The organism is Sanguibacter inulinus, from assembly GCF_013415325.1.
GTDB classification, from domain to species: Bacteria; Actinomycetota; Actinomycetes; order Actinomycetales; family Cellulomonadaceae; genus Sanguibacter; species Sanguibacter inulinus.
Genome location: NZ_JACBYE010000037.1, coordinates 1 through 43,942, shown reverse-complemented (window position 1 = coordinate 43,942; position 43,942 = coordinate 1). Strand labels below are relative to the sequence as shown.

Annotated in this window: 39 protein-coding genes and 2 riboswitches; of the genes, 14 read left to right on the top strand and 25 right to left on the bottom strand. The window is 72.0% G+C overall.

The genetic code is table 11. The features are described 5' to 3' along the window. The 3 genes from HZZ10_RS13745 to HZZ10_RS13735 all read left to right on the top strand — a co-directional run. On the top strand, nt 1-748 hold a 748-nt coding region (locus HZZ10_RS13745; RefSeq protein ID WP_218928780.1), incomplete at its 5' end, for an Ig-like domain-containing protein. 67 nt (nt 749-815) lie between these two features. Then, a riboswitch (SAM riboswitch) is annotated at nt 816-927 on the top strand. Nucleotides 928-947: 20 nt separating this feature from the next. Continuing rightward, nucleotides 948-1,472 (top strand): flavin reductase family protein, encoded by a 525-nt coding sequence (locus tag HZZ10_RS13740; RefSeq protein ID WP_056127559.1) that lies wholly within the window; start codon nt 948-950, stop codon nt 1,470-1,472. A 286-nt stretch (nt 1,473-1,758) separates the two neighbouring features. Then, the gene (locus HZZ10_RS13735; protein WP_179913936.1) at nt 1,759-2,355 is read left to right on the top strand and encodes a TIGR03086 family metal-binding protein; all 597 of its coding nucleotides are present in this window, start codon (nt 1,759-1,761) and stop codon (nt 2,353-2,355) included. Nucleotides 2,356-2,541: 186 nt separating this feature from the next. Here the strand turns inward: HZZ10_RS13735 and HZZ10_RS13730 are convergent, their stop codons facing one another. The 5 genes from HZZ10_RS13730 to HZZ10_RS13710 form a co-directional block, all read right to left on the bottom strand. Beyond that, nucleotides 2,542-2,949, bottom strand: a complete 408-nt coding sequence (locus HZZ10_RS13730; RefSeq protein WP_179913935.1) for a rhodanese-like domain-containing protein — start codon at nt 2,947-2,949, stop codon at nt 2,542-2,544. A gap of 132 nt (nt 2,950-3,081) precedes the next feature. Then, entirely contained in the window at nt 3,082-4,980 is a 1,899-nt protein-coding gene (locus HZZ10_RS13725; protein ID WP_179913934.1) for a dipeptide ABC transporter ATP-binding protein, read from the bottom strand. Beyond that, a complete protein-coding gene (locus HZZ10_RS13720) occupies nt 4,977-5,963 on the bottom strand; it encodes an ABC transporter permease (protein ID WP_179913933.1) in 987 nt (328 codons plus the stop codon). The genes HZZ10_RS13725 and HZZ10_RS13720 overlap by 4 nt, the downstream gene beginning before the upstream one ends. A gap of 11 nt (nt 5,964-5,974) precedes the next feature. Next, complete coding sequence (locus HZZ10_RS13715; RefSeq protein ID WP_179913932.1) at nt 5,975-6,925, bottom strand: ABC transporter permease; 951 nt, start codon at nt 6,923-6,925, stop codon at nt 5,975-5,977. A gap of 147 nt (nt 6,926-7,072) precedes the next feature. Further along, a riboswitch (SAM riboswitch) is annotated at nt 7,073-7,185 on the bottom strand. A gap of 252 nt (nt 7,186-7,437) precedes the next feature. After that, a complete protein-coding gene (locus HZZ10_RS13710; RefSeq protein WP_056127550.1) occupies nt 7,438-8,364 on the bottom strand; it encodes a LysR family transcriptional regulator in 927 nt (308 codons plus the stop codon). 725 nt (nt 8,365-9,089) lie between these two features. On the opposite strand from HZZ10_RS13710, the gene HZZ10_RS13705 reads away from it, so the two are divergent. Next, nucleotides 9,090-10,763: an ABC transporter substrate-binding protein gene (locus tag HZZ10_RS13705; RefSeq protein ID WP_179913931.1), complete on the top strand. Its 1,674-nt coding sequence runs from the start codon at nt 9,090-9,092 to the stop codon at nt 10,761-10,763. 52 nt (nt 10,764-10,815) lie between these two features. Here HZZ10_RS13705 and HZZ10_RS13700 read toward each other — a convergent pair whose 3' ends face one another. Next, a complete protein-coding gene (locus HZZ10_RS13700) occupies nt 10,816-11,418 on the bottom strand; it encodes a TetR/AcrR family transcriptional regulator (RefSeq protein ID WP_179913930.1) in 603 nt (200 codons plus the stop codon). A 333-nt stretch (nt 11,419-11,751) separates the two neighbouring features. On the opposite strand from HZZ10_RS13700, the gene HZZ10_RS13695 reads away from it, so the two are divergent. Then, nucleotides 11,752-12,318 carry an NADPH-dependent FMN reductase gene (locus HZZ10_RS13695; RefSeq protein ID WP_056127529.1) on the top strand — a complete coding sequence of 189 codons (567 nt, stop codon included), beginning with the start codon at nt 11,752-11,754 and terminating at the stop codon, nt 12,316-12,318. Between the two features lie 242 nt (nt 12,319-12,560). After that, nucleotides 12,561-13,544 (top strand): ABC transporter substrate-binding protein, encoded by a 984-nt coding sequence (locus HZZ10_RS13690; protein WP_179913929.1) that lies wholly within the window; start codon nt 12,561-12,563, stop codon nt 13,542-13,544. Nucleotides 13,545-13,572: 28 nt separating this feature from the next. On the opposite strand, the gene HZZ10_RS13685 is transcribed toward HZZ10_RS13690, so the two are convergent. Beyond that, the gene (locus HZZ10_RS13685) at nt 13,573-14,703 is read right to left on the bottom strand and encodes an SDR family oxidoreductase (protein WP_179913928.1); all 1,131 of its coding nucleotides are present in this window, start codon (nt 14,701-14,703) and stop codon (nt 13,573-13,575) included. A gap of 226 nt (nt 14,704-14,929) precedes the next feature. Here HZZ10_RS13685 and HZZ10_RS13680 point away from each other — a divergent pair, with 226 nt between their 5' ends. From HZZ10_RS13680 to HZZ10_RS13670, 3 genes are all read left to right on the top strand, one after another. Beyond that, entirely contained in the window at nt 14,930-16,255 is a 1,326-nt protein-coding gene (locus tag HZZ10_RS13680) for an amidohydrolase (protein ID WP_179913927.1), read from the top strand. Next, nucleotides 16,252-17,247 carry an ATP-grasp domain-containing protein gene (locus HZZ10_RS13675; protein WP_179913926.1) on the top strand — a complete coding sequence of 332 codons (996 nt, stop codon included), beginning with the start codon at nt 16,252-16,254 and terminating at the stop codon, nt 17,245-17,247. The genes HZZ10_RS13680 and HZZ10_RS13675 overlap by 4 nt, the downstream gene beginning before the upstream one ends. A gap of 70 nt (nt 17,248-17,317) precedes the next feature. Further along, nucleotides 17,318-18,547, top strand: a complete 1,230-nt coding sequence (locus HZZ10_RS13670; protein WP_179913925.1) for a Fic family protein — start codon at nt 17,318-17,320, stop codon at nt 18,545-18,547. A 142-nt stretch (nt 18,548-18,689) separates the two neighbouring features. Here the strand turns inward: HZZ10_RS13670 and HZZ10_RS13665 are convergent, their stop codons facing one another. Continuing rightward, the gene (locus HZZ10_RS13665) at nt 18,690-19,160 is read right to left on the bottom strand and encodes an NUDIX hydrolase (RefSeq protein WP_179913924.1); all 471 of its coding nucleotides are present in this window, start codon (nt 19,158-19,160) and stop codon (nt 18,690-18,692) included. Nucleotides 19,161-19,289: 129 nt separating this feature from the next. On the opposite strand from HZZ10_RS13665, the gene HZZ10_RS13660 reads away from it, so the two are divergent. Next, on the top strand, nt 19,290-21,455 hold the full coding sequence (locus HZZ10_RS13660; protein ID WP_308507580.1) for a beta-galactosidase: 2,166 nt from the start codon (nt 19,290-19,292) through the stop codon (nt 21,453-21,455). Nucleotides 21,456-21,671: 216 nt separating this feature from the next. On the opposite strand, the gene HZZ10_RS13655 is transcribed toward HZZ10_RS13660, so the two are convergent. Next, the gene (locus tag HZZ10_RS13655; protein WP_179913923.1) at nt 21,672-23,012 is read right to left on the bottom strand and encodes a glycoside hydrolase family 30 protein; all 1,341 of its coding nucleotides are present in this window, start codon (nt 23,010-23,012) and stop codon (nt 21,672-21,674) included. 78 nt (nt 23,013-23,090) lie between these two features. Then, nucleotides 23,091-24,392: an MFS transporter gene (locus tag HZZ10_RS13650; RefSeq protein WP_179913922.1), complete on the bottom strand. Its 1,302-nt coding sequence runs from the start codon at nt 24,390-24,392 to the stop codon at nt 23,091-23,093. Between the two features lie 173 nt (nt 24,393-24,565). Between HZZ10_RS13650 and HZZ10_RS13645 the strand changes: the two genes are divergently transcribed. Together HZZ10_RS13645 and HZZ10_RS13640 are read left to right on the top strand one after the other, a co-directional pair. Continuing rightward, a complete protein-coding gene (locus HZZ10_RS13645) occupies nt 24,566-25,213 on the top strand; it encodes a TetR/AcrR family transcriptional regulator (protein WP_179913921.1) in 648 nt (215 codons plus the stop codon). Nucleotides 25,214-25,409: 196 nt separating this feature from the next. Next, complete coding sequence (locus HZZ10_RS13640) at nt 25,410-25,955, top strand: hypothetical protein (protein WP_179913920.1); 546 nt, start codon at nt 25,410-25,412, stop codon at nt 25,953-25,955. Between the two features lie 29 nt (nt 25,956-25,984). Here the strand turns inward: HZZ10_RS13640 and HZZ10_RS13635 are convergent, their stop codons facing one another. Next, a complete protein-coding gene (locus HZZ10_RS13635) occupies nt 25,985-26,395 on the bottom strand; it encodes a RidA family protein (protein WP_179913919.1) in 411 nt (136 codons plus the stop codon). Nucleotides 26,396-26,511: 116 nt separating this feature from the next. Between HZZ10_RS13635 and HZZ10_RS13630 the strand changes: the two genes are divergently transcribed. Further along, nucleotides 26,512-26,940: a winged helix-turn-helix transcriptional regulator gene (locus tag HZZ10_RS13630; RefSeq protein ID WP_179913918.1), complete on the top strand. Its 429-nt coding sequence runs from the start codon at nt 26,512-26,514 to the stop codon at nt 26,938-26,940. Between the two features lie 258 nt (nt 26,941-27,198). On the opposite strand, the gene HZZ10_RS13625 is transcribed toward HZZ10_RS13630, so the two are convergent. The 14 genes from HZZ10_RS13625 to HZZ10_RS13560 form a co-directional block, all read right to left on the bottom strand. Then, a complete protein-coding gene (locus tag HZZ10_RS13625) occupies nt 27,199-28,389 on the bottom strand; it encodes an FAD-dependent oxidoreductase (protein ID WP_179913917.1) in 1,191 nt (396 codons plus the stop codon). 44 nt (nt 28,390-28,433) lie between these two features. Beyond that, complete coding sequence (locus HZZ10_RS13620) at nt 28,434-29,531, bottom strand: LLM class flavin-dependent oxidoreductase (RefSeq protein WP_179913916.1); 1,098 nt, start codon at nt 29,529-29,531, stop codon at nt 28,434-28,436. Then, nucleotides 29,531-30,730 carry an LLM class flavin-dependent oxidoreductase gene (locus tag HZZ10_RS13615; protein ID WP_179913915.1) on the bottom strand — a complete coding sequence of 400 codons (1,200 nt, stop codon included), beginning with the start codon at nt 30,728-30,730 and terminating at the stop codon, nt 29,531-29,533. The genes HZZ10_RS13620 and HZZ10_RS13615 overlap by 1 nt, the downstream gene beginning before the upstream one ends. Nucleotides 30,731-30,734: 4 nt before the next feature. Then, nucleotides 30,735-31,472: a GNAT family N-acetyltransferase gene (locus HZZ10_RS13610; protein ID WP_308507579.1), complete on the bottom strand. Its 738-nt coding sequence runs from the start codon at nt 31,470-31,472 to the stop codon at nt 30,735-30,737. Then, nucleotides 31,469-32,818 carry an LLM class flavin-dependent oxidoreductase gene (locus HZZ10_RS13605; RefSeq protein ID WP_179913914.1) on the bottom strand — a complete coding sequence of 450 codons (1,350 nt, stop codon included), beginning with the start codon at nt 32,816-32,818 and terminating at the stop codon, nt 31,469-31,471. The genes HZZ10_RS13610 and HZZ10_RS13605 overlap by 4 nt, the downstream gene beginning before the upstream one ends. 215 nt (nt 32,819-33,033) lie before the next feature. Further along, complete coding sequence (locus tag HZZ10_RS13600; RefSeq protein WP_179913913.1) at nt 33,034-34,056, bottom strand: ABC transporter substrate-binding protein; 1,023 nt, start codon at nt 34,054-34,056, stop codon at nt 33,034-33,036. A 213-nt stretch (nt 34,057-34,269) separates the two neighbouring features. Further along, a complete protein-coding gene (locus HZZ10_RS13595; RefSeq protein WP_179913912.1) occupies nt 34,270-35,049 on the bottom strand; it encodes an amino acid ABC transporter ATP-binding protein in 780 nt (259 codons plus the stop codon). Beyond that, nucleotides 35,046-36,287: an amino acid ABC transporter permease gene (locus HZZ10_RS13590; protein ID WP_179913911.1), complete on the bottom strand. Its 1,242-nt coding sequence runs from the start codon at nt 36,285-36,287 to the stop codon at nt 35,046-35,048. Before HZZ10_RS13590 ends, HZZ10_RS13595 begins: the two co-directional genes overlap by 4 nt. 72 nt (nt 36,288-36,359) lie before the next feature. Continuing rightward, nucleotides 36,360-36,962, bottom strand: a complete 603-nt coding sequence (locus HZZ10_RS13585) for a GNAT family N-acetyltransferase (protein ID WP_179913910.1) — start codon at nt 36,960-36,962, stop codon at nt 36,360-36,362. Continuing rightward, on the bottom strand, nt 36,959-37,849 hold the full coding sequence (locus HZZ10_RS13580; RefSeq protein ID WP_179913909.1) for a DUF1684 domain-containing protein: 891 nt from the start codon (nt 37,847-37,849) through the stop codon (nt 36,959-36,961). Before HZZ10_RS13580 ends, HZZ10_RS13585 begins: the two co-directional genes overlap by 4 nt. Further along, entirely contained in the window at nt 37,846-39,255 is a 1,410-nt protein-coding gene (locus tag HZZ10_RS13575; RefSeq protein WP_056127470.1) for an NtaA/DmoA family FMN-dependent monooxygenase, read from the bottom strand. The genes HZZ10_RS13580 and HZZ10_RS13575 overlap by 4 nt, the downstream gene beginning before the upstream one ends. 14 nt (nt 39,256-39,269) lie before the next feature. Beyond that, on the bottom strand, nt 39,270-40,436 hold the full coding sequence (locus tag HZZ10_RS13570) for an LLM class flavin-dependent oxidoreductase (RefSeq protein WP_179913908.1): 1,167 nt from the start codon (nt 40,434-40,436) through the stop codon (nt 39,270-39,272). Nucleotides 40,437-41,181: 745 nt separating this feature from the next. Next, nucleotides 41,182-42,243 carry a hypothetical protein gene (locus HZZ10_RS13565; protein WP_179913907.1) on the bottom strand — a complete coding sequence of 354 codons (1,062 nt, stop codon included), beginning with the start codon at nt 42,241-42,243 and terminating at the stop codon, nt 41,182-41,184. Between the two features lie 129 nt (nt 42,244-42,372). Next, nucleotides 42,373-42,951: a TetR/AcrR family transcriptional regulator gene (locus HZZ10_RS13560; RefSeq protein WP_179913906.1), complete on the bottom strand. Its 579-nt coding sequence runs from the start codon at nt 42,949-42,951 to the stop codon at nt 42,373-42,375. A 94-nt stretch (nt 42,952-43,045) separates the two neighbouring features. Here HZZ10_RS13560 and HZZ10_RS13555 point away from each other — a divergent pair, with 94 nt between their 5' ends. Next, entirely contained in the window at nt 43,046-43,888 is an 843-nt protein-coding gene (locus HZZ10_RS13555) for an alpha/beta fold hydrolase (RefSeq protein ID WP_179913905.1), read from the top strand. Nucleotides 43,889-43,942 lie beyond the last annotated feature (54 nt).

Below are 43,942 nucleotides of genomic sequence, written 5' to 3'. Positions count from 1 at the left end.
GGGTTCACCGCCCTCAGGCCCCTCTGAGCCCGCCGGGCCCAGGGTGCCGACACTCACCGGACCGGCGGCAGGCACTGTGCTGATCACCTTCCCCACCGTCTCAGGGGCGGCCGAGCCGGGTGCCACTGTCGTCGTGACGAGCTCCTCGGGCGACTCGCTGGCGACAGCCGTCGCAGACACCTCGGGCGCCTGGTCTGCGCAGGTGTGCGGGGAGCTGACCGCGGCACCGCCTCCGTGCCTCACCTCGACGGACGCCCTGACCGTCGCCGCGCACGCCCGCGACGAGACGACAGGCTCCGAGTCCGAGGCGTCCACGGTGCTCTCGTGGACCTTCGACCGTCCCGTCCTGGCAGCGCCGACCGACGGCGAGGTGATCGAGGCCCCCGACGGGGGCGACGTCCCCCTGCGGGTCGAGGGGACCGCCGGAGAGCTCGTGCAGCTGAGCGTCGACGGGACGCCGACGGGCGAGCTCCACAGGGTGGCGGGCGGGGAGGACCTCGTCTGGCGCGGCCCGTCTGCGGGGTCGCACACGCTGAGCCTGCGGTACGTCGACGTGGGTGCGGGTGGCACAGCCGTCACAGGCTTCGGCCCGAGCCGCACGTGGACGGTGAGCGTCGCCGAGGTCGGAGGAGCGCCCGAGGGGACTCTCGAGACTGCTCCTGGGGAGGTACCGGGTGGAGCTCCGGCCGAGGCACAGCCCGAGCGACCGGTCAGCACCCCGGCGTCCACCCCGAGCACCGCCCCCTGACCAGATGGTGAGACGTTCTGGGAAAGGCGATGACAGGACGCGAGCCGTTGCTATACCAGTCCCTCAAGGTCACGAGAACCGACGCGAAGCCCCGGCTGGTCGGACAGCAACCCCATCGTCATGGCGGGGTGCTCCGGGAGATGACCTGGCTGGTCCCCCGGGACCGGCAAGCCGACGACAGACCACCGAAGGACTGCACATGACCATCCAGGACGAGCGTCTCGCCGACCTCGACACCCACCTGTCCCCCGACGAGTTCAAGACCGTGTTCCGCCAGCACCCCGCCGGCGTCGCCGTCGTGACCCTGCGCGGACCCCACGGGCACGTGGGCTTCACAGCGACCTCGGTCATCTCGGTGTCCGCGGCACCGCCGCTGCTCGCCTTCTCGATCGCCGGGACGTCGTCGTCGTGGGCCGCGCTCGCCGAGGCCGACACCCTCGCCGTCAGCTTCCTCTCTCAGGACCAGGACGACGTGTCGGCACGCTTCGCGACGAGCGGCATCGACCGCTTCGCCGCGGGCGGCTGGACCGAGCTCCCGAGCGGCGAGGCCGTGATCGACGGGGCCGTCACCTGGCTGCGCGGGCGGATCCTCGAGCGCACTCCCGTCGGCGAGAGCTTCCTCGTCTCCGTCCGGGCCATCGAGTCCCAGACCCGCACCGACGCCACCCCGCTGGTGTTCCACGACAGGACGTACCACCGCATCGGGGACCAGACGGCGATCTGAGCCGAGCTCCGCCCCTGAGGCCGCGCCACCGCCTACCCATCGCGCGGCCACCATGCCCTCGTGCACCGACCGGTGCGCGAGGGCGCAGCCGTCCGTCAGGGCGTCGACGGTTGCGCCACGAGGCCTCTCCCACGCTCGCCGGCAGCGACGCTCAGCGCCCTCGCTCGGCGTCGCCCCGCCGTGCCGACAACCGTGATCTGGACTATTGCACCATAGGGCGATAACTTGGCCAGAACCCCCGGAGTCCAAACAACCGACCACAGATCGACGTCTGAGAGGTTGGACAGTGGACATCTCCGCACTGCGCACGGCCACCGAGCAGCTCGCGTCATACCTGTCGGAGGTCACGCCCGGCGACCTGACGTCCCCGACGCCGTGCGAGGAGTGGGACGTCAGAGACCTCTACCATCATCTGCTCGACGAGAACCTCGCCTTCGCCCGGGCCCTCACGGGAGGACCTGGGGCCCCGGACGGCGCGCCTGACCCCGCGTCGGCCCCTCCCGCAGGCGACATGGCTCACCACGGCTTCGATCACGCGTACAGGCGCACCGCCAGAGACATGGAGGATGCCTTTGCCTCCACCGACGACGAGTCCCAGGTGCGGGAGGTCCCGGGAGTACCGGGGGCTCGCAGCATCGACGACCTCTACGGCATGCAGCTGTGCGACACGGTGATCCACACCTGGGACCTGGCGCGGACTCTCGGGTTCGAGTGGGAGGTCGACCCGACCGTGGCTGCGCTCGTCCTGCGCCGCCTCGAGCTGCTCCCCGGGTCGGCACGCGGCACCGGGAAGGCCTTCGGGCAGGTCCGGCACGCTGTGACACCTGACCGGAGCACCATCGAGCGCATCCTCATCCTCTCGGGCAGGACGCCTGACGAGTGAGGTTCCACCCGGCGCACGGTCCTCGACGACTGGCGCGGACTCAGCAGCGAGGCTGCTCTCGAGGGCGATCAGCGCACCTTCAGGACCCCTGCCGGTGGACCGTCGGCTGCGCACAGACCAGACCACCGGCAAGAGCGACGGCGAGAGCACAGCGAGCCCGTCCTCCGGCTCCTCCGCGCTCCGCCCTCACGACGTGAGCGGCAGCCCCGCCGCAGCCCAGCCTGGTGCTCCACCCTCGACCTGGCGCACGTCGGTGTAGCCACGGGCGATGAGCTCCGCCGCGACAGGACCAGACCCTCGCTCCGAGCCGCAGACCACGACGATCGGGGTGTCGAGGGACACGGGCAGCGTGGCGGCGGGGTCGAGCTCGGGTCCGAGGTCCGCGCGATCGGTGATGCGGGCACCCTCGATCGATCCCGTGGTCGCGCGACCTGCGGCGCTGCGCACGTCGAGCAGCAGGCCACCTGAGGCGAGGTGGCTGGCAGCGTCCTGCGGGCTGACGAGCGGTGCGAGGCTGCGCGCGGCGGCAAGTGCCTCATCGTCTGTGGGTGCGGGTGCGGTCGGCGTGCTCTGGTGGGGCGTCGTGCTGGTCATAGTGGGAATCCTCTCGGTGCTGGTCGGTCAGGTCTTCAGGTCCGGTCATGCCGGTCGTTCAGGCTGCGGTCGTGCGGTCGTGCGGTGGTCTTGCGGTCGTTCGGTGGTCGTGCCGGCGGGCTTGGCCTCTCCTCAGGCCGTCACGTCCGTGCGACCGGGGATCGCCGCGAGCAGCGCCCTCGTGTACTCGTGCTGCGGGTCGGCGAAGATCTGCTCGGTCGTCCCGCTCTCCACCAGCCGGCCGCGGGACATCACGCCGACCCTGTCGGAGATCTGCCGCACGACCGCGAGGTCGTGCGAGATGAACAGATAGCTCAGGCCGAGCTCGGCCTGCAGGTCGACGAGCAGCTGGAGGATCTGCGCCTGGACGGAGACGTCGAGGGCGGAGACGGGCTCGTCGAGCACGACGACCTGCGGGTGCAGGGCGAGCGCCCGGGCGATCGCCACCCGCTGGCGCTGACCACCGGAGAGCTCGGCAGGGTGCCTGTGCAGCGCGGAGGTCGGCAGCGCGACCTGGTCGAGCAGCTCCGCGGCCCGGCGCGACCTCGACACCCTGTCCCCGACGCGGAAGGCCTCGAGCGGCTCGTTGAGCACCTGCCCGATGGTGAAGCGCGGGTCGAGAGAGGCGTAGGGGTTCTGGTAGACGAGCTGGAGGTGCTCGCGCAGGCGACGCAGGCGGCGCCCGCGCAGCCGGGTGATGTCCTGCCCGTCGACGTGCACAGAGCCCGAGGTCGGGTCGGCGAGCCGCAGGACGAGACGCGCAGTGGTCGACTTCCCCGACCCTGACTCCCCCACGATGGCGAAGGTCTCGCCGCGCGGGACCGAGAACGAGACACCGTCGACGGCCCGGAGGGTCTTCTTGCCGCCGCCCTGCTGGGGAACGGTGAACTCCTTGACGAGGTCGCGCACCTCGACGACAGTCGCGGGCGAGGCTGCCTGAGCAGCGGGCTCGCGCGGCCCGACGGAGGTCGTGGAGGCAGCGCGCGACGAGACCCCGGTCTCACCTGCCTCGCTGGCCTCACCCGTCCCGCTCAGGCCGCTCCGCTCGACCTGCTCGACCTGCTCGACCTGCTCGATCGTCTCCCCAGTCTCCGGCCCGCCCGCTCGCTCGGTCGCCAGCACCGGGTCCGCTGCTCGGCCGGCCCGCGCCGTCGGCCGCAACCGGGTCGGCGAGAGCGAGGGCGCCGCCGCGACGAGGGCCTTCGTGTACGGGTCCTGCGGGTCTTCGAGGATCTGCCGGGCGCTGCCCTCCTCGACCACCCGCCCGCGATTCATCACGATGACACGCTGGGCGCGCTCGGCCGCGACGCCGAGGTCGTGGGTGACGAGCAGGACAGCCGTCCCGAGCTCCGCGGTGAGCGACCCGAGGTGGTCGAGGACCGCGCGCTGGACGGTGACGTCGAGAGCCGAGGTGGGCTCGTCGGCGATCACGAGCGCGGGCCTGCACGCGAGGGCGATGCCGATGAGCACCCGCTGACGCATGCCGCCGGAGAGCTGGTGCGGGTACTGGCGGGCGACGGCCTCGGGGTCGCGCAGCCCGGCCTGCTCGAGGATCTCCGCCACGCGCTGCCCGGTCGCCCGCCGGGCGAGGCCGGAGTGGACGACGAGCACGTCGGCCACCTGGTCGCCGATGCGTCGGACGGGGTTGAGCGAGACGGTCGGGTCCTGCGGCACGAGGCCGAGACGCGCACCGCGGACCCGCTCGAGCTCTTTGTCGCTCCAGGCGCTGATGTCGGTGCCGTCGAGCACGATGCGCCCGGCGGTGCGGACACCACCACGCGGCAGCAGCCCGATGATCGCCTGCGCCGTGGTCGTCTTGCCCGAGCCGGACTCGCCGACCACGGCCACGACCTCGCCCGCGTCGACGTGCAGGTCGACGCCGCGCACGGCCGGGACCGTCCCACGGCGGGTCCTGTACGCGACCTCGAGGCCTTCGACGACGAGGAGCGGTCCGGAGCGCGCGGGCTCGTCGCCCGTCGTGGCGGTCTCGGTGCGGGTAGACGTCGTGCTGGTCGTCTTCGTGCTGGTCATCGCAGGTCGCTCCATTCTCCGTCGAGGGCCCGGCTGACGCGGTTGGCCGAGAGCACCACGGCCACGACCACGAGGCCGGGCAGCGTGGTGAGCCACCAGGAGGTGGCGAGGTAGCTGCGCCCCTCGGAGACGAGGGACCCCCACTCAGGCGCGGGTGGCGCGGCACCAAAGCCGAGGAAGCTCAGGGCTGAGACCGCGAGGATCGCGGAGCCGAACTCGAGCGCGGACAGCACGAGCACGGGTCCCGAGGAGTTCGGCAGCACGTGCCGTCGCAGGATCGTCAGACGCCCGACGCCCGAGGCCGCGGCGGCCTCGACGAACACCGACTCGCGGACCCGCAGCACCTCGGCGCGCATGACCCGCGCGAACGAGGCCACCGCGGCGACGCCGACAGCGATCGCGACGTTCGTGGTGCCGAAGCCGAGCACCGTGACCACGGCGAGGGAGAGCAGCAGACCGGGGACGGCCAGCAGGACGTCGACCACGCGCATGAGCACGTCGTCGACGACCCCGCCGACGAACCCGGCCACCAGCCCGATGCCCGAGCCGGCGACGAGGGCGATGGCCACGGCGATCGCGGTCGCCTTGAGCGACAGGGCCGAGCCGTGCACGACGCGGGAGAAGAGGTCACGGCCGAGGTAGTCGGTCCCGAACCAGTACTGGGCGCTCGGGCCCTGCAGCTTGTCGGCCGGGACGCCCACGGTCGGGCTGTAGGGCGCGAAGGCCGCCGGCCAGAACGCCCAGGCGAGCGCGAGCGCGATGGCGAGGACTGCGAGGACGAGGCCTGGTCGGCGCACGAGCCACAGGGCGCGTCGGCGCAGGCGCTCGGCGCGCGAGGGCACAGCCCAGGCGTCGGCGTCGTGGAGCCCGCCGGCGGCCTCGGCGAGCGCGTGGTCGAGCCCGTCGGCGGACGAGAGCCCGCCAGTCGTGCCGGCGGCTGGGCCCGTCGAGGCACCCCGGACGGTGATCGTCAGGTCTGACATGGTGCGTCCTCTCAGACGGCCGCGCGGGTGCGCTGGCTGATGCGGGGGTCGAGGGCTGGGTAGACGAGGTCGACCACGAGGTTGACCACGACGAAGATGACGGCCGAGAGGACCACGAGGCCTTGCACGACGGGGATGTCCTGGAAGGTCACGGCCTGCTGGGTGAGGCGCCCGATGCCGTTGCGCGAGAACACCGTCTCGACGACCACGGACCCGGCGAGCAGGTTGCCGACGGTGATGCCGACGAGCGTGAGCGTGGGGATGGCCGCGTTGCGCAGCACGTCCCGCAGGTGGATGTGCAGCCGGGGGGTGCCCTTGGCGCGGGCCGTCTCGACGAAGGGCTGGTCCCAGGTCGTCGACAGGCTCTTGGCGAGGACCTGCGCGATCACCGCTGAGGTCGGGATCGCGAGGGTGAGGCTCGGCAGGACGAGGGTCTGCCAGCCGATGTTGCCCATGGCCGGGAGCAGGGCCCACTGGAAGGAGACGACCTGGAGCAGCACAAGACCGACCCAGAACGTCGGGACCGAGACGCCGAGCGGCGGCAGCGCGAGGAGCGCCTGGCGGAGCCAGCGCGCCTGCGTCCAGGTGGCGACGAGCGCGAGGGAGGCGCCGATCACGACGGCCAGCACGAGGCCGATCGAGGCGAGCTTGAGGGTCTCGGGCAGGGCGTCGAGGATCGAGCCCGTGACGGGCTGGCCGGTCTGGATCGACGAGCCGAAGTCGCCGCGGACGGCCGCCCACAGCCGCGTGAGGTACTGCTCCCACACGGGTTTGTCGAAGCCGTAGCGGGCCGTGAGCTCGGCGACCTTCTCGGGGTCGACCTGCGTCCCCTCGCCGCCGGCGTCGAGCATGATCGCGACGGGGTTGCTCGGCAGCATGTACAAGATCGCGAAGGTCGCGGTGAACGCGGCCCAGAGCACGAAGACGGCCTGGAGCGCGCGGCGCAGCAGATAGGCACGCACGAGGGGGACTCCTCTCGGACGCACCGCGCTCGGCTCCACGCCCGGGCTCGGCGACTGCACGGTCGGCCGGGAGGCCGGGCGCAGGCGCACGTCCGGGACGGAAGGGTGCGGGTGCGTGCACGACCGGCGCTGCGCGCGGTCGGGTGGTCGGGGCACTTGCCGTCAGGGGTCCTGACGGCCTGGTCGATACCCGGGAGCACCCCGCTGCCATCTGGGGGTTGCTGCCTCGCCTGCCGGGCCATGGGCGAGATCTCGTGACCTGGGCGACACCCTAGGCATGCTCTGACGAGGTGGTCAAGCAGTGTCCAGCCCTGGTGGGGCGACTCTCCCGACGCCGTGCGTGAACCTCTGTTAACCCTTGTGAATCTCTGTACGAGCGTGTCACCGGAGCCCCGCCGCCCGGCGAGCCCACGGCCTGGTCGCCCCGTGAGCTGGCAGCCCGGCAGCCCCGAGCCCGCTGGCTCCGCGGCCCGGGCCCGGTGGTTCCGCGGCCCGGGCCCGGGCCCGGGCCCTCACACCGCGTGCGCCCCGAAGAGCGGGCGGGTCTTGAGCGTGCGGCCGACCTCGGCGGCGACGTCGAGCAGCGCGTGAGTGACCGGGTGCCCCTGTGCGCCGTCGCGGTAGGCGAGGGCGACCTGGCGCTGCGGGACGGCGCACGGGACCGCGACCACGCCCTCGGGCAGCACCTGTGCGGAGAGCTCGGGGACGACCGTCACGCCGAGCCCGGCCCCGACGAGCTGGATGGCCGCGAGGTAGCCGATGCCCTCGTGCTGGACGTCCGGGGTGAAGCCTGCCGTCCGGCATGCGGACACGATCGACCGGGTGCAGGGCAGCGTCGGCGCCCCGACGATCCACCTGTCGCGCCCGAGCACGCCCAGCCCGCCGTGCAGGACGACCCCGCCGAGAGCCTCGGGCACGACCGCGACGAAGCGCTCGTCGAAGAGGCGACGGGTGCGGACCCCGGGGACGACCTCGTCGCCGTCGTCCGGGTAGCGCAGGACGAGGGCCGCGTCGATCTCGCGGCGGATCACCGCAGGCATCGCGCGGGTCGCGTCGGTCTCGGCGAGACGGACGGTGACACCGGGGTGGCGCTCGCGGACCGCGACGGCCAGGCGGCTGCCGACAGGCGCGAGGATGCTGGGGTACGCGGCCACCGTGACCTCGCCGGCGACCTCGTCCTGGAGCGCCGCGACAGCCCCGCGGGCCCGTTCGAGGGCGGCGAGGACCTCGGCGGCATGCTCGACGAGGAGGTCGCCCGCGGCCGTGAGACGGACGCGTCTGCCGTCCCGCACGAGCAGGTCGACACCGGCCTCGTCCTCGAGGGTCTTGAGCTGCTGGGAGACCGCAGAGGCCGTCACGCCGTTGACCTCGGCGACCGCGGCGAGCGTCCCGAGCATCGAGAGGTCCTGGAGCAGCGAGAGGCGCTTCACGTCATACATAAGAAGATCTTAGGCTGACACGAAGTCTGGATAGATGGACTTCTTCTCACCATCCGGGCTACGGTCCCACCAGGTGACCCGGACGTGGTCGCCGACGACCGCCAGACGACACCCGAGGAGGTGCACCGTGCGACGCAGAGCCATCCTGACCGACCTCGGTCCGCACACCCTCCGGCCTGCCCAGCGGAGCGCCCTGCGCCCTGCTGCGCACCGCCCCACCCAGCCTGCGGGCTGTCCGGCCGTGCGCCACTGCAGCTGTCGCTGTCGACCCTGACCGCACGCCGAGAGGCGTCGGCGAGGGCCTGAGCCCAGTGCGAGCACCTCGTGACCGAGACCTGCGCCCGCACGCCGCCCCGCCCGCGCTGACGCCAGTCCTGCGCCTCGCGCCACAGCGCCACCCCAGGAGCACCGGCACCTGACACGGCACGTGATGCCACGCCACGTCGCGTCGCGTCCGCGCCCACAGGGCTGCCGAGGCCCGCCGAGTGATCACGCCCCGACCGAGCACCGACCAGCCCGGTCAGCGTCTCGACGCAGCCCGGCACCGTCGGCATCTCCCGGCACCTCCCGGCACAGCCCTGCCCGCACCGCACCCCTCGTCCTCCCGGCACCCCCCTGCCCGCACCGCACCCCTCGTCCTCCCGGCCACGACCGGCTCCCTCCGCGCGCCCTGACGGTGCCGCGTCGGGGCCGGGGCCGCCGCACACCCTCGAACCGGAGCCACCGTGCCATCGACCCCCACACCCCGCCAGACCACGTCGTCCCACCGGGCCACGTCGTCCCACCTCCCGGCGCTCGCCGCCGCCTCCGTCGCGACAGCCGCCGCGCTGCTGCTCGCCGGCTGCGCCTCCTCCGGGACGGCCGCCCCAGGCACCTCCGCGGGCGGCGGCGAGCCGCAGAGCGGCGGCACCCTGCGCTTCGGCCTCGGCTACGACCCCACCTGCCTCGACCCGCAGCAGGCCGGCGGCAACGACTCGCTCAACATCGGCCGCCAGCTCGTCGACTCGTTGACCGACCAGGACCCCGAGACCGGTGAGATCGTGCCGTGGCTCGCGACGTCGTGGGAGGTCTCCCCCGACGCGAAGACCTTCACCTTCACCCTGCGCGACGACGCGACCTTCGCCGACGGCACGCCCGTCGACGCCGCGGCCGTCCAGGCGAACCTCGACGGCATCGCCGAGCTCGGGGCGCAGGCGACCCTCGGGTCGAGCTACCTCGACGGGTACGCCCAGACCGTGGTCGTCGACCCGCAGACGGCGCGCGTGGAGTTCTCCGAGCCGAGCGCGCAGTTCCTCCAGGCCACGTCGACCATGACCCTCGGTCTGTTCTCCGTGGCGAGCACCACGCTGTCCGTCGAAGACCGGTGCGCCGGGGAGTTCGTCGGCTCCGGGCCCTTCACCCTGACCGACTGGCAGCCAGCGCAGTCGGCCACCCTCGAGCGTCGCGACGGCTACGCGTGGCCGTCGAGCATCGCCGGGCACGAGGGCGAGGCGTACCTCGACAGCATCGAGTACTCCGTCGTCGCAGAGCCGAGCGTGCGCACGGGGTCGTTGCAGTCGGGCCAGCTCGACGCGTTCATGAACGTGCTGCCGACCGACGAAGAACCTTTGAAGGCCACCGGGCAGACCGTGTCGGCCCGCACCAACCCGGGGCTGGCCTTTGCGCTCGTCCCCAGCTCCCAGAGCCCCGTCGGCGAGGACGAGGAGGTCCGCCTCGCGATCAGCGAGGCGATCGACCGTCAAGAGGTCGTCGACACGGTCCTCACCCCGAGCTATCGGCCGGCGACGAGCACGCTGAGCAGCGCGACCCCTGGCTACACGGACCTGGGCGACCTGCTCGCCTTCGACCCCGACGGGGCGAAGGCCCGTCTCGACGCAGCAGGCTGGGAGCCGGGCTCGGACGGCATCCGCTCGAAGGGCGGTGAACGGCTGCAGGTCGACGTCGTCTACGTGACCAACTTCGCGGCGAGCGAGCAGATCCTCCAGCTCGTCCAGCAGCAGCTGGTCGAGGTCGGTGTGGACCTGCAGCTGCGCCAGGTGACGATGGCCGAGCTCCCCGAGGTGCAGCGCGCCGGTGACTACGACTTCTTGTGGAACAACCTCACCCGGGCCGACGGTGACGTGCTGCGCACCGTGTACAGCGCAGGAGCACGGAACCTCGCCAGGGTCCCCTCCGACGACCCCGTCAACATCCCGCTCGACGCCCAGGCCGCCGAGGGCGACGCCGACGCACGCCTGGCACTCCTCGCCGACGCGCAGACCCAGCTGCTCGAGCGCGGGCTGTCCGTCCCGGTCCTGGAGTTCACGACGGTCGTCGCGACCTCGCCGACCGTCCACGACCTGCGGTTCGAGGCGTCCTCACGACTCTCCTTCTACGACACCTGGATCGAGGCGTCGTGAGCAGCGTCGGGCCGCCCGCGGGCCAGCCCGGCAGCGCGGCGCACGCAAGCCGTCAGGCTCGGGCGACCCTGCGGACGAGGTCTTCCCAGCCGTCGGCCAGCCTGTCGAGGTCGATCCGCAGGTCGCGCGTCTCGTAGAGGACGAGGGCCGCGTCGAGAGAGGAGAGCAGGGTGAGTGTGAGCACCTGGAGGTCGCCGTCGACCCCGGCCTGCCCGAGCAGCATCTGCACGTGCATCGCGGACGCGGCGTGGGCCGGCGCGGAGTACCTGTGCTCGGCCTCCGCCTCGACGCTGCGCAGCAGGTCGCCCTGGAGGGTGACGAGCCGGAGCCTCTCGCGGCCGAAGGCCACCAGACGCTCGACGGGCTCGGCGCCGGGCCCGAGCGGTGGCGGACCGGAGAAGAACCCCTCCTGGAAGGTCATCTCGGAGTCGTTGAGCAGCTCGCGCAGCAGACCCGCGCGGGAGCCGAACCTGCGGAAGATCGTGCCCTTGCCGAGCCCGGCCGCGCGGGCGAGGCCGTCCATGGTGAGACCGTCGACGCCGACATCCGCGAGCATCGCACGGGCGGTGACGAGCAGGTGCTCCCTGTTGCGGGCGGCGTCGGCACGCTCGCAGGCCGCGGTGCTCCCGGGGGCCGGGAGGTCGAGGGACGTCATCGCGGGCCTCCTCACCTGGTCGACGGTCGTGCGCTCCGGCGAGCCTATCGTCGCGGCCGCAGGGGCGAGAACCCCGCAGCGGGTGAGACGACCGACTCCACGCACCGGCCCGGGCGCGCCCAGCCCGCGGGCCTGTGGACCAGCAACGACGCGAGCGGCCCGCAGCCCGGGTGAGCGATGTCCGTCGCGGTGAGACGCACGTCACGCTGCTAAGCGGACCGTGGTCCGCTTATGCTGTGCGAGCGGTCACCGCACCGCACGCACTCTTCGCACCGCCTGCGCGGCCCGCCGCGCATCCCCCAGAACCACCCCGCACCTACGTGAGGACCTCCCATGTCAGACGTCTCCATCCTCGTCCTGGTCGGCAGCCTGCGCTCCGGCTCGAAGAACCGCGAGCTCGCCGAGGCCGCAGTCGACCTCGCCCCCGCGGGCACGACCCTCACGATCTTCGAGGGCCTGGCCGACCTGCCCTTCTACAACGAGGACATCGACCTCCCCGACTCCGCCCCCGCCGGCGCGACAGCCTTCCGCGAGGCCCTCGCCTCGGCCGACGCCGTCCTGGTCGTCTCCCCCGAGCACAACGGCACCATCCCCGCCGTGCTGAAGAACGCCATCGACTGGGCCTCGCGCCCCTTCGGCGCGAGCGCGATCTCGGGCAAGCCCGTCGCGGTCGTCGGCAGCGCCTACGGCCAGTTCGGCGGCGTGTGGGCCCACGACGAGGCCCGCAAGGCCTTCGGCATCGCGGGCGCGAACGTCCTCGGTGACGTCACGCTCTCGATCCCCGGCTCGGTCGTCCGCTTCGCCGAGACGCACCCGCGCGACGACTCCGAGGTCGTCGAGCAGCTCACCGCTGTCCTCACCGCGACCGTCGAGGCCGCGCGCGGAGCCGTCGCAGCCTGACGCACGACGCACAGGGGCTCGCGCGGACGCGCGGGTCTGCACGAGAAGGCCGCACCGACAGCCGTCGATGCGGCCTTCTTGCGCTCCGGGCACACCCTGGGAGCCAGCAGCAGTCCGGCCCACGAGGGCTCCGACGCCGGAAGAGCTGTGGGCCCGGCCCTCGTCCCGCGCCCGAGCAGCCCCCTCGTCTCGCCAGACGCACCCCCAGCCAGACCGGATGGAACTGAGGCTAGCCTTACCTCATGCACAGCTTCTCCGCGCCCTCCGCGCGCGCCCTCTGGCCGATCGCCGCAGCCCTGACCAGCACGGCTCTCCTCGTCGCGTGCTCGACCACCACCTCATCCTCGACCGAGGCTCCTGCCACGTCAGGCCGGACCGTCGAGACCGTCCTCGGACCCGTCACCGTGCCCGAGCAGATCGACTCGGTCGTCGTGATCGAGGGCCGGCGTGACCTCGACATCGCGCTCGCCCTCGACCTCCCTGTCGTCGGCTTCCCGCTCGAGGGCGAGGGATCGCTCGACCTCGAGTCTCCGCTCGCCGAGGCGCGGGCCGCAGCTGTCGCCGAGCACGGCGCCGAAGGGCTGTTCCTCGCCGACGAGATCAACATCGAGGCCATCGCGGAGGCGGCACCGAGCGTCATCATCAGCCGGTCAGACGACGTCGAGGAGATCTTCGACCAGCTGAGCGCGATCGCCCCTGTCGTCGCGATCGGCGACCAGGACACCTCGGGATGGCAGGACGACCTCCGGCTCGTCGCGGAGGCGACCGGGACGACCGTCCGGGCCGAAGAGCTCGTGACCGCCTACGACGACCGCGTCGCCGACGTCGCGTCGACCTACGCAGACGTCATCGCAGAGCACCCGGTGGTCCCGCTCGGCAGCGACTCGAGCGGGTCTCAGGTACGCCCCAACCGCCTGCTCTCCACGGTCCTCCAGGACGTCGGCGCGCTGCCGAGCGAGGTCTTCGCCGAGGCGATCGAGACCGGCGACGGCATCGAGCACTCCCCCGAGCGGCTGGTCGAGGCCTACGACGACGCCGACGGCATCATCGCCCTCGTCAACGGCGCAGACGAGTGGTCGGCGACGCAAGCGAGCCCCCTGTGGTCGCGGCTCCCCGCCGTCGCCGCCGGTCACGTGGTGCGCTCCGACAAGTCCACGCACGAGGGAGGTCCGCTCACCGCGATGCACTCCCTCGACGTCGTCGAAGAGCTATACGCGGGGTTCTGAGAGCCGGGGAGACCGGCTTGCCGCGGGCTCAGCGGGGCTGAGGCAGGATCCCCTCGGCCGCGTACCTGTCGAGGACGGCGAGCAGCGCGCGCTCGGTGCTGACGTAGCCGGTGTACCCGGCCAGGCGTGAGCGCGTCATGTCGGCGAGCATGTCGCCCTCCCGGCCGAGGTCGCCGTCGGTGTGCCACCACGACGCGACGCGGGTCAGGTCTGGCTCGACCAGACCGTGCTCGGCCACGACACGCTCCCAGACCGTGGCCGCGTCGGCCATCTGCACCTCGAGCGGCGCGGGCTCGTCGCCCGGGCCCTGCGGCTCGACGCCCAGGTGGGCCGCGAGCGCAGGCCAGAGCCTGCGCCACCGGACCTGGTCGCCGTCGACGATGTTGAAGGCTGTGTCCGCCGCGGCCGGGGTGGTCGCGGCCCACAGCTGGTGGTCGGCGAGCAGCACGGCGTCGGTGAGGTCGACGAGGGAGTTCCAGGCACTGACGGAACCTGGGAACACGAAGGGACGCCCCGTGGCACGCACGACCGCGGCGTAGGCACCGACGGTCGAGGCGAGGTTCATGGCGTTGCCGACCGCGTGGCCGATCACCGTGTGCGCCCTGTGGACCGACCAGGTGAAGCCGTGCGCGGCAGAGGCCGCGGACAGCTCGTCCTCCTGGGCGTAGTAGAAGTTCTCGACCGGGCGCCGCTCGGCGTCCTCGAGGAACGGGGTGTCGGGCAGGACGCCGACGCCGTAAGCCTCGAAGGGGCCGAGGTAGTGCTTGAGCCCGGTGACGAGGGTGACGTGCTGGAGCGTGCCCTGCGGGCCGAGGACGGCGAGCAGGTCGCGGACCATGCCTCCGTTGACCCGGATGTTCTCCGCCTCCGTGTCCTGGCGCGACCACGCGGTGATGAACACGTGCGTGGGACGCAGGTCGCCGAGGGCCTGCTGGAGGCTGTCGCGCGAGGTGAGGTCGGCGGCGACGTGGCCGACGCCGGCGGTCTCGACGGGCCGGCGCGACAGCCCGGTGGTCTGCCAGCCGGCGGCGACGAGCTGCTCGATCAGCGCAGACCCGGCGATCCCCGTCGCCCCGACGACGAGAGCGTGCGCACCTTCCGGAGGCGTACGGACGGGAGTGGGCGCGCGGTCGGGCGCGGGGGTGGAGAGAGAGGTCATCGTCCCATCGTCCGGGCCGCCCCGGGCGGTCGCATCCCGAGGTGACGTGCCGTCGAGCACAGCGCGGTGCTGCCCGGCCCAGCGCGTCGTCTCAGCCTCCGAGAATCTGCCGTGACCGCTAGGTGGGGGTGGCGGTGCGCCTAGGGTGGCCAGAGACCTTCCGGGGCGCGGACCGCGTGCCCGGTCGCTGCACGCCCCGCCGACGCATGCCGAGAGCAGGAGCTCGATGACCGACCGCACCGCCCCCAGCCCGCCTCAGCCGAGCCGCGCGTACCTCGAGGCTCTCGATGCGACGACCCGGCGCCGTGCCGCGGCCTTCGTCCCGCTCGTCTCGGGCCATGCAGGAGCCCCGGCCGACGCCCGCGAGCGTGTGCTGGCCCGCGCCGCGACCCAGGAGGACGACGTCGTCGCTCTCGCCCACGAGGTCTTCGAGCACGCCGAGGAGGCCTTCGAGGAGGTGCAGAGCGTCGCGGCCCTCGCCGCGCTGCTGCGGGCCCACGGGCACGAGGTGGAGGTCGGGACCCACGGTCTCAGCACGTCGCTGCGCGCGAGCGCCGGTCAGTCGGACGGCCCCACTGTCGCGATCGTCGCCGAGTACGACGCCCTCCCCGAGATCGGTCACGCCTGCGGGCACCACCTCATCGCCGCGGCAGCGACGGGGGCCTTCCTCGCCCTGGCCGAGGAGGACCTCCCGGGTCGGGTGCTGCTGCTCGGTACTCCGGCGGAGGAGGGGAACAGCGGCAAGGAGATCCTCGCGCGGGCCGGATTCTTCGACGGCGTCGACGCCGCGATCATGGTCCACCCCTTCGGCTACGACGTCGTGGACCAGCCCTTCCTCGGCCGCCGCCAGCTCGTGGTCAGGTACACGGGCGTCGCCGCGCACGCCTCGGCTCAGCCGTTCATGGGCCGCAACGCCCTCGACGCGGTGACCCTCAACTACCAGGCGGTCGGTCTGCTGCGGCAGTACCTGCCGCCGAGCGACCGCGTGCACGGGGTCGTCCGCGAGGGCGGCACACGGCCCTCGATCGTCACCGAGACGGCGGTCGTCGAGTACTACGTGCGCTCCGCCGAGGCCTCGACCCTCAAAGACCTCTCGACGCGTCTCGAAGACATCGCGCACGGGATCGCCCAGGCGACCGGGACCGTCGCCGAGATCGAGTGGGACCCCGTGCCGTACACGCTGCCGCTGCGCACCAACGGGCCGCTCGCGGCGCGCTGGGCCGAGCACCAGGCCGGGCGGGGGCGGACCGCGCTCGCCGGTGGGGTCGTGCCCGCCGAGCTGGCCGCCTCGACAGACTTCGGCAACGTGAGCGTCCGGATCCCGTCGATCCACCCGATGATCGCTGTGAGCGACCCCGAGGTCGCGCTGCACACCCGCGAGTTCGCTGCGGTCGCCGCGACCGAGGCCGGGGACCGGGCAGCACTCGACGGGGCGGTGGGTCTCGCACTGACCGCCCTCGACTGGTTGTACGACCCGGCCCTGCGCGCCGACGTCCGCGAGGACTTCGAGGCCGCCGGTGGCGTCGTGGACGTCGCGGGGTACTTCGCATGAGCGCCGCAGCAGCATCAGGGACGACGCCCGTGGTCCACGCGGTCCACGAGAACCCGGAGTGGTTCGAGGTCTTCGCCGAAGCCTTCGAGGCCGAGGGCGTGCCGTACTCCGAGCTCGTGCTCACTGGCGGGGTCCTCGACCTCGACGACCCGCCGCCGCCCGGCATCGTGTGGTCACGCTTCAGCGCGTCGTCCCACACCCGCGGTCACGGCCTGTCGAAGGAGCACACCCGTGCGGTCCTCGCGTGGGCCGAGGCAGGTGGGCGACGGGTGGTCAACGGGCGCGGCGTCCTCGAGCTCGAGGTGTCGAAGGTCCTCCAGCTGAGCGCGCTGCGCGCCGCGGGGATCGACGTGCCACGCACCCGCGTGGTCGTCGGCACCGAGCACCTGCTCGCGGCCGCCCGCGACTTCCCGACGCCCTTCGTCACCAAGCACAACCAGGGCGGCAAGGGGCTGGGCGTGCAGAGGTTCGACCACGTCGACGAGCTCGGCGCGGTGCTCGCGGCCGGCGGCTTCGAGGAGCCCGTCGACGGGGTCACGCTGCTCCAGGAGTACGTGCAGCCGCGCGACGGGTCGATCACCCGCGTGGAGATCGTCGGCGGGGAGCACCTGTACTCGGTGCGCGCCGACACGCTGCGCGGTGGTTTCCAGCTGTGCCCGGCGGACGCGTGCGCCGTCGACCCGACGACAGGCCGGCCGGTCCTACCCCCTGGCGCAACGCTGGCGCCCGAGCCTGGGGTGTCGCTGTTCTCGCTGCGCGAGGACCTCGACCCGGTGATCGTCGAGAAGTACCTCGCGTTCACCCGTGCGCACGGGATCGAGATCGCTGGGATCGAGCTCATCGAGTCCGTCGACGGGCGGGTGCTCACCTACGACGTCAACACGAACACCAACTACAACCCGCAGGTCGAGGCCGCCGCGCCCCGCAGCGGTCCGCGGGAGGTGGCGCGGTACCTGGGGCGGGTGCTGGCGGAGGAGACGGCGCGGGGTTGAAAGGTCAGGAACTGTCAGCAGCAGGGCCCCTTACTTACACTTCTGCCGGAAGTGTAAGTAAGGTGGCGGGATGACGACAGCTCCGACGACCGAGCCTCTGCGCGTGCCACCCGTCGGCCACGACGAGCACTCGTGGGTCGCCGACTCCGACGGGCTCTCGACACGAGCCCAGGTCCGCGCGGGGTCCGGGACCTACCTGTCGACCACTCCTGCCCTGATCGCCGACCTGGTCCTGACGCTGCCCGGCGACCTCTCGTCCGACGTCGACGAGGCGACCGCAGCCCTCAGCCGTCTCGACTCCCACGCATCCTCGACCCTCGGCCCGCAGAGCGCCGAGCTCGGCCCCATGTCGTCGATCCTGCTGCGCACCGAGTCCGCGTCGTCCTCCCAGATCGAGAACCTCACCGTCGGAGCACGGCAGCTCGCCCTCGCGGAGATCGACCAGGGCGGCAGCACGAACGCACGGACCGTCGTCGCGAACGTCCGGGCGATGGAAGCCGCCCTCGACCTCGCCGACTCCCTCGACCAGCAGGCAGTCCTCACCATGCACGAGGTCCTGCTGTCCGGGCAGCGGGGCGCCGAGCAGCACGCCGGGCGGTACCGGGACTCGCTCGTCTGGGTCGGGAAGAGCGGCATCAGCCCTCTCGGCGCCGAGCACGTGGCGCCGCAGGCGGAGCTCGTCGAGGCAGCCATGGCCGACCTCATGGCCTTCGTGGACCGTGACGACCTCCCCGCACTGGTGCAGACGGCCGTCGCCCACGCCCAGCTCGAGACGATCCACCCCTTCGCCGACGGCAACGGCCGTACCGGGCGGGCGCTGATCCATGCCATGCTCCGAGCGAAGGGCATCACCCGCACCGTCACCGCGCCGGTCTCGGCAGGCCTGCTCACGGACACAGCCTCCTACTTCGAGGCGCTCACCGCGTTCCGGGGAGGCGACGCGCGACCGATCGTCGAACAGCTCGCACGGGCGAGCCGCTATGCCGCACGCACCGGGGCGCAGCTGGTCGACGACCTCGCCGCCGAGGTCGCGTCGTCACGCGCGATGCTCGGCTCCCTGCGTCCGCAGGCTGCCGCATGGAGGCTGCTCCCCCATCTCGTCGCCCACCCTGTCGTCAACGCGTCGCTCGTCGAGAGGCTCCTCGCGACCAACGCCGTGACGGCGCAGCGCGCCCTCACCCAGCTCACCGACGCGGGTGTGCTGCACGAGCGGACCGGTCTCCGACGCAACCGCGTCTGGCAGCACGACGGGGTGCTCACGGTGCTGGACCTGTTCGCCCAGGGCATCCGGCGGAGGTGAGAGCAGCAACGCAGAGGCAGCTCTGGCTGGCACGCCATGACGGCCCGAGAGCAGTACTACGAGCTTCTCCCGTAGCCCGGGGTGTCGCTCGCGGCCGGCCAGTCGCCGCGCCATCACCGCGCCCCGGGGCAGCACCCCTCCGTCAGCCGAGCGCAGACAGCAGCGGGAACCAGTGCCGCTCAGCCAGCAGAGACCCGGCACCGCTCGCCTCGACCCACTCCCCGTCGACCACGGGAACGCCCGTCGCCTCCCAGACCACGAAGTGCGCGACCGGCACGGGCCACCCGTAGTCCGGCGTGTCCTGGGCGACCACGTTCCTGACGAAGCCCACCGGCACCAGCCGTGCATCCCGCCCGAGGACCTCGAGGGCGAGCTGCGCAGCCGCGACGCGCCCGTCGAGGTCGGGAGGATCGACCACCCGCGTCGGCAGGTCGAGGGCGGCCGTCTGCTCCCGCGGGACGCAGAAGACCTCGTCCCCTCGGCGCAGCAGCAGCCGCACGAGACAGGCCGGGCTCGGCGCGACGGAGGACCGCACCACCTCGGCCCGTGACCCAGGCGGCAACCAGGGAGCGTCCGATGTCGTCCGGACCACGACGTCGGGTCTGCGGTTCATCGCGACAGGATATCGAGGCACCTCGCGCACTTATCTACCGATCAGTAGGTAAGGTGGTCTGTGTCCGACGGAGGACGAGCCGCGGGCGCACCATCGCCCGTGGCGGACGCGCGATGAAGGGTGACCACGGTGGACCAGCTGTTGTTCGGTGCGGCGTACTACGACGAGTACATGCCGACCGACCGGATCGACACAGACGTCGAGATGATGAAGGCCGCGGGCATCACCGTGGTGCGGATCGCCGAGTCGACGTGGAGCTCGCTCGAACCCCAGCCCGGCGTCTTCGACTTCACGCACGTGGACCGCGCGCTCGACGCCTTCGAGGCTGCGGGCATCCACGTGATCGTCGGGACACCTACCTACGCGGTGCCCGCCTGGCTCGTGCAGTCGTACCCGGAGGTCCTGGCGGTCACGAACCGCGGCGAGGGCCGCTACGGCGCCCGGCAGATCATGAACATCGCCAACCCGACGTACCGTTTCCACGCCGAGCGCGTCATCCGGCGCCTCATGGAGCGCACGGCGCACCGCCCCGGTGTCATCGGGTTCCAGATCGACAACGAGACCAAGTACTACGAGGCCGCCTCCCGCGACGTGCAGCGCGGCTTCGTCAAGTACCTGCGCGCGGAGTTCGGCGACGACCTCGGTGCGCTCAACGACGCCTTCGGCCTCGCCTACTGGTCCAACCGCATCGACGCGTGGGAGGACTTCCCTGACGTGCGCGGCACGATCAACGGGTCGCTCGGCGCAGAGTTCGCGAAGTACCGGCGTCGTCTGGTCGAGGAGTTCCTCGGCTGGCAGGCCGGGATCGTCCGCGAGTACTCCCGCGACGACCAGTTCGTCACGCAGAACTTCGACTTCGACTGGTCGCCCGGGTGGTCCTACGGCCTGCAACCCTCGGTCGACCACTTCAAGGCTGCTGCGACGGTCGACGTCGCCGGGGTGGACATCTACCACCCGACGCAGTCGCGCCTCACCGGCAAGGAGATCGCCTTCGGCGGGGACATGACCCGCTCGATCAAGAGCGGCGCCAACTACCTCGTGCTCGAGACGCAGGCGCAGGGTCAGATCGGCTGGCTCCCCTACCCCGGGCAGCTGCGCCTCCAGGCGTACAGCCACCTGGCGAGCGGGGCCGACGGCCTCATGTACTGGCATTGGCACTCGATCCACAACTCCTTCGAGACGTACTGGAAGGGCCTGCTCAGCCACGACCTCGAGTCCAACCAGACGTACGAGGAGGCCGGTGTCTTCGGGCGCGAGGCAGCCGCCGCGGGCGACGCGCTGCTGCACCTGCGCAAGGACAACAAGGTCGCGATCATGGTGAGCAACGAGGCGCTCACCGCGCTGCAGTGGTTCACGGTCGAGACCGGGTTCATCGACGGGGTCTTCGGCAGCTCGATCGGCTACAACGACGTGCTGCGCTGGGTCTACGACGCGCTCTTCGAGCTCAACGTCGAGGTGGACTTCGTCTCCCCCGACGACCCGGACCTCGGCCGGTACGCCCTCGTCGTCGCCCCCGCGCTCTACTCCGCACCGGAGTCGACGATCACCCGGCTCCGCGAGCACGTCGCGGCGGGCGGTCACCTGGTGACGACCTTCCGCACGGCTGTCGCCGACGAGCACGTCACCGTGTGGCACGACCGCGCACCGCACGGGCTGACCGAGACGCTCGGGGTCACGTACAACCAGTTCACCCGGCCGGACGGCGTGGGGCTCACGCTCCACGGGGACCTCGCCGGGGCGGTCGCGGCGCAGGGTGCTGGTGCTGGTGTACCGGCGGGTGCGACTGCGCACAGCAGTGCTGCACCTGGTGCTGCCGACGGCACAGCCGTGGAGGAGTCTGCTCCACAGGGCGTCACCGGCTCCCCGCAAGCCCAACGCTTCATGGAGCTGCTCACCCCCGAGGGCGCCGAGGTGCTCGCCGGGTACGACCACCCGGCCTACGACGGCTACGCGGCGATCACCCGCCACCGCCCGGGCTCGGGCTCCGGATCCGCGCTGCACCTCGGGACGATGACCTCGCCCGACCTCGTCCGCGCCGCGCTCTCCGTCGCCGTGCGCGACGCGGGAGTCTGGGACTGGCCGCACGAGCTCGCCGGGACCGTGAGCGTCCGGCGCGGCACCAACGCCCGGGGCCGCGAGCTGACCTACCTGCTCAACTACTCTGCCGAGCCGGTGACGCTCGACAGCCCGGTCGCCGGGCGGTCTGTGCTCGGCGACGGGGAGATCACCGTCGGCGACTCCCTAACCATCGGCGCCTGGGACCTCGTGGTGATCGAGGGCGACCTGCTCGCCTGACCCCCGCGATCACCGTGCCGACGGGCCGCCGCCACACCGACGGCCCGTCGGCTCGGTCCTGCTGACCTGTCGACCCAGGCAACAGGTCAAGCAGGCCCAGCACGACAGCGAGATCGTGACTTCGGAGCGAGCGCGACCTTTCTATGTCACGATCTCGCTCCGAAGTCACGATCTCGGCAGGATGCCGGCAGCGCCAGCGGAGGAGGACGGGCCCGGCTACGCCGGGATCACGAAGGTGTTCAGCGACCGCGCCCCGAGCGTCGCATGGAAGCTCTTCGCCTCGTCCCCCGGCGCCGTGAAGGCGAACTCTTCGTCGCGGTCGAGCGCGTTCTGCACGACCACCACGATCGACCCGTCCGGGTTCTCGTAGGCAGAGCCCTGCGCGCTGAACCGCCCGGTCACTCCGAGCGGCACGGCTCCGGGGCGCACGGCGGCCGAGTAGTGCTTGAGAACGTAGTACTCGAAGTTGCGCGTGAAGGTGCGCGCCTGGGTGTCCACGGTGATGAGCGAGTTCTGCGGCCAGCCCCAGGTGCTCAGACCACCAGGCTCGAGGGCCATGTTCCAGTAGGTGTAGCCGGTCGCCCCGTGCTGGAGATAGTGGCGGACCAGGTGGAAGACGTACTCGGCCTCCTCCCAGTTGTTGTCGCCAAAACCGCACTCCGACTCGGTCTGCATGATCTCGAGCTCGGGCCACGCGTCGTGCGTGCGGGCGACAGCGTGCTGACCAGCCCACTGGTAGCCGATCCCGGCGATGTGCTTGCGGGCCTCGTCGTCGAAGAGGATGTTGTCGACGAAGCGCGCGTAGTTGGTGAGCGCCTGGCCGGTCGCCGTGAACTTCATGTCTTCCGGGCCGTTGAGGGTCCCGAGGAAGATCTTGGCCGTGAGCCCCGCGGCCTCGAAGGCCGGCCCCAGGTGGTCGCGGACGAAGATCCGCAGCTGCTCGGACGTCCACACGCAGGACGGGAACTTCTGGTCCGCGAACACCTCGTTCTGCACGTGCACCTGGCTCACCGTGATGCCACGCTCGGCGTAGGCCTGCACGAACCTCACGAAGTACTGCGCGTAGGCGTCGAGGTTCTCCTGCGTCATGACGAGGGTGCCGAAGTTGTAGGCCGGCGGGTTCTTCATCCAGGTGGGCGGGCTCCACGGCGAGCAGTGCAGCACCATGTCGTCCTGGTAGCGCTGGGCCTGCCGGATGAACGGGATCACGTGGTCTTCGTCGCGCTCGACCGAGAAGTGCTCGAGGGCGTAGTCGCCCGGGGTCTCGTCGTAGGAGTACCAGGACGCCGCGAAGTCGTTCGCGCCGACGGCGGACCTGTTCACCCGGAAGTTGAGCTCGTCCGGGCTGAAGAGCTCTCGGTAGATCGTCTCCTGGTCGTCCTCGGAGAGCGCCGAGATGGCGCGGTGACCGAGCTCGTTGAAGGTGCCGCCGAAGCCGCGCAGCGTCTGGCCGCGCGTGCCGGTGAGCGTGAGCCCGCGCGCGTCAGACGCCCCCGGGGTGGGCGCTCCCCGGTCTGTCCAGAGGGCGTCGAAGGTGGAAGCGGTCCAGGTGGTCACGAGGTTCTCCTAGCTGGTGGTGCGGGGGTGGCCGAGGCGCTCGGGCAGGTCGACCGTCGGCCGTCCCGCCCGCGGACCTCACTTCACGGACTTGATCCGCGTGATGAAGAAGGCACCGAGCAGCGCAGCCACGATGGCCACCGGGAAGACGAGCCCGTAGCCGCCGGTCGACACGACGAGGGCGGAGGTCACGAGCGGCCCGACAGTCTGCCCGGCGGTGGTCGACAGGTTGAGGATGCCGAGGTCTTTTCCGGCCTGCTCCTCGTCGGGCAGCACGTCGACGTTGAGGGCCTGGTCGACCGAGGTGTACACCCCGTAGCCGAAGCCGGCGATCGCCGCGAAGAGGAACATGCCTGTCGGCGTCGGCCAGATCCACGGCATCGCGATGCCCACGGCGAACAGCAGGCTCGACACGACGACGGGCAGCTTGCGCCGACCGATGAGGTCGGAGACCGGACCGGCCGCGACAGAGCCGACGAGCGAGACGACGAGGAGGATCACCGACATGGTCGCGATGGTCTTGGCGGACTCGGCGGTCGTCTGCCCCACGTGGTCGCGGACGATGTACAGCTGGTACGCCATGATCATCTGATAGCTGACCAGCATGAAGAGGCGGCCGGCGAAGGCCAGGTAGAAGTCTGGGGCGTTGCGCGGCGGCCGGAACGAGCGCAGCAGCTCGCGGAAGCCACCGGCCGCAGGCGGCAGGTCGACCGCGGACCTCTCGCGGGGCCAGACGGCGAGCGCGACGACAGCCGACCCGGCCATGAGCGCACCACCGAGGACGAAGCCGGGGAGCGCGCCGGTGATGAAGGCGGCCCCGACGAGGCTGCCGAGAGGTGCCCCGGCGGCGAGCCCGCCCCCGTAGAAGGCGGACATCGTGCCGCGCACGCGCATGGGCACCCTGTCGGCGAGGACCGCGACCGCGGGCGCGAGCATCATGTTGAGCCCGACCATGGACACGCAGTACGCGACCATGATGAGCGCCGAGCTGGTGAGCACACCGATGAGGGTGAGCGAGACACCACCGACCAGCCCACCGACGAGGATCCACGGCGCGCGGCGGCCGAAGCGGCCGCGGGACCTGTCCGAGAGGTTGCCGAACAGCAGGTTCGACACCAGGGACACGACGGCGGTCACGGCGCTGATGGTCCCGAGCAGGGCCTCGGGCGACTCGACACCGATGTCGAGCAGCCGCTGGGGCAGCAGGACGGCGGCGACGATCTGGAGACCGACGATCCACAGCAGACCGAAGGCGAAGAACCCGGCACCGAACCTCAGGGTGAGCGCACGGGTGAAGGGCGCTCCGGTGTCGGGGGCCAGGTCGGCGGCCTGGGTGGTCGGGGTCGAGCCCTCGTCGGCGAGGGGGGTGCGGGTGTCCATGTGAACCTTCTTTGGTCATGGGAGTCGTGCGGCTCAGCCTTGAGACGCGGGCCTCCCGGAGGAGGCTCACCACTACCGAGTGATCGGTAGATAGGAGCAAATTACGACCGCGCGGTAAGAAAGTCAACAGCCGCCTCCGATGGGCGTCGCGGACCAGGCGGTACGGTGCGGGGATGACCGGAACCACCACGGACGGCGCGCCGAGGCGTCGCGTCCGCCTCACGCGCGAGGCCCGCACCGCGCAGATCCTCGAAGAGTCGACCCGCCTCGTCAGCCAGCACGGGTTCTACGGGCTCTCGCTCCAGGACGTCGCGAACGCCGTGGGCATCAGCCAGGCCGGCCTGCTGCACTACGTCGGGACCAAAGAGGGCCTGCTGCAGCTCATCGTCGAGCAGCGCTACGACCGCAGGTTCGACCCCGAGGCGTACATCGCGAGCGGCGACCCTGCCGCGACGCATCCCGACGGCGCGTCCTTCCCCGGGTACTGCCGCTTCCTCGTGCGCAACAACGCCGCCGAGCCGCAGCTCGTCCGTCTGTACATGGTGCTCGGTGCCGAGGCCATCTCCCCCGAGCACCCCGCGCACGGTTACTTCGACGCGCGCCCCGACGCCACCTGGGAGCTCTACTCCCGCACCACCTGGCGCCTGCCGCCCGAGGTCGGCCCCTGGGAGGACGCCCGCGGTCTCGTCGAGATGGCCATCGAGGCGATGGACGGCGTCCAGCTGCGGTCGTTCCGCTCCCCGGCCGTGAGCATGGAGGAAGGCTGGGCACGGTTCGAGCAGGTCCTCTTCCCGTCGCCGGTGTGGGACGGGTACCGCTGACCATCCGTCTGGGGGCGAGACCAGGACGGCGGGACGACACGACCGGTCCGGCCGCAGGCTGCGGATGAGCCAAGACGACGACGGAGAGGTGCACCTCTCCCCATCGCCAGGGCTGGTGGAGGCTGTCGTCACGGGCAGATGATCGGGACCTGGCGCCACCCGGCGCCGCAGGACCCGACCGAGGAGGCGCAGACCGATGGCGACATGGGACGAGAAGGAGACGGCGACCCCGTCGCACCGGGACCACCTGGTCGAGATGCTCCGCCCGGTGCGGTCGCCGTCCCCCTACAGGGACGACCGCTCGGGCTCGTGGTGGGCCATCCCCTTCGCCCTCCTGGCTGGCGCCGCGCTGGTCGCGATCGGCGTCGCGCTGATCCGGGCGACCGACGACGCCGGGCCGGTGATCGGTGTGGCCTTCCTCGGGTGGGGCCTGAGCTTCATCACCCAGTACGGCACCCTCGCCTGGTACGCAGTGCAGGTGGGCCGGCTCCGGCGCCGCCGTGAACAGGCCGCGCTTCGCGGCGAGCCCGCCCTCGCACTCACCGACTTCGACGTCCGGCAGTTCCACGTGCCGATGCGTCCGACGTACTCGACCACGACCGGCGTCTTCGGTCTTATCAACCCCGGTGACGCACCGACCCCACGACTGATGGAGGTCGCCCAGGTGGTCGGCTTCATCTCGATGGTGACCATGTGGGGCGCGGCGGTCATCGGGGTCATCGCCTCGAAGGTCGGCGGCTGAGGGGGTGCGGCGCCGGCCCCGGCCGACGCTCAGTCGAGCACAGCCGTCGCCTCCACCTCGACCAGCACGTCGGGCATGAAGAGGTACTCCACCCCGATGAGCGACGCCGGCGGCATCGGTGTCGGGAGGTCGAGCTCGGTGGCGACGCTCTCGACACCCGCCATGAACGCGTCGATCTTCTCGGGCGCCCAGTGCGTGACGTAGAAGGTCAGCCGGACGACGTCGCGGAAGGTCGCGCCCGCGCCAGCCAGGCCCGTCGCGGTGTTCCGCAGGGCCTGCGCGACCTGCCCGGCGAGGTCGTCAGGGGCGAGCGGCGTCCCGTCGGGCCCGCGGGAGATCTGCCCGGACACGTGCACCTGACGGGCGCCGGTGCCGACCGCGACGTGGTGGTACGGGACGGGCTGGGGCATGCCCTCGGGGCTCAGCAGCTGGACGGTCATGGGGATCTCCTCAGGGGTGGGACTATCAGGTGTCCCAGAGATACCTGGTCGCCCGCGAGCACTTCAACGAGACCAGGTATCGCGCCGGAGACCACCCGACCCGGAGGATCAGCACTATGACCAGCACGCCCACCGCCTCGCCACGACCCACCGGGCGACCTGGCCTTCCGCCCACCCAGCCCCACGCGGACCACGACCACCCCGCTGTCGGCCCCGCGCACCGAGACCTCATCGCCCAGGTCCTCGACACCTGGTCCCTCCAGGTGCTCGCCGAGCTCTGCGACAGGCCGTCGCGGTTCAACGAGCTCCGCCGGGCGATCCCCGCCGTGACGCAGAAGTCGCTCACCGCGACCCTGCGCAGGCTCGAGCGCAACGGCGTCGTCGCCCGCGAGGTCCTCGGCACCCGCCCGGTCGCCGTGCAGTACAGCATCACGCCCCTCGGCAAGACCTTCCGCGAGCCGATCGACGCCCTGCTCGCGTGGACCACCGAGCACCTGCCCGAGATCGAGCATGCCCGCGAGCGCTACGACGACGCGGTGGACTGAGACCCGACACGGTAGCCTGTCACTTATGCCCGAATCGCCACGTCATGATGCACCGCGCCACCCGGTCGACCGAGATGCCGCCTCGACAGTCATCGCCGAGACTCGGCTCGTGCGCGACGCTGCCTTCAGGCTCTTCGATGCGCTCGCCGACGCATCAGCCGCGAAAGCTCCTGCGTCCGACCTTGCCGCTGTGTGTGCTCGACTCGGTCTCGACGAAGCTGCAGTCCGCGAGCGCGCGACCTCGCGCAGCTGACCTCGTCAGCCCCGCGCGGCCCCCGCGAAGCGGCCCAGCCTGAAACGCTCGGCGACAGCACCGACAGGTCCGTCGACGTCTTCGGTCGCGAGGTCGCGCAGGACCCGGCCGAGGGACGGCGCGAACTTGAATCCGTGACCGGAGAACCCTGCGGCGACGACCACGCGGCCGACTCTGTCGAGCACGAAGTCGTGGTCCGGCGTCGTCGTGTACGTGCACGAGATCGGCACGGCTGTCGACGGGTCGACACCCGGGACCCACTCCGCCACGTAGTCGAGCAGCTGGTCGAGCTGGCCCTGCTCGGGCTGGAAGCTCCGGTGGTCCGGGTCGGTGCGCGGCCCCACCCCGTGGAACCCGACCTTGATGCCCTCGCCGGGGGTCGCGAGCCCGTAGGTCCCGCTCGGCCAGCGTCGGCCGGGACCGACGAGGGACGGCCCGGGGTCGTTCGTGAAGCTCGGCCACGTCAGCTCGTCGGGTGCACCGGCGCGCAGCGCGAAGTGCGCGGGCTGCTCCTGGGTGACCACGAACGGGAGACCGCCAGGCCCGAGAGGGCCAGACGTACCACCGAGCAGCGGTGCGACGAGTCCAGCGCTCCACGCACCGACCGCCACGACGACCCGCTGCGCGAGGACGTCGCCCTGCTCGGTCCGCACCCGCACACCGCCGGGGACCTCGTCGACGCCGAGCACAGCGGTCGAGTGCCGGACCTGGGCACCCCGAGCACGCGCGACAGCCTGGAAGGCCTCGACGGCCCGGTCGGCGTGCACCCGCCCGGCGGTCTCGATCTCGTGGAGCACCCGCCCGTCGAAGCGCAGCCCGGGCCACCGTTCGCCCGCAGCCTCGGCCGAGAGCCACTCGTGCGGCACGCCGCGCGCGACGAAGGCCTCGGCGATCTCCTCGCGGCGCGCGTCGCCTGCTCCCCCGCTGACACCACCCGTGAGCGTCAGGAGCTCGACACCAGCGTCGGCCTCGAGCGAGCGCCAGTGGCCCAGCGCCTCCTGCGCCAGGTCGAGGTACTCCGGTTCCGCGTAGGTGGTCCGGTAGATGCGCGACGCGCCGTGCGAGGCGCCGCGCACGTGCCCGGGCTCGAAGCGCTCGAGGAGCAGCACCTCACGGCCGGCCGAGGCGAGGGCCCAGGCGGCGGCCGACCCCATCACCCCGCCGCCGACGACGACGGTCTCGACCTGCTCGGTCATGCTCGTGCTCCTCTGGTGCGCGGGACGGACCTGGTGCCAGGTCCTCAGACTGCAGTGAACCCCGTGGCGCGCCCGGTGTCGGCCTCGGTCCACAGGTCGGTCTTCACCTCGGCGCGGACCTGCGGCACGACCTCCTCGGCGAAGCGGCGCAGCACGTCGTGCTGCTGCTCCACGTCGAGGAGGTGGTTGACCGAGACCGACTGGAGGTCGTGGCCGTAGCTCTGGTGGTAGTCGAGGATCTTCTCGACGACCCGCTCGGGCGAGCCGACGAGCGCCGGGCCGCGCTCGACGGCCTCCTCGACGGTCCGGAAGGCTGTCACCTTGCCGACGGCCTTCGGGTCGTAGCCGCGCGCGTCGGCGCGCGCCACGGCCCCCTCGTAGATCGGCCTGTACTGCTCGACGGCCTGCTCGGTCGTGTCCGCGAGGAACAGCCCGCCGGACCCGGAGCCGACGTACGCCTTGGCCGGGTCGTGCCCGTGCTCGGCGTACTGCTCGCGGTAGCGGTCGATGAGCACCTTGTAGGCCTCACGCGGCTGGAAGGCGTTCGCCGACACGATCGGGTCGCCCCACCGAGCGGCGAGGTCCACCGCGAAGGCCGACGTCGCCGAGCCGTGCCAGATGCGGAAGGGCCCCGCGAAGGGCCGCGGCAGCGTGGTGATCCTGTCGAGGGGGACGTGGTGCGTCCCCGACCACGTGACCTCCTCGCCCGAGATCAGCTGGCGCAGCAGCTCGTAGTTCTCCTGCAGGTACTCGTACTGCTTGGCGATGTCGAGGCCGAGCACGGGGTACTGCGCCGCCTCGTTGCCCTTGCCGATGACCATCTCGAAGCGTCCGCGGCTCAGCTGGTCGATCGTCGCGTAGTCCTCGGCGACCCGGACCGGGTCGAGGAGCGAGAGCACCGTGACCCCTGTGCTCAGCAAGATCCGTGACGTGCGCGCCGCGATCGCCCCGAGGATCACCGTCGGGGAGGAGGAGAGCACCTCCCCTGCGTGCCGCTCGCCGACAGCGAAGGAGTCGAGGCCGAGCTCTTCCGCGAGGACAGCCGTGTCGACCACGCGGTTGAGGCGGTCGGCCGGTGCCACGGTCTCACCGGTGACGGGGTGCGGAGGGTTGAAGACGATGTCGAGGACCTGGAACCGCATCAGGCGACAGCCTCGGCAGCAGCAGCGATCGCGCCCTGGCGGGCGAGCGCGGCGTGCGCAGCTGCCCGGCGCTCGGCGTCGGCCTCGTCCGATGACTCGCGCGCCAGCTCGGCGTCGCGCTGGGCGACACCCTCGCGCACGAGGGGGATGACGTATCGACCGAAGTCCGCAGCGTCGTGCAGCAGGTCGTAGCCGCGCGCCGAGAGGATCCTGACCCCGAGGTCGTAGTAGGCGAGCAGCGCCTCGGCGACCTGCTCGGGCGTCCCGACGAGGGCGTTGGAGTTGCCCGCACCACCTGTCGCCTTCGCGGGGGCGGTCCACAGCACGGAGTCGTGGCGGTCACCGCGGGCGGCGATCTCGAGCAGGCGCTGGGACCCCGCGTTCTCGGGCTTCGTCAGCGGGTGGCGCCGGCTGATCGACCCGCCCGCAGCGGCCTTGCGGGCCTCGATGCGTCCGAGGACCTGGTCGGCCTTCTCCCACGCGAGCGCCTCGGTCGGCGCGATGATCGGACGGAAGGCGGCGTGGATGCGGGGCGGCGTGACCCGACCTGCCGCGGCGGCCGCGGCGTGCACGGTCTCGATCTGCTCGGAGGTGCTCGCGAGCGGCTCGCCCCACACCGCGTAGATGTCAGCCTCGGCTGCGCCCACCTGGAACGCGGCTGCGGAGGACCCGCCGAAGGAGATGGTCGGCACCCGGCCCTCGTAGGGCTTGATCTCCGCGACGAAGTCGGCCAGCTGGTAGTACGTGCCCTCGTGGTCGAAGGGCTCGGCGCTCGTCCAGGCCTTCTTGATGACCTGGATGTACTCCTGGGTGCGGGCGTAGCGCTCGTCCTTGGTGAGGGTGTCCCCCTCGCGCTGCTGCTCGTGGTCGTTGCCGCCGGTGATGAAGTGGACCGACAGGCGTCCCTGCGACAGCTGGTCGAGGGTCGCGAAGCTCTTCGCGGCGAAGGTCGGGTACGAGACGTTCGGGCGGTGCGCCAGCAGCAGCTCGACGGTGTCGAGGTGCGCGGCGACGTACGACGCGAGGACCGAGGGCTCCGGGCCGCTCGAGCCGTAGGCGAAGAGCACCCGCGTCCAGTCGTTGTGTTCGTGCGCGCGGACGATGCGCAGCAGGTAGTCCTTGTCGAAGGACGCCGTGGTGCGCTCGGTGGTCTCGGAGGCGTCGGACGTGGTCGCGATGCCGAGGAACTCGACGGGCATGGTGTCAGGCCTTTGCTGTGCGGGGATCGGTGGACTGGTGGTGCGCTGGTGCTGCGGGGACCGGGGTCGCACCGGGTGCGCCGGGTGCGCCGGGTCCGCCGGCTCCGCCCGGCACGCTGGGCGCCGCCGGGGCGGAGAGCTCGAGCACGAAGGCGAAGAGGCGGGTGCCGTCGTCGAGGACGCGCGTCTCCCGCTCGTGGAACCTGGCGAAGCCGAGCCGGTGGTAGAGCCTGTGGGCGGAGATCATCTGCGGTCCGGAGTTCATGACCACCCGGCTCGCGCCGCGCTCCCGCGCGAGGTCGAGGACGTGCCGCGTGAGCGTCTCGCCGACCCCACGCCCGCGGTCCGCCGGAGAGACGCCCAAGAGCCTGAAGTCGAGCTCGCCGTCACGGGCGAGCTCGGAGATGAGCCGCCCCGCGCGCGGTGTCGCGACTGTCCCGAGCAGCTGGTCGTCGGCGCCGACCGCCACCCACACCTCGTGCTCGGCAGCCCGCTCGGCGACGGCCGACAGGCTCACCCGGTACTCCCCCGAGATGTCGTAGTCGCTCGTGTAGGCGTCGACGAGCAGCGCGGCGACGGCGTCGTGCTCGGAGGGCTCGACGAGCCGGACGGTGACGGACTCGGTGTCACGCGGTGCGGTGGTGGCGTCGCGCGGTGCTGTGGCGGTGTCGCGCGGCGCGGGGGCGACGGAGTGCGGTGCGGTGGCGTCAGGGCGCGAGGCCTTCTCGTCGACCGCCGTCACGAGTGCGCTCCTGACCCGACCAGGTGCGTGGCGACCTGCCCGAAGGCGTCGCTCACCGAGACGTCCTCGGCGTGCGCGGGCTCGTCGGTGTCGTGCGCTGCCGCGGCGCCACCGGCGGTCGCAGGCGTAGACGTAGCCGCCGGCTCAGAGGCCGCCGCACCCGCTGCCGCCGCCGGTGCCTCGAGCCCCCACGCCTGCGCGAGCAGCTCGGCCGAGCGCACCCTGTCAGCAGGGTCGAAGGCGATGGTCGTCGTGAGGATCTCGTCAGCCCCGGTCACGCGCTGGAGCGCCTCGAGCCGCGCGACGACCTGCTCCGGCGACCCGACGAACCGGGTCGCCGTCCGGTCGAGGACGAGCGCACGCTCGGCGTCGGTCCACTCACGGGCGAGGGCGTCTTCGGGCCGCGGGTAGGCGATCGCCCCCGCGAGCCCGGTGCGGATGGACAGCACCCACTCGGCGAAGGGGGCTCCGGCGAGCTCGGCCTGCGCCTCGGTCTCGGCGACGAGGACGTCGGCCGACACCACGACGTAGGGCTCGTCGAGGACCCCCGGGACGAAGGCCGCCCTGTACGAGGCCACGGTCTCGAGGATCGTCGCGGGGCTCACGTGGTAGTTCGCGACGAGCGGCAGACCGAGCGCGCCGGCCACCTCGGCGGACTCCCCGCCGCTCGAGGCGAGGACCCAGAGCTCGGCGTCGGTGCCCTCGACGGGCGCGCTCACGTGGGGCACGCCGTCGGCGTCTGTGTAGGTGCCGGCCTGCAGGCCGAGGACGACCTCGAGCTCGTCGCGGAAGGGCGCGGGCTGACGGTTGGCCGAGACCACACGCTGCTGGCCGAGCAGCCGCTCGCGCAGCGCGGAGTCCGTGAAGTCGATCGGCGGGGCGGACGGGACGTGCAGCCCGTCGACGTCACGCGCCGGGGCGGCGGGCTTGCGGGCAGGACGAGCCGGAGCGGCTGCGCTCTCGGATGCCTCGGCCGCGTCCGAGGCGGCAGCCTGCTTGGTCGGCGGCGTGAAGGCACGCCCCACGCCGAGGTCCACCCGACCCGGGTGCAGCGCGGCGACCGTCGCGAGCTGCTCGGCGGCGACGAGCGGGCTCGTGGTGCTGAGCAGCACCGCGCCTGTGCCCACACGCAGGTGCTGGGTGCGCCCTGCGACCAGCGCGGCGAGGACCGCGGGCGACGACGACGCGACGCCTGCGGAGAGGTGGTGCTCGGCGAACCAGTAGCGGGTGTAGCCGAGCGCGTCGGCCCGCTCGGCGAGCGCGACCGAGTCCCGGAGGGTCTGCGCGCCGGTCGAGCCGGACGAGACGGGGGCGAGGTCGAGGATCGAGAGGGGGACGCGGCTCATGGTGGCTCTCCTGGTGCGTGCGGTGCGGTGCGGTGCGGTGCAGTGCGTGCGTGGTGCGTGCGGTGCTGGGTGAGGTGCTGCGCTGTGTCGTCAGGTGCGGACCGGGACGCCGCTGAGGCGGGTGTCCCGGCCCGCTCCGGGCGGGGCGGCCTGCCGACGAGCCACGGTCGCTCCCGGTCGTTCAGGCTCCAGGGTGCTCGGCTCGTGCTGGCGGGTCAGGACTTCGGCAGACCTGCCGGGTTCGTCTCGGACTCGGTGACGGCCTCTTCGGTCAGGCCCCAGCGCTCGAGGACCTTGTCGTAGGACCCGTCCTCGATCGCGTGGTTGATCGCCGCGGTGATCGCGGGGGCGAGGTCGTTGCCCTTGAGGGTCGCCGCAGCGATCTGCGCGGTGTCGGGCCAGCCGCCGTTGACGATGCCGACCACCTTGAAGTCCTGCGGGGCGACGGCCGCCTTGTACGCCGAGGTGGCGTTCGGGCCGAAGGTCGCGTCGATCCGTCCGGACTGGAGCGCCAGGGTCGTGTCGCCGTCGTTCTCGAAGTACTCGATGTTCACGGGCTCGAGTCCCTCGGCCTGGTTGGCCTCGTCCCAGGCGAGCAAGATCTTCTCCTGGTTGGTGCCCGAGCCCACGGCGACCGTGAGCCCGGCGACGTCTGCGGCCTCGTCGATCTCGGCGATCTCGCTGTCCGCCTGGACGAGCCAGCCGAGCTGGTCGACCCTGTAGGACGAGAAGTCGAAGAGCTCCTTGCGCTCCTCGGTGACGGTCACGTTCGCGATCGTCGCGTCGACGTCGCCCGACTGCAGCGCAAGGGGCCAGTCGGCCCAGGCCTTGACCTCGAGCTGGACCTCCTTGCCGAGAGCGTCGCCGATGAGGTGCGCGATGTCCGTCTCGTTGCCGATCGGGGTCTTCTCGTCGTCGGCGAGGAACGACAACGGTGCGACGTAGGCACTCACCGCGATGGTGAGGGTGTCGACGTCGGCGTAGGCCTCGGGCAGGAGGGCGACGGCCTCGGCCGACTCGGTCGTGGTGATCCTGTCCTGGTCCGGCGTGAGGTTGACGGTGAGGCCGGCGGCCTTCGCGTCGGCCTCGAGCTGGTTCCCACCGGGCTCTTCGGCGTTGCTCGAGGAGCACGCTGCCAGGGCCGCGACGAGGGGAAGCACGAGCAGCGCTGCAGCGGCACGGCGGCGGGGGCTGCGGGGACGGCTGCCGACGAGGTTGCGGGTGGTGGGACGGGACATGAGGTGGACCTTCCGGGTGGTCTCGCGGGGGGCGAGAGGGTACGAGCGGGGCCGCGCCGGCCGGTCGGCTGCGCGGGAGACTGTCGTGCTGCGTGCTGGTGGGCGTCGTGCTGGTCGGCGACGTGCCGGACCGGTGGCCGAGCAGCCGCGCACCGGGTGGTCCCGAGGGGCCGCTCGGTCCCGAGGGGCCGACGACCGCGAGGACCGTCGGGCTCAGAGGACCTTGTCGAGGAACGCCTTCGTGCGGGGGTGCTGCGGGTCGTCGATCACCTGGGCCGCGGGGCCCTGCTCGACGATGCGCCCGGAGTCCATGAACACGACGGTGTCCGCGACCTCCCGGGCGAAGCCGATCTCGTGGGTGACGACCACGAGGGTGGTCCCGTCGTGCGCCAGGGCCTTGATGACGTCGAGGACCTCCCCGACGAGCTCGGGGTCGAGGGCCGACGTCGGCTCGTCGAAGAGCAGCAGCCGCGGCTTGGTGGCCAGGGCCCGGGCGATCGCCACGCGCTGCTGCTGACCGCCCGAGAGCTGGCGCGGCCGGGCGTCGGCCTTGTCGGCGAGCCCGACGCGGGCCAGCAGCTCACGCGCCTCGACCTCGACCTCGGACCGCTTGCGGCCCTGCGCGCTCACCGGCGCCTCGACGACGTTCTCGAGGACGGTCAGGTGCGGGAAGAGGTTGAAGCTCTGGAACACGAAGCCGATCTGGGTGCGCTGGGCGAGGACGGCCTTCTCCTTGAGCTCGCGGAGCGTGTCGCCGCTGCGCGAGTACCCGATGAGGTCGCCGTCGAGGGCGACGAAGCCCCTGTCGACCTTCTCCAGGTGGTTGACCACGCGGAGCAGCGTCGACTTGCCCGATCCCGACGGGCCGAGGATCACGGTGACCTCACCCGGCTGGACGGTGAGGTCGACGTCGTGGAGGACCTCGAGGGTGCCGTAGCTCTTGTGGACGCCGTGGACTTCGAGGAGGCCGCGGGTGCCTGTCGCGGTGCTCATGCGACACCTCCCTCGGTGCGTGCGGTGCTCGGGTGTGCGGCGCTCGGCTGTGCGGTGCTCGGCTGCGAGGTGCTCGGCTGTGCAGCGCTCGGACGGCCTGTGCGGGTGAGGTGCCCCCGTCCGTTGCCGGTCCGCACGGCGAAGGCCGGCGGCAGGGACGGGTGCGCAGGGCGGCCTGTGAGGCGGGACCACGTGCGCAGCACGGTCCACCGGGCGACCTGGAGCGGGGTCGGCGGGAGCGTCCTGACGGCGCCCTTGGCGTAGTGACGTTCCACGTAGAACTGGATGACGGTGATGACCGTGGTGATGATGACGTACCAGATCGCCGCGACCATGAGCAGCGGGACGACCCGCTGGTTGCGTCCGTAGATGACACCGACGGTGTAGAAGAGCTCGCCGTAGGCCAGGACGTAGACGACCGACGTGCCCTTGACCAGACCGATGATCTCGTTGACCGAGGTCGGCACGATGGTCCGCATGGCCTGCGGCAGCACGATGCGGGTCGACTGCCGGGCCCGCGGGATGCCGAGCGCCGCCGCCGCCTCGTGCTGGCCCTGGTCGACGCTGAGGATCCCGGCCCGGACGATCTCCGCCGAGTACGCCGCCTGCGAGAGCCCGAGTCCGAGGATCGCCGCACCGAACTTGTTGATGACGTCGAGGGTGCCGAACTCCGCGAAGGACGGCCCGAAGGGGATGCCCAGCGTGAGGCTCGGGTACAGGTACGCGAGGTTGTACCAGAGCAGCAGCTGGAGGATCAGCGGCACCGAACGGAACACCCAGGTGTAGGCCCACGACACCGCGCGCAGCAGCGGCGAGCGCGAGAGCCTCATGAGGGCGAGCACGGTGCCCAGACCGAAGCCGATGACCGCGGCCACCAGGGTGAGCCGCAGCGTGCCCCACAGGCCGGAGAGGATCGAGGGCCAGGTGAGGTACTGGAAGACGACCGACCACTCCCAGCGCTGGTTCGTCACGAGGGAGCTGACGACCATCGCGAGGAGGACGGCCACGGCCGCCGTCGCGACCCAGCGCCACGGGTGCCGGGCACCGACGACGCGCAGCGACTCGAGCTCGGCGCGGGTGGCCCGCGGCAGGGCCGAAGGGGCCGAAGGGGCCGAGGGCGACGTGGGTGCCGCGGGGTCCTTGCTGACAGTGCTGATTGTGCTCTTGGTGAGGCCGGGCGGCGCGGCGGAGTTAGCCGACCTACCCGTCGAGGGCGGTGTGGAGAGTGCTGAGCTCATGGCTGACCTTCAGGTGTGCGGGGTTCCCGGGTGACCCGGGGGCGGGTGCGTCGACCGCCGGTGCGCGTGAGGTCACCTCGGACAGAGCCACTTCTCGAAGGCGAGCGGGCCGGGCCGCTCCGCCTGGACCGCCGGGTCGTAGAGCGGCGCGTAGCCGGCCGAGAGGTAGAGGCCTGCGGCCTCGGGTTGACGGGGTCCGGTCGTCAGGTAGATGCGCTCGTAGCCGTTCTGGCCGGCGCGCCGCTCGAGCTCGGTGAGCACGAGGCGGGCGAGGCCGCGACGGCGGTGCGCGTTGTGCGTCCAGATCCGCTTGAGCTCGGCCGTCGGGACCGCCGGGCTGCCGTCCTCGGTGCGAGCCGCCTCGGGGTGGGCGCTGCGCGCGAGGTCGCCGAGCTCGGGCTCGGTCCGGCGACGGTAGGCACCACCCGCGACGGGGACACCTGCCGCGAGCACGAGGAGCAGGCGCCCGTGCGGGGCTGCGAAGTCCTCGGCCGGGTACTCCGACATCTCACGGAGCAGCTCGTCCTCGGTCAGCTGGTCGCTGTACCGGGTGGCGTACTCGTGCGCGAGGTCTTCGAGCAAGGGCCGCACGAGCGGGTCGTCGAGGTGGACCTCGCGGACGTCGAGCTCGTCGCCCGGGCTCACGCCGGCGGTGCGGCGGGTCGCGGTGCTCATCGGGGTGCCTTCTCTCCGGCGGTCACGGGGAACGAGAGGTGGTTGCTGTCGACAGGGCGCGGGCACGTGCCGTAGTCGGAGAAGGCCGCAGGGAAGTTGATCGCCCGGTTGAGGTCGAGCCGCACCGTCGTGGGCAGACCGCCAGCAGCTCGGTCGCCAGCAGCGTGGTCGTCGGCTGCCTCGTCCACGGGAGGGAGCGAGACGACGCGCCACTCGGCGGTGTCCTGCGCCGTGTCGGAGAAGAGCACCGTCCCTGTGCCGGCCTGCTGCCCGGTCACCGCGAGGGTCGCCGTCTGCCCGTCACGGACCACGTCGACCTCGCCGACCACGTGGACGTGGTGGCGCAGGCCCGGCTGGGCGGCCCGGACGAGGGTCGGGCGGGGCTCGTCGAACCAGCGGACCGGTGCGTCGAGGACCCAGGACGGGTCGTAGGCGTAGGTCGGCACACCCGTGAACCCTGTGCGTGCCGGCGCCTTCGGGTCACGGACCCTGACGAGGTAGCGCCCTGTGCGCAGCGCGACCTCGGCCGCGACCCCGTCGGCGCCGAGGGCCGCGAGCGTCGAGCCGGCCTCCGGGACGACGACGGTGTGCTGTCCGTCGAGGGGCGTCTGGCTGGCCTCGCGCCCGGTCCGGGTGTCCCAGGCCAGCAGGCCCTCGTCGGCGGTCGCCCGGACGTGGGCTCCGTCGGCATCGGCCCACCACTCTCCTGCCAGCCCGGGGATGCTCTGAGGTGCGCCCGAGAGGAACCTGAGTGCGACGAGCGTCAACCAGCCGTGCTCGCCCGTGAGGCCCTGCTCGCGCTCTGCGTGCCACTGCGCCCAGGCGGCCTCGGGGCTCTGCTCGTCCGTGGTCGCAGCCGTCGTCGTGCGCTCGTCGGTCGTGGTCATGCGCGTGCCCCTTCGAGGTCTGCTGCCTGTGTGCCGCCGACACCGGGGAGCTCGAGGCCGAGGTGCTCGCGCAGCGTCGTGCCCTCGTACTCGGTGCGGAAGGACCCACGCTCCTGGAGCAGCGGCACCACGCTGTCGAAGAACGGGTCGAGTCCCTCGGGCGTGAGGTGCGGGACGAGGATGAAGCCGTCCGAGGCGTCTTCCTGCACGTAGCGGTCGATGTCGTCCGCCACCTGCTGGGCGGTCCCGACGAACTGGTTGCGGGTGGTCACCTCGATCACGAGGTCACGGATCGACCAGCCCTTCGCGGCGGCCTTCTCGCGCCACGCGGCCACGACGGGCCCGGGGTCCTTGACGTGCCGGACCTTGCCGCGGGTCAGCGAGGCGTTGTCGACGTCCGGCTCGACGTCGGGCAGGGGACCCTCGGGGTCGTAGGCCGTGAGGTCGCGGCCCCACACCTGCTCGAGGTACGCGATCGCGGTCTGCCCGGACACCTGCTGGCGGCGGATGAGCGCGGCCTCCTCGGCAGCGTCTTCTGCGGTGTCGCCGAGGACGACGGTCGTCGCGGGGAGGATCTTGAGCGAGTCCTCGGTGCGTCCGTAGGCCGCCAGGCGGTCCTTGACGTCGCGGTAGAACACCTGACCGTCCTCGAAGGTGCCGTGCAGGGAGAAGACGACGTCGGCCGTCGCGGCGGCGAACTCGCGGCCCTCCCCCGAGTCGCCGGCCTGGAACAGCACAGGGTGCCCCTGCGGGCCGCGCGGCGTGGTGAAGGTGCCGTGCACGTCGAAGTGCTTGCCGTCGTGGTCGACCCGCTGGACCGCGCCCTCGCGCAGGAAGGCCCCGGTCTCGGGGTCGGCGTCGATCGCGTCGTCGGACCAGGAGTCCCACAGCTGGCGGGCGACGTCGACGATCTCCGCGGCACGCTCGTAGCGCTCGGAGTAGTCGAGGAACCCGCCGCGGCGGAAGTTCGCCCCTGTGAAGGCGTCCGAGCTGGTCACGAGGTTCCAGGCGGCCCGGCCGCCCGAGAGCAGGTCGAGGGTGGCGAACTGCCGGGCGAGCTCGTAGGGCTCGTTGAAGGTCGTGTTGATCGTCCCGGCAAGACCGAGACGGTCGGTGACCGCCGCGAGCGAGGCGAGGACGGGGAGCGTGTCCGGGCGACCGACGACGTCGAGGTCGTGGATGCGGCCCTTGTGCTCACGGAGCCGCAGGCCCTCGGCGAGGAAGAAGAAGTCGAAGCGTGCAGCCTCGGCGCGCCGGGCGAGGTACTCGAAAGACTCGAAGTCGATGTGGCTGCGCGAGCGCGGGTCGCTCCACACCGTCGTGTTGTTGACGCCGGGGAAGTGGGCGCCGAGGTGGATCTGCTTGCGGGGACGGCCGTCCGGGCGGGGCGCGGGTGTCGTGGTCATGGGTGCTCGTCCTCTCAGGCGATCGCGGCGGCGTAGCGGTTGGCCGGGCGGGCCAGACCGAGGCTGTCGCGCAGCGTGCTGCCCGAGTACTCGCTCTTGTACATCCCTGCGCGGCGCAGCAGCGGGACGACCCCGTCGACCAGGGCCACGAGGTCGGTCTGCAGCGACGATGGCCGGACCGTGAAGCCGTCGGTCGCCCCGGCGAGCAGCCACTCCTCGGCCGTCGCGGCGAGGTCACGGTCGGTGCCGACGTGCGTGTACGAGTCGGTGTCCCACGACACCCCGGCCAGGCCCTCGAGCAGGTCGAGGCGCGCCTGGGCGCTCGCCCGGTCCGGGCCGATGACGGCGTAGAGGTCGACGAGCACGATCACGTCGTCGGGGTTGCGCCCGTGGGCGGCGGCGGCGGCGCGGACCTGCTCGCGGAGGCCGCGGGCCTGCTCGAGGGTCGTGGCCCGGACCCGCACGACGTCGGCGTGCTCGGCGGCGACCGCGAGGGCGGCGTCGCTGTCCCCGCGCACCACCACGACGGGATGTCCCTGCGGCGGTCGGGGCGTGATGGACGGGCCCTTCACGGCGAAGTGCACGCCGTCGTGGTCCACGTAGTGCAGCTTGTCGCGGTCGACGAAGCGCCCCGTCGCGGTGTCGCGGATCTCGGCGTCGTCCTCCCAGCTGTCCCAGAGCCGGGACACCACGTCGATGGCCTCGCCGGCCTCTGCCCAGGCGGCGTCGAGGTCGGGGGCCGGGCGGCGCCCGACGTGCGCAGCGTCGTCCGTGCCCGTCGACACCGCGACCTGCCAGCCGGCTCGGCCGTGGCTCGCGTGGTCGATGGTCGCGAGGGCCTTCGACACGTGGAACGGCTCGGTGTGCGTGGTCGTCACCGTCGGCACGAGGCCGATGCCGGCCGAGCGCGGGGCGAGGCGGGCGGCGACGAGCGCGGCGTCGAGACGTCCTTGGACGCCGCCGCGGTGACCGGGCTGGAGCGAGAAGGCGTCGTCGAAGAGCACGAGGTCGACGGTCCCGCGCTGCGCGGTCGAAACGAGGTCCTGCAGGCGCTCGGCGTCGAAGAGCTGCCGGGCCTGCGAGCCGAGGGTCCGCCAGGCTGCCGGGTGGGCGCCGGCGTCGGTGAGGTCGACAGCGAGGTGGAGGGTCCGGTCGGTCGAGCGGTCTGTGCTGGAGGGCATGTCGAAGAGTCCTTCGTGACGGTGGTGGGCGCTCCGCTGCCAGACCTGCACCGGCGCCGGGCGTCGCGAGACGTCGGCAGCACGGCGAGGTGGGCGGGGCGCACCGGGGTGCGGTGCAGCGAGAGGGTGCGTCTGACCGCGCGCCGTGGTCGGGCGTGAGGGGTCGGGACGCGGTTCCGGGTGTGCGGCTGCTCAGGCAGGCGCAGCGCCGGGAGGACGACTGGTCGTGGACCAGAGGTCGAGGGGGCCGTCAGGCCGGGCGGCGAGCGAGGCTCGCGGTGCTCCGGGTGCCACGCAGGTCGTGCGTGGGACCGAGGGTGACGGCGGCGCGGGTCAGGCCCGCGGGGTGACGCTCAGCTCAGCGGCGACAGGTGAGCGGCGCACCGGAGACCGGACAACAGGACAGGGACAGCCCGGGTTGCGGCTGCGCCGTGCCCAGTGTGCGTCCAGTCATGGTGTGTCTCCTCAGCAGTCCGCCGGTGCGGCGGAGCCCACGGTCGAACCCGTGGACCTCGATGTCCTGGAAGGTATGCACGGCAGACGCCACTGTCAACGGTCTGCTGGAAGTGCTCAGATGCTGGACGTTGGTCCCTTGCGTGAGACGGGCGCGGCGTGCGGGGGCACGCTGCGCTGACTCCCCGCTGCGCTGGCACGCCACGCACAGGGTGTCAGACGGCTGGCCTGCAGCGACGGTCACGAGGACAGGCAGCCCTCGCGCTCCCGCCGCATACCGCTGAGAGATCCCTCAGGCAGCCTGCCCTGCCGCGAGCCCGACGAGCGCCGTCCGGTTGCTCGCGCTCCACGGCAGCGCCGTCCGGGCGAGCCGTTCCGCGCTCCGGCGCACGAGCAGCGCGACGCGGGCGGGCGGGTCGACGACGGCGAGCTCGGCGTCGGTGAGCACCAGCTCGACCAGGACCATCGGGAGCGCCTCGTCGACGTCCGGTGCACCTCCGTCTGCCGTCGCATCCTCGGCCGAGACCACCTCGACGCCCACCTGGCGGTGGCACAGCTCGTGCTGCGCCCCGGCCGCTCCACCGAGCGCCGTGTAGACCTCGAGGGTCGCTGCACGGCCCGCACCGGTCCAGCAGGACTCGTCGTGCACGTGGTCAGCGGGGGCGTCCCCCGACTCGTCCTCGCAGAGGATCGAGGCGTCTACGTCGATCCACGCGATCTCCGGGTCTTCGATCGAGAACCTCGTCCGCCGGGACGCCTTGGCGGACCTGAGCGTGGGCCAGCGGCGGCTCGACCCCCAACCTCCTGAGGCAGACCCGTGCTCCAGCTGCATCATGGCGCGCAGGGCCTCGGTCTCCTCGGGCTGCGGCAGCTCGCCGACCGTCGGCGCGGACTGGCCACCCAGCACCCTCGCCTCGTCGAGCAGGCGGGACAGGTGCACGAGGGCGGGGGCCGTCGATCCGAGGCTCTGCTCCGGGTCGAGCAGGTGGACCGTGTCGTAGCCGCGGACGAGCTCGGGCGCGTCGGCCACCTTCTGCACGGCGTCGGGACCGGCGAGGATCACGCGGTCGAGCACCCTGAGGAACCTCATCCTGGCGAAGGGCCGGTCCAGACCTGTGAAGGGCTCGACGGCGAGGGCCCGTCCGTGCTGCTCGGTGTCCAGCAGGGCATAGGCCTCGGCCAGCTGCTCCGCGGCCACCGTCAGCGTCTCGGCCGGCAGCGCGCGGGCCCAGCGCGACCACCTGTCGACGGCGTCCGGGGTGGTCTGCCCACCGAGCGGGACGAGAAGCTCCCAGAGCTGCGCCCACTCCTGCGGCGAGGAGGTGCGGCGGCCGAGCTTGGTGAAGAGTCCCATCTGATCATCGTGCGGGAGGACGGTGCGCCACGCCCACCGAGACGATGGTGCAGGCTCCCCATCTGTGCCTGCCCGGGCATCGCGCGTGTCAGCAGGTGGCCTGGTACGGCACCTGGTGCCGGGTGGACCTCAGGCGGCCCTGGGGTCTGCCGCCGCTCCCGCTGCGGCGACCAGCACCTCGGCCGCGCCGCGCGCCTGGGCGGCGACAGCAGGGTCCCCCGAGATCGCGGCGGTCGTCTGCGCGCCCTCGGCGAGGATCGCGAGCTGGGCGGCGAGCGCCGGCGAGGCTCCAGCCGCCTCGACGAGGCCGGCGACGAACCTCTGGAAGGACGCCTTGTGCTCCCGGACCGCCTGCGCGACGGCAGGGTTCGTCCCACCGAGCTCGCCGAAGGCGTTGATGAACCCGCAGCCGCGGAACTCGTCGTCGCAGAACCAGTCGGCGAGGTAGTCGTAGACCGCGAGCAGCTTCTCGCGCGGGTCCTCGACCCGGCCCACCCGCTCGGCCACACCGTCCTCCCACATCTGGTGGCGGCGGTCGAGCACGGCCAGCACGATCTCGTCCTTCGAGGCGAACACCGAGTAGAGCCTGCGCAGCGACACCCCGGCGGCCGAGCGCAGCTCGTCCATGCCGACGGCGGCGTAGCCCTTGGCGTAGTACAGGCTGTCGGCGGCGTCGACGATGCGTTCTCTCAGGTCGTCGGAAGTCATGCCCCCATCCTACTTGCGCGGAGAACGATCGTTCTCTAGTGTGAGCAACACCGCGAGAACGACCGTTCTCACCGTGATCTGGAAGGGACTTCCCATGGGACGCATCACCGTCGGCCAGGAGAACACCACTGACGTCGAGCTCTACTACGAAGACCAGGGCAGCGGTCAGCCCGTCGTGCTCATCCACGGCTACCCCCTCGACGGCCACAGCTGGGAGCGCCAGACCCGCGAGCTCCTCGCCGCCGGGTACCGCGTCATCACCTACGACCGCCGCGGCTTCGGCCAGTCGAGCAAGGTCGGCTCCGGCTACGACTACGACACCTTCGCCGCCGACCTGGACACCCTCCTCGAGACCCTCGACCTGCGCGACGTCGTCCTCGTCGGCTTCTCGATGGGCACGGGCGAGCTCGCCCGCTACGTCAGCCGCCACGGACACGAGCGCGTCGCCAAGCTCGCCTTCCTCGCCTCGCTCGAGCCCTTCCTCGTCCAGCGCGACGACAACCCGACGGGCGTCCCGCAGGAGGTCTTCGACGGCATCTCCGAGGCCGCCCGCTCAGACCGCTTCGCGTGGTTCACGCAGTTCTACGGCGACTTCTACAACCTCGACGAGAACCTCGGGTCGCGCATCAGCCAGCAGGCCGTCGACGCCAGCTGGGCCACCGCCGTCGGCTCGGCCCCCGTCGCCGCCTACGCTGTCGTCCCGGCCTGGCTCGAGGACTTCCGCGCCGACGTGGCCGCGGTCCGCGAGGCCGGCAAGCCCTCGCTCATCCTGCACGGCACGGCCGACAACATCCTCCCGATCGACGCGACAGCCCGCCCCTTCCACGAGGCCTTCCCCGAGGCCGACTACGTCGAGGTCGAGGGCGCCCCGCACGGCCTGCTCTGGACCCATGCGGACGAGGTCAACGCGGCGCTGCTGGCGTTCCTCGCGAAGTAGGCACGAGAGCGCAGGCCCTGTGCAGAGCACACAGGAGGGCGCACCCGACCAGCC

Coding starts and splice junctions, on each gene's coding strand:
- HZZ10_RS13600 (WP_179913913.1), bottom strand. CDS start 34,056: ATGTCCCGTCCCACCACCCGCAACCTCGTCGGCAGCCGTCCCCGCAGC.
- HZZ10_RS13560 (WP_179913906.1), bottom strand. CDS start 42,951: ATGACTTCCGACGACCTGAGAGAACGCATCGTCGACGCCGCCGACAGC.
- HZZ10_RS13595 (WP_179913912.1), bottom strand. CDS start 35,049: ATGAGCACCGCGACAGGCACCCGCGGCCTCCTCGAAGTCCACGGCGTC.
- HZZ10_RS13640 (WP_179913920.1), top strand. CDS start 25,410: ATGGCGACATGGGACGAGAAGGAGACGGCGACCCCGTCGCACCGGGAC.
- HZZ10_RS13695 (WP_056127529.1), top strand. CDS start 11,752: ATGTCAGACGTCTCCATCCTCGTCCTGGTCGGCAGCCTGCGCTCCGGC.
- HZZ10_RS13605 (WP_179913914.1), bottom strand. CDS start 32,818: ATGAGCCGCGTCCCCCTCTCGATCCTCGACCTCGCCCCCGTCTCGTCC.
- HZZ10_RS13720 (WP_179913933.1), bottom strand. CDS start 5,963: ATGTCAGACCTGACGATCACCGTCCGGGGTGCCTCGACGGGCCCAGCC.
- HZZ10_RS13590 (WP_179913911.1), bottom strand. CDS start 36,287: ATGAGCTCAGCACTCTCCACACCGCCCTCGACGGGTAGGTCGGCTAAC.
- HZZ10_RS13630 (WP_179913918.1), top strand. CDS start 26,512: ATGACCAGCACGCCCACCGCCTCGCCACGACCCACCGGGCGACCTGGC.
- HZZ10_RS13585 (WP_179913910.1), bottom strand. CDS start 36,962: ATGAGCACCGCGACCCGCCGCACCGCCGGCGTGAGCCCGGGCGACGAG.
- HZZ10_RS13670 (WP_179913925.1), top strand. CDS start 17,318: ATGACGACAGCTCCGACGACCGAGCCTCTGCGCGTGCCACCCGTCGGC.
- HZZ10_RS13675 (WP_179913926.1), top strand. CDS start 16,252: ATGAGCGCCGCAGCAGCATCAGGGACGACGCCCGTGGTCCACGCGGTC.
- HZZ10_RS13685 (WP_179913928.1), bottom strand. CDS start 14,703: ATGACCTCTCTCTCCACCCCCGCGCCCGACCGCGCGCCCACTCCCGTC.
- HZZ10_RS13625 (WP_179913917.1), bottom strand. CDS start 28,389: ATGACCGAGCAGGTCGAGACCGTCGTCGTCGGCGGCGGGGTGATGGGG.
- HZZ10_RS13740 (WP_056127559.1), top strand. CDS start 948: ATGACCATCCAGGACGAGCGTCTCGCCGACCTCGACACCCACCTGTCC.
- HZZ10_RS13680 (WP_179913927.1), top strand. CDS start 14,930: ATGACCGACCGCACCGCCCCCAGCCCGCCTCAGCCGAGCCGCGCGTAC.
- HZZ10_RS13645 (WP_179913921.1), top strand. CDS start 24,566: ATGACCGGAACCACCACGGACGGCGCGCCGAGGCGTCGCGTCCGCCTC.
- HZZ10_RS13725 (WP_179913934.1), bottom strand. CDS start 4,980: ATGACCAGCACGAAGACGACCAGCACGACGTCTACCCGCACCGAGACC.
- HZZ10_RS13700 (WP_179913930.1), bottom strand. CDS start 11,418: ATGACGTCCCTCGACCTCCCGGCCCCCGGGAGCACCGCGGCCTGCGAG.
- HZZ10_RS13665 (WP_179913924.1), bottom strand. CDS start 19,160: ATGAACCGCAGACCCGACGTCGTGGTCCGGACGACATCGGACGCTCCC.
- HZZ10_RS13575 (WP_056127470.1), bottom strand. CDS start 39,255: ATGACCACGACACCCGCGCCCCGCCCGGACGGCCGTCCCCGCAAGCAG.
- HZZ10_RS13615 (WP_179913915.1), bottom strand. CDS start 30,730: ATGCCCGTCGAGTTCCTCGGCATCGCGACCACGTCCGACGCCTCCGAG.
- HZZ10_RS13710 (WP_056127550.1), bottom strand. CDS start 8,364: ATGTATGACGTGAAGCGCCTCTCGCTGCTCCAGGACCTCTCGATGCTC.
- HZZ10_RS13650 (WP_179913922.1), bottom strand. CDS start 24,392: ATGGACACCCGCACCCCCCTCGCCGACGAGGGCTCGACCCCGACCACC.
- HZZ10_RS13570 (WP_179913908.1), bottom strand. CDS start 40,436: ATGCCCTCCAGCACAGACCGCTCGACCGACCGGACCCTCCACCTCGCT.
- HZZ10_RS13555 (WP_179913905.1), top strand. CDS start 43,046: ATGGGACGCATCACCGTCGGCCAGGAGAACACCACTGACGTCGAGCTC.
- HZZ10_RS13690 (WP_179913929.1), top strand. CDS start 12,561: ATGCACAGCTTCTCCGCGCCCTCCGCGCGCGCCCTCTGGCCGATCGCC.
- HZZ10_RS13620 (WP_179913916.1), bottom strand. CDS start 29,531: ATGCGGTTCCAGGTCCTCGACATCGTCTTCAACCCTCCGCACCCCGTC.
- HZZ10_RS13730 (WP_179913935.1), bottom strand. CDS start 2,949: ATGACCAGCACGACGCCCCACCAGAGCACGCCGACCGCACCCGCACCC.
- HZZ10_RS13580 (WP_179913909.1), bottom strand. CDS start 37,849: ATGACCACGACCGACGAGCGCACGACGACGGCTGCGACCACGGACGAG.
- HZZ10_RS13565 (WP_179913907.1), bottom strand. CDS start 42,243: ATGGGACTCTTCACCAAGCTCGGCCGCCGCACCTCCTCGCCGCAGGAG.
- HZZ10_RS13635 (WP_179913919.1), bottom strand. CDS start 26,395: ATGACCGTCCAGCTGCTGAGCCCCGAGGGCATGCCCCAGCCCGTCCCG.